The sequence below is a fragment of the Pseudomonas sp. LW8 genome, from assembly GCF_041956865.1.
Lineage (GTDB): Bacteria > Pseudomonadota > Gammaproteobacteria > Pseudomonadales > Pseudomonadaceae > Aquipseudomonas > Aquipseudomonas siliginis.
Map to the genome: position 1 here is coordinate 5,001 of NZ_CP168138.1, position 57,671 is coordinate 62,671.

The 57,671-nt window shown below is 60.8% G+C and carries 34 protein-coding genes, 3 rRNA genes and 1 pseudogene (2 of these 38 cut by a window edge); 25 read left to right on the top strand and 13 right to left on the bottom strand.

Features of this window, described 5'->3' with window-relative positions; genetic code table 11:
- The 3 genes from AB9L16_RS00320 to rrf (AB9L16_RS00330) all read left to right on the top strand — a co-directional run.
- Nucleotides 1-480, top strand: a 23S ribosomal RNA gene (locus AB9L16_RS00320); it begins 2,414 nt to the left of the window's first position.
- Nucleotides 481-634: 154 nt separating this feature from the next.
- Nucleotides 635-750: ribosomal RNA gene (rrf, locus tag AB9L16_RS00325) — 5S ribosomal RNA — on the top strand.
- Nucleotides 751-855: 105 nt separating this feature from the next.
- A 5S ribosomal RNA gene (gene rrf / locus AB9L16_RS00330) occupies nucleotides 856-971 on the top strand.
- Nucleotides 972-1,037: 66 nt separating this feature from the next.
- On the opposite strand, the gene AB9L16_RS00335 is transcribed toward rrf (AB9L16_RS00330), so the two are convergent.
- The 4 genes from AB9L16_RS00335 to AB9L16_RS00350 form a co-directional block, all read right to left on the bottom strand.
- The gene (locus AB9L16_RS00335; RefSeq protein ID WP_252887091.1) at nucleotides 1,038-2,216 is read right to left on the bottom strand and encodes a PepSY domain-containing protein; all 1,179 of its coding nucleotides are present in this window, start codon (nucleotides 2,214-2,216) and stop codon (nucleotides 1,038-1,040) included.
- 75 nt (nucleotides 2,217-2,291) lie between these two features.
- Nucleotides 2,292-4,793, bottom strand: coding sequence for a TonB-dependent siderophore receptor (locus AB9L16_RS00340; RefSeq protein ID WP_375122951.1), 2,502 nt, complete (start codon nucleotides 4,791-4,793; stop codon nucleotides 2,292-2,294).
- An 87-nt stretch (nucleotides 4,794-4,880) separates the two neighbouring features.
- Nucleotides 4,881-5,882 carry a FecR domain-containing protein gene (locus AB9L16_RS00345; protein ID WP_375122952.1) on the bottom strand — a complete coding sequence of 334 codons (1,002 nt, stop codon included), beginning with the start codon at nucleotides 5,880-5,882 and terminating at the stop codon, nucleotides 4,881-4,883.
- A complete protein-coding gene (locus AB9L16_RS00350; RefSeq protein ID WP_041479723.1) occupies nucleotides 5,882-6,382 on the bottom strand; it encodes a sigma-70 family RNA polymerase sigma factor in 501 nt (166 codons plus the stop codon). Before AB9L16_RS00350 ends, AB9L16_RS00345 begins: the two co-directional genes overlap by 1 nt.
- A 311-nt stretch (nucleotides 6,383-6,693) precedes the next feature.
- Here AB9L16_RS00350 and AB9L16_RS00355 point away from each other — a divergent pair.
- Nucleotides 6,694-7,719, top strand: a pseudogene (locus AB9L16_RS00355) (cache domain-containing protein); the annotation flags it as partial.
- A gap of 69 nt (nucleotides 7,720-7,788) precedes the next feature.
- A complete protein-coding gene (locus AB9L16_RS00360; protein ID WP_370593577.1) occupies nucleotides 7,789-8,574 on the top strand; it encodes a methyl-accepting chemotaxis protein in 786 nt (261 codons plus the stop codon).
- Between the two features lie 126 nt (nucleotides 8,575-8,700).
- Here AB9L16_RS00360 and AB9L16_RS00365 read toward each other — a convergent pair whose 3' ends face one another.
- From AB9L16_RS00365 to AB9L16_RS00385, 5 genes are all read right to left on the bottom strand, one after another.
- On the bottom strand, nucleotides 8,701-9,168 hold the full coding sequence (locus tag AB9L16_RS00365; RefSeq protein ID WP_375122953.1) for an SRPBCC family protein: 468 nt from the start codon (nucleotides 9,166-9,168) through the stop codon (nucleotides 8,701-8,703).
- Between the two features lie 22 nt (nucleotides 9,169-9,190).
- A complete protein-coding gene (locus AB9L16_RS00370; RefSeq protein ID WP_375122954.1) occupies nucleotides 9,191-12,583 on the bottom strand; it encodes a non-ribosomal peptide synthetase in 3,393 nt (1,130 codons plus the stop codon).
- 10 nt (nucleotides 12,584-12,593) lie between these two features.
- Nucleotides 12,594-13,523 carry a diiron oxygenase gene (locus tag AB9L16_RS00375; protein ID WP_236169885.1) on the bottom strand — a complete coding sequence of 310 codons (930 nt, stop codon included), beginning with the start codon at nucleotides 13,521-13,523 and terminating at the stop codon, nucleotides 12,594-12,596.
- The gene (locus tag AB9L16_RS00380) at nucleotides 13,520-14,296 is read right to left on the bottom strand and encodes a DUF3050 domain-containing protein (protein ID WP_375122955.1); all 777 of its coding nucleotides are present in this window, start codon (nucleotides 14,294-14,296) and stop codon (nucleotides 13,520-13,522) included. Before AB9L16_RS00380 ends, AB9L16_RS00375 begins: the two co-directional genes overlap by 4 nt.
- 701 nt (nucleotides 14,297-14,997) lie before the next feature.
- Complete coding sequence (locus tag AB9L16_RS00385; RefSeq protein WP_056786898.1) at nucleotides 14,998-15,708, bottom strand: GntR family transcriptional regulator; 711 nt, start codon at nucleotides 15,706-15,708, stop codon at nucleotides 14,998-15,000.
- A gap of 196 nt (nucleotides 15,709-15,904) precedes the next feature.
- Here AB9L16_RS00385 and lapG point away from each other — a divergent pair, with 196 nt between their 5' ends.
- Nucleotides 15,905-16,597 carry a cysteine protease LapG gene (lapG, locus tag AB9L16_RS00390; RefSeq protein WP_056786901.1) on the top strand — a complete coding sequence of 231 codons (693 nt, stop codon included), beginning with the start codon at nucleotides 15,905-15,907 and terminating at the stop codon, nucleotides 16,595-16,597.
- 14 nt (nucleotides 16,598-16,611) lie between these two features.
- Nucleotides 16,612-18,558, top strand: a complete 1,947-nt coding sequence (gene lapD, locus AB9L16_RS00395; RefSeq protein ID WP_056786903.1) for a cyclic di-GMP receptor LapD — start codon at nucleotides 16,612-16,614, stop codon at nucleotides 18,556-18,558.
- Between the two features lie 209 nt (nucleotides 18,559-18,767).
- On the opposite strand, the gene AB9L16_RS00400 is transcribed toward lapD, so the two are convergent.
- Nucleotides 18,768-19,106, bottom strand: a complete 339-nt coding sequence (locus AB9L16_RS00400; RefSeq protein ID WP_016772279.1) for a hypothetical protein — start codon at nucleotides 19,104-19,106, stop codon at nucleotides 18,768-18,770.
- A 149-nt stretch (nucleotides 19,107-19,255) separates the two neighbouring features.
- Nucleotides 19,256-36,394, bottom strand: a complete 17,139-nt coding sequence (locus tag AB9L16_RS00405; RefSeq protein WP_375122956.1) for a LapA family giant adhesin — start codon at nucleotides 36,392-36,394, stop codon at nucleotides 19,256-19,258.
- Between the two features lie 361 nt (nucleotides 36,395-36,755).
- On the opposite strand from AB9L16_RS00405, the gene AB9L16_RS00410 reads away from it, so the two are divergent.
- The 11 genes from AB9L16_RS00410 to AB9L16_RS00460 all read left to right on the top strand — a co-directional run bounded on the left by AB9L16_RS00410 (nucleotide 36,756) and on the right by AB9L16_RS00460 (nucleotide 50,552).
- Nucleotides 36,756-38,108, top strand: a complete 1,353-nt coding sequence (locus AB9L16_RS00410) for a TolC family outer membrane protein (RefSeq protein WP_375122957.1) — start codon at nucleotides 36,756-36,758, stop codon at nucleotides 38,106-38,108.
- 33 nt (nucleotides 38,109-38,141) lie between these two features.
- Nucleotides 38,142-40,298, top strand: coding sequence for a type I secretion system permease/ATPase (locus AB9L16_RS00415; protein WP_051600365.1), 2,157 nt, complete (start codon nucleotides 38,142-38,144; stop codon nucleotides 40,296-40,298).
- Nucleotides 40,288-41,655 carry an HlyD family type I secretion periplasmic adaptor subunit gene (locus tag AB9L16_RS00420; RefSeq protein ID WP_024011116.1) on the top strand — a complete coding sequence of 456 codons (1,368 nt, stop codon included), beginning with the start codon at nucleotides 40,288-40,290 and terminating at the stop codon, nucleotides 41,653-41,655. The genes AB9L16_RS00415 and AB9L16_RS00420 overlap by 11 nt, the downstream gene beginning before the upstream one ends.
- Before the next feature lie 359 nt (nucleotides 41,656-42,014).
- On the top strand, nucleotides 42,015-42,911 hold the full coding sequence (locus AB9L16_RS00425; RefSeq protein ID WP_236168266.1) for a TauD/TfdA family dioxygenase: 897 nt from the start codon (nucleotides 42,015-42,017) through the stop codon (nucleotides 42,909-42,911).
- A 17-nt stretch (nucleotides 42,912-42,928) separates the two neighbouring features.
- Nucleotides 42,929-43,789: an ABC transporter ATP-binding protein gene (locus tag AB9L16_RS00430; protein WP_375122958.1), complete on the top strand. Its 861-nt coding sequence runs from the start codon at nucleotides 42,929-42,931 to the stop codon at nucleotides 43,787-43,789.
- A gap of 20 nt (nucleotides 43,790-43,809) precedes the next feature.
- Nucleotides 43,810-44,676: an ABC transporter permease gene (locus AB9L16_RS00435; RefSeq protein WP_041477414.1), complete on the top strand. Its 867-nt coding sequence runs from the start codon at nucleotides 43,810-43,812 to the stop codon at nucleotides 44,674-44,676.
- Nucleotides 44,677-44,850: 174 nt separating this feature from the next.
- Nucleotides 44,851-45,768 (top strand): LysR family transcriptional regulator, encoded by a 918-nt coding sequence (locus tag AB9L16_RS00440; protein WP_016772273.1) that lies wholly within the window; start codon nucleotides 44,851-44,853, stop codon nucleotides 45,766-45,768.
- Nucleotides 45,769-45,993: 225 nt separating this feature from the next.
- Nucleotides 45,994-47,532 carry an MFS transporter gene (locus AB9L16_RS00445; RefSeq protein WP_375122959.1) on the top strand — a complete coding sequence of 513 codons (1,539 nt, stop codon included), beginning with the start codon at nucleotides 45,994-45,996 and terminating at the stop codon, nucleotides 47,530-47,532.
- Nucleotides 47,533-47,559: 27 nt separating this feature from the next.
- Complete coding sequence (locus AB9L16_RS00450) at nucleotides 47,560-48,627, top strand: HlyD family secretion protein (RefSeq protein ID WP_150637840.1); 1,068 nt, start codon at nucleotides 47,560-47,562, stop codon at nucleotides 48,625-48,627.
- A complete protein-coding gene (locus AB9L16_RS00455) occupies nucleotides 48,624-50,219 on the top strand; it encodes an efflux transporter outer membrane subunit (protein WP_375122960.1) in 1,596 nt (531 codons plus the stop codon). Before AB9L16_RS00450 ends, AB9L16_RS00455 begins: the two co-directional genes overlap by 4 nt.
- Before the next feature lie 78 nt (nucleotides 50,220-50,297).
- Entirely contained in the window at nucleotides 50,298-50,552 is a 255-nt protein-coding gene (locus tag AB9L16_RS00460; protein WP_056786950.1) for a DUF2789 domain-containing protein, read from the top strand.
- On the opposite strand, the gene AB9L16_RS00465 is transcribed toward AB9L16_RS00460, so the two are convergent.
- Both AB9L16_RS00465 and AB9L16_RS00470 read right to left on the bottom strand, forming a co-directional pair.
- Nucleotides 50,540-50,821, bottom strand: coding sequence for a type II toxin-antitoxin system RelE/ParE family toxin (locus tag AB9L16_RS00465; protein WP_016772268.1), 282 nt, complete (start codon nucleotides 50,819-50,821; stop codon nucleotides 50,540-50,542). The two genes, AB9L16_RS00460 and AB9L16_RS00465, sit on opposite strands and share 13 nt — an antisense overlap.
- The gene (locus AB9L16_RS00470; protein WP_016772267.1) at nucleotides 50,818-51,096 is read right to left on the bottom strand and encodes a hypothetical protein; all 279 of its coding nucleotides are present in this window, start codon (nucleotides 51,094-51,096) and stop codon (nucleotides 50,818-50,820) included. Before AB9L16_RS00470 ends, AB9L16_RS00465 begins: the two co-directional genes overlap by 4 nt.
- 195 nt (nucleotides 51,097-51,291) lie before the next feature.
- On the opposite strand from AB9L16_RS00470, the gene AB9L16_RS00475 reads away from it, so the two are divergent.
- The 7 genes from AB9L16_RS00475 to AB9L16_RS00505 form a co-directional block, all read left to right on the top strand.
- On the top strand, nucleotides 51,292-51,720 hold the full coding sequence (locus AB9L16_RS00475; RefSeq protein ID WP_016772266.1) for a MarR family winged helix-turn-helix transcriptional regulator: 429 nt from the start codon (nucleotides 51,292-51,294) through the stop codon (nucleotides 51,718-51,720).
- On the top strand, nucleotides 51,717-53,780 hold the full coding sequence (locus AB9L16_RS00480; RefSeq protein ID WP_150637842.1) for an FUSC family protein: 2,064 nt from the start codon (nucleotides 51,717-51,719) through the stop codon (nucleotides 53,778-53,780). The genes AB9L16_RS00475 and AB9L16_RS00480 overlap by 4 nt, the downstream gene beginning before the upstream one ends.
- On the top strand, nucleotides 53,777-53,986 hold the full coding sequence (locus AB9L16_RS00485; protein ID WP_016772264.1) for a DUF1656 domain-containing protein: 210 nt from the start codon (nucleotides 53,777-53,779) through the stop codon (nucleotides 53,984-53,986). The genes AB9L16_RS00480 and AB9L16_RS00485 overlap by 4 nt, the downstream gene beginning before the upstream one ends.
- Entirely contained in the window at nucleotides 53,983-54,870 is an 888-nt protein-coding gene (locus AB9L16_RS00490) for an HlyD family secretion protein (RefSeq protein WP_151552973.1), read from the top strand. Before AB9L16_RS00485 ends, AB9L16_RS00490 begins: the two co-directional genes overlap by 4 nt.
- Nucleotides 54,867-56,309 carry an efflux transporter outer membrane subunit gene (locus AB9L16_RS00495; RefSeq protein WP_073471477.1) on the top strand — a complete coding sequence of 481 codons (1,443 nt, stop codon included), beginning with the start codon at nucleotides 54,867-54,869 and terminating at the stop codon, nucleotides 56,307-56,309. Before AB9L16_RS00490 ends, AB9L16_RS00495 begins: the two co-directional genes overlap by 4 nt.
- A gap of 93 nt (nucleotides 56,310-56,402) precedes the next feature.
- Nucleotides 56,403-57,038 carry an NADH:ubiquinone oxidoreductase subunit N gene (locus AB9L16_RS00500; RefSeq protein ID WP_150742987.1) on the top strand — a complete coding sequence of 212 codons (636 nt, stop codon included), beginning with the start codon at nucleotides 56,403-56,405 and terminating at the stop codon, nucleotides 57,036-57,038.
- A 249-nt stretch (nucleotides 57,039-57,287) separates the two neighbouring features.
- On the top strand, nucleotides 57,288-57,671 hold the beginning of the coding sequence (locus AB9L16_RS00505) for a YdgA family protein (RefSeq protein WP_375122961.1). It continues 1,122 nt past the right edge of the window; only the first 384 of its 1,506 coding nucleotides appear in the window; the start codon lies at nucleotides 57,288-57,290; its stop codon lies beyond the right edge, outside the window.

The following is a 57,671-nucleotide window of genomic DNA, read 5'->3' on the forward strand; positions in this document are numbered from 1 at the left end:
AACGGATAAAAGGTACTCCGGGGATAACAGGCTGATACCGCCCAAGAGTTCATATCGACGGCGGTGTTTGGCACCTCGATGTCGGCTCATCACATCCTGGGGCTGAAGCCGGTCCCAAGGGTATGGCTGTTCGCCATTTAAAGTGGTACGCGAGCTGGGTTTAGAACGTCGTGAGACAGTTCGGTCCCTATCTGCCGTGGACGTTTGAGATTTGAGAGGGGCTGCTCCTAGTACGAGAGGACCGGAGTGGACGAACCTCTGGTGTTCCGGTTGTCACGCCAGTGGCATTGCCGGGTAGCTATGTTCGGGAAAGATAACCGCTGAAAGCATCTAAGCGGGAAACTTGCCTCAAGATGAGATCTCACTGGAACCTTGAGTTCCCTGAAGGGCCGTCGAAGACTACGACGTTGATAGGTTGGGTGTGTAAGCGCTGTGAGGCGTTGAGCTAACCAATACTAATTGCCCGTGAGGCTTGACCATATAACACCCAAGCAATTTGCTGACCTGAAAAGGCGCCAGATTGCGGTGTGTGAAGACGAAACGAACCGAAAGTTCGAAATTCACAAACACCTAGCTGTCACATACCCAATTTGCTGAAGCGAGGCCATCTGGTCACGAGTCAGTACCCGAATTTCTTGACGACCATAGAGCGTTGGAACCACCTGATCCCATCCCGAACTCAGCAGTGAAACGATGCATCGCCGATGGTAGTGTGGGGTTTCCCCATGTGAGAGTAGGTCATCGTCAAGATTAAATTCCGAAACCCCAATTGCGAAAGCAGTTGGGGTTTTGTTTTAGTAGAAGTTCCTGTTTTTGCTGGCTTGTTACCGTGTTGACGGGCCAGATAAAGAATTTCTTGACGACCATAGAACATTGGAACCACCTGATCCCATCCCGAACTCAGCAGTGAAACGATGTATCGCCGATGGTAGTGTGGGGTTTCCCCATGTGAGAGTAGGTCATCGTCAAGATTGAATTCCGAAACCCCTGTCTGCTAACGCAGACAGGGGTTTTGTCATTTAAGCGTGTACGAAAGATCAGGCTGTTCTTCGGATCCTGGTGCTGCGTCTTGCCTGCCACTTGCGCCACCAAATATAGACGCCCGTCCCTGACAACCCCGCAATCAACACACCCAGTACCGCGATCATTATCTGCCCTGTCACCCCGATGATCCGTCCCCCATGTATGGGCAACTGGAGTCGATAGAACTGCTCTCCAAGCGTGCCCTGTCCCGCGATCTCCTGTCCCAATAATCGGCCATCGGTACCGTGAAAAAACAACCAGGATTTACCGTGTGCGTCCGTATCGTGCTGTCCAAATCCTGCGCCGTAGAAGTTGTACTCAAAGCTGTAATACAACTCGCCGATTGCCACCGTCAGCCCTAATCGCTTCCCTTCCTGCAATGCCCTTTCGTACGCCTGTTGATAACTCAACTGTGTCGTCCCCAGTTGATCGGCGGGCATTCGTCCTCTGGCTTCATATATGCTCGGCTCGATGGGCGAAAACAAAGAAACCGCAGGCTTGAACACTTGGCTCGGCAAGTTCATTGCCACGCTGCTGACGGCGATCGGTAACAGCAGCAGCCACAACCACAATCCTCCAGCGCGATGCAGGTCGAAGTTCAAGCGGTAGGCATGCCCGCCTTTGACCTTCCAAGCAGTCGCCCACTTCTTCCAGAAGGGCTTGCCGCGCGGCAACGTCAGCCACAATGCGACAAAGCAGTCGATCACCCACGCGATGGCCACCCCACCCATCAACAGCAATCCCCAGTTACCCGGCAATGTCAGGTTGTAGTGAAACTCCAGAATGAACGGGATGAAGTTCTCCCGCTGAAAACAGCATTCACCCCAGTAGCGCGCGCCTTTTTGCTCCGCGCTGATCGGGTCCAGATAGAACACCTGATTGCGCTCATCGAACGGCTGGCCCGTCGCCGGATCTTTACGCGGAACGGCCGCCAGCAGCGCCGTATGCCCCGCCTCCTGCGGATACTCCATGTACCAGACTTGCAGTTTCGGATGTGCAGTTTGCACCGCCTCTACCAACGCGCCGGGCGGCAGGCGCTCACCCACTGACGTCGCTTTATAGAATTGCGGATTCAGCCATTCATCCAGTTCATGATTGAACGCCAGCACACTGCCTGTAAGGCCCGCCAGCAATAGAAACACCGCAATGGCCAGGCCGATATATCGATGCAATAAAACCAGAAACGCACGCATACAGAACACCCCCGAAGAAACGACAAAGCCAGCCCCTGATATCAGGGGCTGGCTTTTTATGCACAGGACACGGCTTTAGAACTGATAGCTGACGGTCGCCGCTACGTTGCGTTCTTCGCCCATGTAGCAGAAGTTCAGACTGGCGCAGGACGCGACATAGGATTCATTGGTCAGGTTGTTCGCGTTGAGCCGTACATCAACACCCTTCAAACCAATCTTGCCCAGGTCATAACCAATCGAGGCGTCGAACAACGTGTAAGACGGCACCCTCATCGTGTTTTCCGCATCGGCCCAGCTGTAGCCGACATATCGCACGCCGCCACCCAGGCGAAGACCATCAAGTGCGGCGCTGTCGAATTTGTAGTCAGCCCATAGCGAGGCCATGTGGCGCGGCGCTTGAGTCGGCGAGTTGCCCTTGTTTTCGATTACATCGCTCGGCGTACTCAAAGTGCTGATCATCGATTTTGAATATTCGATATCAGTGAAGGTGTAACTGCCGAGTACTTTGAAGTTGTCGGTCAGTTGCATGTGCGCCTCCACCTCCAGACCTTGCGAGCGCACAGCGCCGACTGCGCGATAGAAGTTTTCCTGCGGCAGTTTGGTCGCGAGGTTTTCCTGGTCGATGCGGAACAGCGAGGCGGTGAACAGATTGTCGGTGCCCGGCGGCTGGTACTTCAAACCGACTTCCCACTGTGTGCCATCGGTAGGAGCCAATGGGTTGCCGGCGCTGTCGGCATAGGAGTTCGGGTTGAAAGACTCGGAGTAGCTGATGTATGGCGCCAGACCGTTATCAAACAGATATAAAGCGCCGGCACGCCCAGTGAGTTTCGTGCGCCGATCATTGATCTCTGTACCAACCGGACGCCCCGCTTCGGCGATGCGGTTTTCATCGGATGTCTCGACCCAGTCCTGACGCAGGCCCAGCGAGAAGCGCCACTTGTCCATCTCGATCAGGTCTTGCAGGTACACACCGGTCTGTTCGAGGCGACGCAGATAGCTGGTGTCGCCGTACATTTCGATCGCCGAGTTGCCGTATACCGGATTGAACGCATTGATCGGCGCCAGTCCACCACTGGTCCAGTCGACCACGGTTTTGCGCCGTTGATAATCCGCGCCCATCAGGACTGTGTGCTTGGTCGCGCCGGTGAAGAATTCGGCCTGCAGCATGTTGTCGACGATAAACGCATGCAGGCGCTCATCACCGCCGGTGTAATAACGGTTCAGTTCATTGCTGGTCGGAGTGGTCCAGCCATAGGCGTAGACCTGATCCATGTTCACTTTGGAATCGAGATAACGGAAATTCTGCCGGGCGGTGAAGACATCGTTGAAGCGATGTTCGAACTGATAGCCAAACGACTGCTGGTCACGGGAGTAGCCATCGATCCCCGGCTCGCCCTCGAAGAAGCGCGGCGAGATGCGCTCGCCATTGCGCTGATGGACTGTGCCGTCCGCCGGAACGCCGCCGTGATAGCCGCCGTCCGGATCGTGCTGCAGATAGGCTTGCAGAGTCAGCGAGGTGTCTTCGCTGAAATCGACGCTCAGCGTCGGCGCAAGGGCGAAGCGTTTTTCCTTGTTATGGTCGAATTGCGTGTCGGACTGATCGCTTAGTCCGGTCAGACGATAGGCAATGCGCTTGTCGTCATCGACCGGACCGCTGAAGTCAAAACCAACCCCACGCTGGCCTTGCGTCCCCACTGTCGCCTGCACCTGATGGTAGGCCTCATACAACGGCTTTTTGCTGGTCAGCGCGACCAGACCGCCGGGCGAGCTACGGCCGTACAGCACGGACGACGGGCCTTTGAGAATGTCCACACGCTCAAGGAAATACGGATCGACCTGCATGGTGCTGTAGGTGCCGCTGTCGCCCATCGACTTGAGGCCGTCGAGGTAGATGTTGTCCACCGAGCCGTCGTTGAAACCGCGCATCGCCACGTAGTCGTAACGGTGCGTAGCGCCATACGGGTTGGTCAGCACGCCCGGGGCGTAGCGCATCGCTTGCGAGACGGTCTGCGAGCCTTGGTCATCCATTTGCTCGCGCGTGACCACCGATACGCTTTGCGAGGTTTCCAGCAATGCGGTACTGGTCTTGGTGGCGATCTGGCTGTGCGTGGCGTTGTAGCCGGCCATGCTGCCCAGCGCGTTGCCGAGGGCAAAACCTTTAATATCAGTGGTCGGCAAGGCCAGAGCTTCGCTTTCAGCGAGTGGGCGCAGAATGTAGCTGCTGCCGTCCTGGCTGACGGCTTCCAACCCTGAGCTGCCGAGCAAATGGCTCAAGGCCTGGTCGGTCGAATATTCACCCTGCACGCCGGGTGATTGCTGACCTTGAGTCTGTTGCGGCGTCATCGCCAAGGTGATGCCGGCCTGCCGGGCAAACTGATTCAACGCCTCGCCCAATGGCCCGGCAGCAATGTTGTAGCGGTGGCTGATCTCGGTGCCGGTGTTGGCGGCCAGACTCAGGCTCGGTAACACGCTGACGCCCAGCGCAGTGGACAACAGCGCTGCCCGAACCGCATGGCGCAGCAGTGTCGATTCTGCAGTGAAATTCAGAGGGTTCTTACAAGTGGCGCGGACAGTCATTGTGGATTTCCGTAGGCAGTCGCGGGGGCTGAGTTGAAGTGCTTACTGACTAAGCCGGACTGCCTGCGAAAACCCGCCAAAAAATGTTCAGACCGCACGCTCCAGAGTCACCCACCAGCGGGTGCGATAACGCAATTGCACCGGCAGCGTCTGCGGCAGGACCGCCAGCAGCCTGTCGGTGTCCTCCAGACGGAACACCCCAGAGAGGCGCAAGTCTGCGATATCCGCCGCGCAACTCAGAAAACCCGGGCGATAACGGGCGACTTCAGCAAGAAAATCACCCAGGCGCATATTGCGCGTGACGATCAAACCGTCGAGCCAGGCGCCCGCATCCATATCCGGCGTCGGCGCTGCGCGCAAACCGCTTTGGTCGACCAGAAAACTTTGCCCGGCGAGCGCTTCGAGGGAATGACCGCCAGCGCGAACCAACACTCGGCCGCGGGTAACGCTGAGCCGCGTGCACTGATCGTCCTGACGCAAAATGAAACGCGCGTCGAACGGTTCATAACTCCCGTGGCGATTCTGTACGCGCAGCGGTCGATCGGATCCCGCGCCTTCGTCAGAGCCGCCGCAGGTAACGATGATCTCGCCACGGGTCAGTTTGATCAGGCGCTGCTGCGCGGTGTAATCCAGGTCCACGGCGCTGGCCGTGTTGAGTTCGATCCGCGTGCCGTCGGGCAACTGGAAACCGCGCCGTTCGCCGGTCGCCGTCGCGTAGTCGGCGCTCCATTGCTGCCAAGGGGCGCTGTCCTTGGCCAGCCACGCGGCGGAGCCCATCAACAGCGCGCCCGACAACAACTTCAAGGCCTGGCGTCGGCCCAGCCCCTGCGCACTGTTTTCCAAGGTATTGAAAGCGACCTGCGCACCCGGCACGGCGCGCAGACTGGAGCTCAATTCGGCTTGCAGCGACTGTACCCGCTGCCAGGCGATTTCATGTTCGTGATGCTCGGCGCGCCACTGCTCGCATTGGCGAGTCAGCCGCGAATTGCCGTGGTTGTTGCGCAGCCGCAGTAGCCAGTGAATCGCTTGCTTGACCACCTGTTGGCGCGGTTCGACGCGGCGAGCGAGTGAGAGGTTATCCACAGGCATCAGCTTTCATACCGCAACACATAGCAGTGATATAGCGCGTCGGCGACGTAGCGTTCCACTGAACGTACCGACACGCCCAACTGCTCGGCGATCTGTTTGTGAGTCAAACCTTCGCACTGCGCCAGGAGAAACGCCTGACGCACTTTCGGCTTCAACCCCTCAAGCATGCGCGCAATGCTTTCCAGCAGTTCCAGCACCAACGCGCGCGATTCGGCGTCAGGTACTTCGCCTTCAGGCAAATGAGCAATGGTTTCCAGATAGGCCCGCTCGATTTCCTCGCGACGCCAATGATCGATCACCAGGCCGCGCGCGATGGTCCGCAGGAAAGCGCGAGGCGCTTTGAGTTCGAGGCGTTCAGTACGTTGCAGCAGGCGCAGGAAAGTGTCCTGAGCCAGATCCGCCGCATCCGCTGCGTTGCCCAGCCGCGCGCGCAACCAGGCATTGAGCCAGCCGTGATGACTACCGTAAAGCGCCTGTACGACCAACTCAGGTGAAGACATGACACGCCAGCCCGAACGTCACAAATGATAATTAGTCGCATTGTCATCAAGGGTTACAGATTTTGCAACCGTCGTCCCTATGGCGGTTGTGAAAAATTCCCTCGCAGCCGCTCTGGCACGCCGTTCGGCGGGAATCCTGTCCTAAAACCGTCCATTTCTCACGCGGCCCTAAGATTTCTCCGCCGTTGGCCGACAGACTGGTGAGAAATGCGTGCACCAAAGTAGAGCGGCCAGAAGAACGCTGCCTGCGCTGTACATGGAATGTTGCAACCGGAACGCATCCCCACTTTTGGCATAAGAAGTCCCATGAAATGAATCTCAAGTTCAGCCATAAAATCCTCCTGGCCGCTTCGGGCGTCGTCGTCCTGGCGTTCGCGTTGTTCACGCTCTACAACGATTACTTGCAGCGAAACACCATTCGCCAGAATCTGCAGTCCTCTGTGCAGCAGGCCGGTGACCTCACCGCCAGCAGCGTGCAGAACTGGATGAGCGGACGGATTCTGGTGCTGGAAAACCTCGCGCAGAACGTTGCCCATCAAGGCAGGAATGCCGACTTGCCGGGCCTTGTCGATCAACCGGCCTTCACTTCGAACTTCCAGTTCACTTACGTCGGCCAGGCCAACGGTGTCTTCACCCAGCGCCCCGATGCGAAGATGCCGGACGGTTACGATCCGCGTCAGCGGCCTTGGTACAAGCAGGCCGTGGCCGCCGACAAAACCATGCTGACGCCGCCGTACATGGCGGCAGTCGGCGGCTTGGTGGTGACCATCGCCATGCCGGTGAAGAAGGACGGCGAACTGCTCGGTGTGGTCGGCGGTGACCTGAGCCTGGAAACCCTGGTCAAGATCATCAACTCGGTGGACTTCGGTGGCCTCGGCCATGCGTTTCTGGTCAGTGCTGACGGTCAGGTGATCGTCAGCCCGGACAAAGACCAAGTGATGAAAAACCTCAAGGACATCTACCCGAACACCAGCGTGCGCATCGAGAAGGGCAACCAGAACGTCGTGCTCAACGGTCAGGAGCGCATTCTTTCGTTCACCCCGGTCAGCGATCTGCCGAATGCGCAGTGGTACATCGGTCTGTCGATCGATCGCGACAAGGCCTATGCCGCCCTCAGCCAATTCCGCACCTCAGCGCTGATCGCGATGTTTGTCGCGGTCGCGGCGATTGCGTTGCTGTTGAGCCTGTTGATCAATGTGTTGATGCGTCCGCTGACCACTATGGGCCGCGCGATGAAAGACATTGCCCAGGGCGAGGGCGATCTGACCCGGCGTCTGGTGGTCGAGAGCAAAGACGAGTTCGGTGAACTGGGCAGCGCGTTCAACCAGTTCGTCGAGCGCATTCACGCTTCGATTTCCGAAGTGTCGTCGGCGACTCGTCACGTTCACGACTTGTCGCAACGGGTGATGGCGTCGTCCAACGCTTCGATCGTCGGTTCCGACGAGCAAAGTGCGCGCACCAACAGCGTGGCGGCGGCGATCAATCAGCTGGGCGCCGCTACTCAGGAGATCGCGCGCAACGCGGCGGATGCTTCGCAGCACGCCAGTGGCGCCAGCGAGCAAGCTGACGACGGTCGTCAGGTGGTCGAGCAAACCATTCAGGCGATGACCGAGCTGTCGCAGAAAATCAGCCTGTCGTGCACACAGATCGAAACCCTGAACGCCAGCACCGACAACATTGGCCACATTCTCGATGTGATCAAAGGCATCTCGCAGCAGACCAACCTGCTGGCGCTCAATGCTGCCATCGAAGCCGCACGTGCCGGTGAAGCCGGGCGCGGTTTTGCCGTGGTTGCCGATGAGGTGCGCAACCTTGCGCATCGCACCCAGGAATCGGCGGAAGAGATCCACAAGATGATCACCTCGCTGCAGGTCGGCTCGCGTGAGGCGGTCAGCACCATGAACGCCAGCCAGGCGTCAAGCGAGCAGAGCGTGGAAGTGGCGAATCAGGCCGGTCTGCGTCTGGTCAGCGTGACTCAGCGTATCGGCGAAATCGACGGTATGAACCAGTCGGTGGCAGCTGCGACTGAAGAGCAGACTGCGGTGGTGGAAACTCTCAACGTCGACGTCAACCAGATAAACCTGTTGAACCAGCAGAGCGTGGCCAACCTCAACGAAACGTTGAAGGATTGTGATGCGTTGTCGCAGCAGGCGAACCGGTTGAAGCAGTTGGTCGACAGCTTCAAGATCTGATTCACAGATCGCAGACCGCGTTATCGTTCTTCGCGAGCAGGCTCGCTCCCACAGGGAAATGCATTCCAAATGTGGGAGCGAGCCTGCTCGCGAAAGCGGCGGTTCAATCACCGCCAAACCGATGCCTTAAACAAACAGCTTCAGCACATTGCCCATCGCATCATCGGCAAACCCCTGCACAAAATCCTTGAACCCCGGCAACGCCTCTTCCCCACCGGAAGCCGGTTCGGCAATGATCGTCCAGGTTGCTCGCGACTTCCCTTCGCTCAGCGATTCCACCTGCATTGCCGCCCACAGATTCGCCACCCCCAAGGTGTTGTAAATCGTCGTCCAGGTCATGCGCTGTGCCTGTTCATCGCGCGAGTTGAGTTGTTCGACCACGACGTTGCCGTCCTTGAAGATTTTCTTGCGCAGCGAAGACACGCCCTCGCCGGTCATTTCGGTGTGCGACAGCGCCGGAATGAATCGTTCGAAGCCAGCGAAATCGCCAACGATCGCCCAGACTTTTGCCGCGTCCGCCGGCACTTCCACCGACGACACAACGTGGCAGCCTTGCGGGTTTTTGATCAGGGTGTCGGGTTGCAGATTGCTCATGGTGTTGCTCCTTTGGGATGAGTCAGATGAAGTTGATTTCTTTCAGGTAGTCGCAGCCGCGACGCAGCAGCGCCGGGGATTTCTGTGGGTAGTGCGCGCCCATCTGCTGCACGCCGGCCTCGGCGTTGGCGTGGCCGATCAGCGAGATGTCGCCGATGTCTTCTTCAAAGCCGTTGAGGTAGAAACCGAGCACGCCGAACAGCGCGTTGTCGGCGTCGACCCGGTTCAGTTGCTGCTGCCAGTCGGCGACGCTGACCAGCGCAAACTCGCTGCCGGTTTCGCGGAACGAAGCGACGTAGGCATCCCAGCTCAGCGGCTCGGGATTGTGCAGATTGAACACCGCGCGATCCGCTGAATAACGGCTGGCATGGAAGGCGATGAAGCGGGCGAGAAAGTCCACCGGCATCAAGTCGAAATTCAATGCAAAGGCCGGCACCTGACCGAGCTGGATCGAGCCTTTGAGCATCAGCATCAAGCGGTTCTTGTGCGGCTGGCAGACGCCGCTCAGGCTGTTGAAGCTGATGTTGCCGGGGCGATACAGATTGACCCGCACACACTGCTCGCGCGCCCGCTCAAGGATGCGTTCGCCGACCCACTTCGACAGGTTGTAGCCGTTGCGAATGTAGATCGGCGGCGTCGCGGCGGCGGGCAGTTCCAGCACTCGACCGGCATCATCCACGGTGCTGGATGCCGACAGGGTCGAGACGAAGTTGAAGACCTTCTTACTGCGCCCCTCGCACAGCTTCAGCAGGGCGAAAATCGGCTCGACGTTGTCCGCCGCCAGGGACTCGTAATCGAGCACGTGGTTGACGTTGGCGGCGTTGTGTACCAGTGCACCGAACTCGCGGTCCAGGCGCTGATAATCCTCATCGCCGAGACCCAGTTGCGGACGGCTGATATCAGCTGCGTAAACCCGCACACGACTCAGGTCGAGGTGCTCCAGACGGTTTTCGCGCAGTGCCTGAGCGAAGCGTTGCGCCGCCGTTTGCCCGGCGCTATCTCGCACCAGACAGGCCACCTCGCTGGCGCCCCAACCGAGCAGCGCTTCGACGATGTGCACGCCGACAAAACTGTTGGCACCGGTGACGATGACCTTGTGCACATCGCCCATGCGGCTGATCGGCAGCGGTTCGATATCCAGAGCGCGCTCGGCGTCGGCCATGGCTTGGGCGCTGAGTACCGCGCTGTCGTCGGTGCCGCGCACCAGCGTCGCCAGTTTGCTGATGGTCGGCTGTTCGATGAAGCGATTGATCGAAATGCTTCGGCCGAATTCCTCACGCAAGCGCAGCAACATCCGCGACAGCAGAATCGAATGACCGCCGAGATTGAAGAAGCTTTCGTCAGTGGAAATGTCGCTGGTCGGCAGTTCCAGCAATTCGGCCCAGATATCCAGAAGCAGCGCTTCGTCAGCATTGGCCGGCAGGCATTTCGCAGCGCTGTCCTGCACCGTCACCGGCAATGCCAACAGCGCCTTGCGATCGACTTTGCCGTTACTGGCGAACGGCATCTGCGCCAGTTCGGTCCACGCTCCCGGTTGCATGTAGTCCGGCAGAAACTGCCGGGCGTGAGCCTTCAATTCGTCGCGGGCAGCCTCGGTTTGTGGCTGGGCGAGGAACGCCAGAATGCGCCGCTGATTGTCGATGACCACGGCAATCTGCCGATACAAGCGGCTCTCGCGCAGGCAGCGCTCGATCTCTTCCGGCTCGACGCGAAAGCCACGGATTTTCACCTGATTGTCGCGCCGCCCGCACAGCTCGATACCGTGCTCGCCCCACTTGGCCATGTCGCCGCTGCGGTAGGCGCGCAAGGTCTCGCCGCCGGGCAGCGACAGGGTCAGATAGCGCTCGGCGGTCTGTTGCGGATTGTTCAGGTAACCGAGGCAGACACCGGGGCCGACGATGAACAGCTCACCGACGGTTTGATCGGGCACCGGTTGCAGATCGTCGTCGAGAATCAGCACCCGACTGTTGGCGATTGGCCCTCCCAGCGTGCGGTTGCTGTCGCCCGGTTTGAGCTGGCGCGCGGTGATCAGCACGGTGGCTTCGGTCGGGCCATACAGGTTGTGCAGGGTGCCTTGGCGGGTCAGTTGCTCGATGACGTACGGCTCGCAGACATCACCGCCGGTCATCACCTGCACGCCCTCCAGTTGCTCCAGCGCCAGGATGCTCAACAATGCCGGCGGCAGGAAGGCGTGGGTCAGTTGCCGTCGGCGAATCAGCGCAACCAGCTGCAATGGATCGCGGCGCTGGGTGTCGTCGGGCACGACCAGTTCCGCCCCTGCGAGCAGGCTGGGGAAGATGTCGATCAGTGACGAATCGAAGCTTAGCGAAGAGAACTGCAACACCCGGCTTCCGGCGTGCAACTGCACGTAGTCGGCGTACCACGCGGTGAAGTGGGCGAGATTGGCCTGGCTGAGCAGCACGCCTTTAGGATGCCCGGTGGTGCCCGAGGTATAAAGCGCCATGCACGGCGCATCAAGTTCCGGGCGGTGCTGCATCAGCGGCCGATCGAGATCGGCGTTCGGCGCTTCGATGTCACTGACATCCAGCCCCGCTATCGATTCGCTGAGCGCCTGCCGTCCATCGTGAAGCAACAGCACCGCGCCGGCGTTTTCCAGGATGTATTGCTGCCGCGGCAACGGATGGCTCGGCTCCAGCGGCAAGTACACCGCGCCGCTGCCGAGAATCGCCAGAATCGAGGCGAACAGTGCCGGGCTTTTGCCTTGGCAGACAGCGACCACCCACGGCTGCGAATGTTGCTCGAGCAAGGGCAGCAGGCGCTGTTGAATCGCGCGGCTGTGGGCGTGCAACTGGCGGTAGCTGATGGACTGTCCGCCGAGGTGCAGGGCAGGTCGTTCGGCATGCTCGATCAGGCTCTGTTGCAGGCGCTCGATCAGCGGGATTTGCGCTTGTTGCAGCAGCGCCGGGTTTGCCGTGTCGTTGAGACGGTGGACATACGCCAGTTTGTCGATAAACAGCAGGTCTTCCAGCCGTTCGAAATCCGGCGCGATCAGCGCAGGGGCATGGCGGAAATAATCGGCATCGCGGGAAAAGCGGCTGACCAGCAACGCCACCTCATCGACCACATGGGCAAGCGCTCGTTGGCGTAGCGACTGACCGTTGCCGGACGGCTCATCGCCAATCGGCACACGGCTGATCAGCGACGAGCCGAGAAAGCACAGCAAGTCGAGGGTCGGCAGGCCGCCATGGTCTTGCGCGGCGACACCCAGGCGCAGGTGCAGATGCGGGATCGCGCAGAAGTCGCCGGCAGCGATAAAACCATCGTCGATGATCAGATCCACCGCCGTTTGAGCCACGCCGCTGCGGGTCACAGCATGGCCATGCTGTTCGAGCTCCCGGGCCAGATCGGTCATGGCCTGGCTGGCGCCGGTGAGCAAAATGTCGAGACGTTTCATGTCAGCCTCCTCAAACCAGATAGTCGCGCAGCGCGTGCTGCACGCACGGTGTGTCGAGCAGCGAGCTGTTGTGGAAAAACCTGACGATGTTGCCCACCAGCGGGTGGTGGCGGTTGATCGGGAAGGCCAGTCCGGCGATTTCCTCACGCAGTGAGCACCGCGTGGTTTCGCTGACCGGCAGCGCATCGATCAGGCGCAAATCGAAGGATTTCTGGATATCGTTGGTCAGGTAATGGCCGATGAACACCGGCAGAATCTGCGCGATGGTTTCGCGGTCCGCGTCGCTGGCGGTGTGCCAATAGATGCGCACCATCCGCGCCCAGAAACTCGAGTGGCGACCCTCGTCGAGCAAGTGGTCGGCCATCAGGCCCTTGATTGATGGCTTGACCGAATCGTCGCGGGCGAACGCGGCGACATCACCGGTCACGGTGTTTTCGGCGATCGCCACGCAGATCAATTCCACCGCGCTGCGCAGGTGTTCCGGCGCCAGCGCAACAGCGGCGGGAATCGCCCGGCTCAATTCGATTTCGTCGGGCAACGGAATCGGTTCGATACCGGTCAGTGCCACCGTTTGCTGCATGAAATCCATGGCCACCAGCGCGTGGTAATCCTCATCGACCACCACGGTCATCGCGTCGTAACGACAGGCGAACGGGAACGCCACGGCGAAGCGATTCTTGGCAATGCTGCGGGCGGTCTTGTCGACGATTTCGGTCTCGAAAATCACTACGTCATTGATGAATTTGTACAACGTCTGCACTAGGGCGAAATCACGTTGTTGCGGGCATTCACGCAGGAAGGTTTCGCTGAGCACCAGCGGCTGGCGGCTGAGTGGATAGATCAAGCGCTGATCGTCTTCGAGCAACCGCCGTGGACGGGTGCGGATGGTCGCGCGGCTTTCCCAGGCCTCGGCGAAGGATTGATAGTCGGCAGCGTTCATTGGGCCACCTCGGCAACTTCCACGCCCATGCTCAAGCGCAGCCCGTCCCACAAGGCGATGCGGCTTTCCACGGCAGCGATGGCGCTGGCGTAAACCTCGGCTGCGCGCTGCGGATCGCCATCGACCAGACGCTCCAGCAACTGTTCGGCGGCGGGGCCATGGTCTTCGGAATCGACTTCGATATGCCGTTGCAGGTAGTAGCGGAAGGTCGGCGCCTGTTCGATGCCGATGCCCCAGTCATCGAGGATGCGCTGGAACATTGTCGGAATGACGCTCTCGCGACCATGCAGGAACGCGGCGGCAACGCTGTGTCCCGGCGCCTCCAGGGCAATGCGCAAGGTATTGCGGACAAACTGCGCGGCCGCCGGGTCGACGTCGACGCTCTGCAACGCGACGTCATAACTCACGCCTTCGCGCTGCAACGCGACGAAGCGCTCCACCGCCGAGGTGCTCGCGCCGATTTCGCGCATCGCATCCAGGTACAACTCGAAGTGGCTGTAGTGGCCGGCATCGAGGCGATCGTCCGATTCCTCGCCCAGCACGATCTCGTTGATCAACCGAGCGGCGTGGGGATCGCGCGGCGGCAACCAGGGTAAACGCGTACAGGTCAGTTCCTGTTGCAGGCGCTTGGTCAGCGACATGAAGTCCCATACGGCAAATACATGGGTTTCCATGAAACGACGTAATACCGATAACGAAGTAATCTCGGAAAAGATCGGGTGAATACTCAGTTCGGCTTTCTTCAGGGCGAGTTGCTGCTTAGTAGGCATCATGATGTCCTTTATCAGTGATATGAAGTGCACGGTTCTTTGCCATTGCTTTAAACGGTCGAGCAAGTTGGATGGGAACTTGTCCGGGCAATAGCTTGATTGCGGTGTAACGCCGTTGCGGCGCCACGGTTGCTACATCTGCTGCGTAAGGTATGCCGCGCTGAACGGCGACGTTCAAACCTGGCGAGAGAAAAACTAATACAGGGCAAATGCATTTAACAAGTTTATTTTTAATTATTTTAAGTTGTCTGTTTTTTGAATATGAGAGTGGCCGATAAAACTTTCGGATCAAGTTTTATTTGGGCGTAGTTACTCCTTTCGGCTAATAACGGCCAAAATCGATAACAAGAGTGAATGCCTCACTCGAAGCAACTTTTTAAACAAGGGAAGTTTATGAATTCAAAGGGGGCGAAAGTTGGCCGGGACCGGCGCCATGACTTCCTGTTTCCCGTGACAAGGCTCCTTCCGTAGGTTCCTGTTGCGGGGACTGTGCCGTCAGGGCGGCGCGTCCCCGTTCTGTAGGGGTGGCGCTGGAAGAGTGCGGGTAAATTGCCGTCAGGGCTATTACCGATTGGTCATCGGCGGGCAGCGGAAACGCGTCGGCAGGGTCGGGGCGGTCGCCAGCGGGCACGCCGATCCGCTGCCAGACCCGGCAGCAGAGCGGTCGCGAAGATTTGTAAGGGGATTATTCGACGTACGAGATATCAGCGTGCGGTGTGGCGCTTCTGTGCGGCGGGAGTCGCGAGGTAGCGGGTGATGACCTCGACGCCACGGTTGAGGTGCTGCTCCAGCATTTCGAGCGAGCGCGGGATGTCCCGCTCGATCACGGCCTGGAGCATGGCGCGATGGTCATCCTGGGACAGCTTGCCCAGGCCCATGGCTTCCAGATTGAAACGCAGAAAACGTTCTTCTTCATTCAGACCGTCTTCCACCAGACGCAGCAGTCGCTGATTGGGCGCCTTGCTGTACAGGGCCATGTGGAACAGACGGTTGAGGCGGCCGATCTCGTTGTAGTCGTGCTGCGCTTCCAGTTCTTCGATGTAGCCGGCGGCGAGTTGATGCTCGGCCTCAGTCAGCAGCGGAATGGACTGCCGCAATGCCTCGGATTCGAGCAAAATGCGCAACTCGTAGGTTTCAGCGGCATCGCCCTGGATCAGCGGTGCGACTACGGCGCCTTTGTGCGTGGTGACGCTGAGCAGCTCTTGCGCTTCGAGCTGACGCAAGGCTTCGCGCACCGGCATGCGGCTGACCCCGAACAGATCGGCCAGATCCTGCTGGCGCAGCGCAGTGCCACAGGGCAGGCGGCCATCGAGAATGGCCGAGCGCAGGGTTTCTTCAATCACCGACCGGGCCAGATGCGCAGGAATCGGTCCCTCGACTTTAATGCTGTGCAGCGGTTTGGGCTTCTGAGTCACGACAACACACCCTGTAGGTCGCAATATTTGGATCCAAATGACACTAGTGATTGCTCTACAGGTTGTCAAACCTTGTAAAACAAAGCGCTGCAATCTCAAGTCTAGCGCGTCTTCGATGATCTCACGGTGCCATTGTTTTTTGCCGGGCTAAGCTTCACCATCAAACGCTTCCTTTCTGTCCTTCTGGAAACCTGCAGTGGCGGTACGTTTCGCGATCCCTCGGACCTTGCGCTGGCTTGGCTGCGCATTGCTGCTGGCCGGCGTCATGCTGGGCGGTCTGCACGCCGATTGGGATTTTTCCGCGATCAGCCGCAAGGCCACTGCTCTTTATGGGCCACTGGGCGCCGGGCAGCAGCGCATCGATGCCTGGCAGAATCTGCTGGCGACGCAGAAGCAGGCCAGTGAGATGGACAAGCTCAAAGTGGTGAACCTGTTCTTCAACAAGCAGGTGCGTTACGTCGAAGACATCGATCTGTGGCGCGAAGTGGATTACTGGGAAACCCCGATCGAAGCGCTGTGGAAGGGCGCCGGCGACTGTGAAGACTATGCCATCGCCAAGTATTTCAGCCTGCGCCATCTCGGCGTTTCCAGTGACAAGCTGCGCATCACCTACGTCAAGGCGCTGCGCCAGAACCGCGCGCACATGGTGTTGACGTACTATGCGACCCCCGATGCCATGCCGCTGGTGCTCGACAGCCTGATCGATCCGATCCAGCCGGCTGCGCAGCGGACCGATTTGCTGCCGGTCTACTCTTTCAATGCCGAAGGTCTGTATCTGCCAGGCGCCAAGGGCAATAAAAAGGTCGGCGACACCAAACGCCTGTCACGCTGGCAGGATGTGCTGAAAAAAATGCAGGCCGAAGGTTTCCCGGTCGAGACGACTAACTAGGAGCACGCGCTCAGATGTCTTTGTTCAAACAGCTGTTGATCGCTATCTGTCTGTTCCTGGTCGTGGCCTTCACCGGCAGCTTCATGGTCAGCCTGGAGAGCTCGCGCACCCAGTACGTCAACCAGTTGCGCTCCCACGCACAGGACGCGGCGACGGCGCTGGCGTTGTCGCTGACGCCGAATATCGACGACCCGGCGATGGTCGAGTTGCTGGTCAGTTCGATTTTCGACAGCGGTTATTACGCGAGCATCCGCGTGGTCGACGTGAAGACCGAGCAGACCATTGTCGAGCGTAGCGGTACCCCGGCGGTGAGCAACGTGCCGGACTGGTTCGTCAAATTGATCGGCCTCGAACCGGCTGGTGGCGATGCACTGGTCAGTCGTGGCTGGGAGCAGGCGGCGCGGGTCGAAGTCGTCAGCCATCCGATGTTCGCCGTGGCCAAGCTGTGGCAGAGCGCACTGGGCAGCCTTGGCTGGTTGCTGATCTGCGGTGCATTGAGTGCGGTGCTCGGCGCGCTGTTGCTGCGTCGGCAGTTGAAGCCCCTCGATTACATGGTTCAGCAGTCCCATGCGATTGCCCGCCGCGAGTTTCTCAGCCTGCCGGATCTGCCGCGCACGCCTGAATTGCGTCGCGTGGTGCAGGCGATGAATCAGATGGTCGAGAAGCTCAAGACGCTGTTTCAGGAGCAGGCCGAGCGCAGTGAAAAACTGCGTACCGAGTCCTATCAGGACAACCTCACCGGCCTGGCCAACCGTCGTTATTTCGAGATGCAACTGAACAACCGTGTGAGCAACCCGGAGCAGGCCAGTTCCGGTTATTTGCTGCTGTTGCGGGTCAAGGATCTGGCCGGGCTCAACCAGCGTCTCGGCGGCCAGCGTACCGACCAATTGCTCAAGGCTGTCGGTGAGCAACTGACCCGCGAGTGCGCCAGATATCCACAAACCCAGGACTTGGTAACGCGCATTCGCGGCGGTGAATTCGCCGTGCTGGCGCCGGGGCTGGTGCGTGAGGAAGCGCTGCAGCTGGCGCAGAATCTCGACAATGCCTTGAGCAGCCTGCATGCCACTGGCGCTACCGATGTGCCAGCGGTGGCTTCGATCGGGCTGGCGCCCTTCGCTCACGGCGACTCCCCGCAAGCGGTGCTGACACTGGGCGATCAGGCGCTCGCACAGGCCGAAGGGCAGGGCGAGCAGAATTGGGCGTGCATCGATCAGAGTCTGGTGGCGGAGGTCGGTGACGACCATCACGCTTGGCATCGACTGCTGGATCAGGCTTTGAGTCAGCAGCGTTTCGAGTTGTATTTCCAGCCGGTGGTCGCCGCGCAGGACACGCAACTGGTGCTGCATTACAAGGTCCTGTCGCGCTTGCTCGACGAGCAGGGCCAGACCATTCCCGCCGGGCGCTTTCTGCCGTGGCTGGAGCGCTTCGGCTGGACCGCGCGGCTTGATCGGCTGATGCTCGAACGCGTGCTCGAGCAGATGAAAGGGCACGAGGATTCGCTGGCGCTGAACCTGTCCTCGGCGACGCTGGCCGACCCGCAGGCGCTGAACAAGGTCTTCGAGATTCTGCGCGCGCATTCCAATCTCGGCGCGCGTCTGACTCTGGAAATTGGCGAGGAGCAGTTGCCTGAACAGGCGGTGCTGGAGCAGTTGACCCGACGCCTGCGCGAGCTCGGTTTCTCGCTGAGCCTGCAACGCTTCGGCGGGCGCTTCAGCATGATCGGCAACCTGGCGCGGTTGGGTCTGGCGTATTTGAAGATCGATGGCAGCTACATTCGGGCGATCGATCAGGAGAGCGACAAGCGCCTGTTCATCGAAGCGATCCAGCGCGCGGCGCACAGCATCGATCTGCCGCTGATTGCCGAGCGGGTCGAGACTGAAGGGGAGTTGTCAGTGATTCGCGAGATGGGCTTGTATGGCGTGCAGGGGCAGTTGCTCGGTGAGCCGAAGCCTTGGGGGTGAGCCAATAAGCGCCCTCACCCTAACCCTCTCCCAGAGGGAGAGGGGACTGACCGTGGGATATTTACGAGATACGCCGACGTGCAAGAGCTCCACTGAATCCAAAATCGACTCGATCGCTCAGGTCGATGGATAGCGCAAGACACCTCGATCGGCCCCCTCTCCCTCAGGGATAGGGCTGGGGTGAGGGTAAGCTTTGGATCCTGGGAGGATCAGATCAACCCACCCTCATCCTCATCGATCAACTGGCTCAACCCGCCCAACGCTTCACGTGCCTGGGTGCGGTCCATCAGTTTGGCCTGGGCCGCCGCTGGCAGGTCAGTGACGCGGATCACGCCTTTCTGGGTCAGCACCTGAATCAGGTCGTCGAGTACCCGAATCATTTCAAAGTCGCTCTGCTTGAGCTGTTTGAGGCTGTTTTCCACGGCTTCGTTGGCGTACCACGCCTGAATCTCATGGTTATCGGCGGGCAGCGTTTCCGTGGCCTCGGCGTACGCCGCAGCTTCCACGCGAATCAACTGGCCTTGCGCATCGCGTTGCACGTAAAACATTGAGCATCCCTCACAAATGAACAGCGTCATGCTGTCAGCAGCATAGCCAACTGCGCGCCAGTATGCGGGGCGCCGATCAAATCGTCACCGCTGCGTTGCCAGCAAACGCGACGGCCGCCTCACAGGAGGCGGCCGTCGTTGTTTCAGCCTCAGCTGTTGTTGTGATCGACCTTGATGGTCGGATCGCTGCCGGCAATCAGGTTGTGCAGGTTGGCGCTCGCCCAGTTGTTGCCTTCCAGTTTGATCGTCACGTCCGGCGTGGCCGCAGCGGCATCGCCCGAGTTGAATTTGCCCGCCGAGCTGACTTGCAGCGACGACGTGCCATCCACTGTGGTGATCTTCAGGAAGTTGTCGATCGTGCTGCCGGTCTCGCCCTGCAACAGGTCGCGCAGGTCGATGCGGTCGCCTTCGCTGGCTTTGAAATCCTTGATCACATCGCTACCGGTGTCGCCTGATTTCCAGACGAAGGTGTCGCCACCGGAACCGCCAATCAGGATGTCATTGCCCTGACCGCCGATCAGCGTGTCGTTGCCGGTGCCGCCGAGCAGGATGTCATTGCCTTTGCCGCCGTCGAGCAGGTCGGTGCCGCCCGAGCCGAACAGGATGTCATTGCCTGCGCCACCCAGCAGCGTGTCGTTGCCATCGTGCGCGCCGGACACATCGAACGCCTGATAGTGCTCGGTGATGTACTGGTGCACGTTGCTGGTGGTGACTTTGCTGACGTCGACGCCGGTTTCTTTGGCGACGAACGCCTGCATCGCCTGGTAACCCTCGCCGGCAATGCCGTTGAAGCTGACCAGATCGCCGAACAGGATGTCGTTGCCTTCGCCACCGTTGACGGTGTCGTTACCCGGCATCGTCGCTTCGGTATGGCCGATGATCGAGTTGGCCAGATCCTTCGGATCGATGTTGGTTTGCGGCGTTTTGTCCGAATCGTACGGCTTGAGGTCGTTGAGGCTGACGTCGTTGTTCAGACCAATGGCTTCGACGCTCGACAATCCGCTCAACAAAGCAAAGCCGCTGGTCGAATTGCTGGTCGTCGACGAGTTGGTGCTGTTGCCGGTACCCGCGAGGTTCGACAATTCATAAGTACCGTCGCCCTGCGCATGAATCGTGCCCAGGGTCTCGCTGCTCCAGCCCCACCACGAGTTGTAGGTTTGCAGCACAACGCTGCCGGCACTGTTGATGGTCAGGTAGTGCGAGTTGTCGATGTAGGTGCTGAACGTGTCGCCCTGCTTGTAGTTGCTGGTGTTTACCACGCTGTCGAGTTTCACGTTGCCATACAGCGTCGGGTTGGTCTGCTCGCCGGTCTGGTAGTAAGTCGGCTGGCCGTCGGTGATGAAGTACGTGAGGTTCTTCGCCCCGGTGTTGGCCACTGCGTCGGCGCTCTGGAACCAGTTGGCCGTGGTCTTGAACACGTCCTCATAGTTGGTACCGCCGCCGGAGCCCATCGAGTTGAGTACGGCTTTGAGCAAGGTCAGCGCATTCGGGTCGTTGAGATTCACCGACACCGATTTGTTGACCTGGGTATCGAAGTCCACCAGGAAGATGTTCACCGTGCCCGAGTTGCTGCCGCCAAGGCTTTGCTTGAGGCTGTTGAACACCGAGGTCAGCGAGTCTTTCGCGGCGTTCAGCGACGAAGTGCTCATGCTGCCCGAGCTGTCGACCATGAACGCGATGTTGTAGTTGGTGCCCGGCACCACGGTCAGGCCGCCGATGTCAGCGACGATGATGTCGTTGGCGTCGGTGCCGATGACGTTGTCATCACCCGAGGTGGCGGTGACCGCGTTGTACACCGCAGGCACTACCGTGACCGGAATGGTCGCGGTGCTGCTTGCCGAGCCGCCGACCTGTTCGGTGGACGTCGAGGTCACGGTCAGGTTGAACTGGCCGTTGTAGTAGGTCGGCGGAGTCACGGTCAGAGAACCGAGGTTCCAGCCGGTGACGTTGGCTTCGCCATTGCTCGCGGTAACGGTGAAAGTATGGCCCGCGCCATCGCTGAGCACCGAACCGACCGGTGCACCGCTGATCTTCACGCTCAGGGTTTCCGAGCCGTCGGTGTCGGTCAGCGCGGTGCTGATTGCCGACAGTTTCACCGTGGTGCCTTCAGCGCCGGTGTTGAGCTTGTAGCCGTCGTAATAACCTTCGCCGTTGGTGCCGTGCAGATCGGAGACGGTCACGCCCGAGTTGATCAGGTCCTGCACACCGGTGTAGATCGGCACGCCGGCGTTGCTCAGATCGATTGGCGTGCCGCCGTTGACCGACAGGTTGACGTCGTAGCTGCCCGGGCCGCTCTGGTTGTGGTGGTAGATGTCGAGGGTGTAATAACCGCTGGTGGTCGGGGTGAACGAACCATTGATCGCACCGCCCGCGCCCCAGGTACCCGACGCCACGTTCTTTCCACCGATGGTGATCAGCAGGCTGTCATCGGCCACGCCGCTGAAGCTGTAGGTCTTGCCGGCTTCCAGGTAGATCAGGCCAGAGGTCTTCGACGCCGTACCGGCGGCGACACTGCCGTCAGACTGCACGTTGGTGACGTTGCCGCTGGAGTTCGGTTTGCCGGCGGCGTCGATGACGTTTTTCAGGGTGGTCGAATTCGCCCCGCTGCCGTCAGTGCCCAGCCCCGAGAGACCGGTCCAGACTTCCTTGATCAGGCCGGTGGATTTAACGCTGTTGTCAGCCACGGCTACGGTCGGCGCATCCGCCACTGGCGTGATGTCGATCTTCACCGTGCCGGTGCTGCCCAGCGCCTGGCCATCGGTAGGCTGGAACTTGATCTGTGCGTAGTCCGCCTGATTGTTGCCCAGACCGGTGCCGCCGTAACCGTTGGTGCCCGACTCGTTGGCGTCCGGCAGGAAGCGCAGCTTGCCGGCGTCGATGTCGGCCTTGCTGAAGGTCTGGTTGTTGGCAACATCCTTCCAGGTCGAGCCGTCCAGATACTGCAGTTTGCCCTCGCCCGGCAGCTGCGTGATCTTGATACCAAGGCTGCTCGCCGGGCTGTCGACATCGCTGACGCCAAAGGTCGACCAGCCGAGTACCAGCGGCGTGTCTTCGGTGCCGGTGACATTGTTTGGCGCAGCGACCGGTGCATCGTTGACCGCCACCACGTTGACCGTGGTCGTCGCCGTGTTCGAGTAGTTGCCGCCATCGGTCACCGTCACGGTGATGACGCGCGGCACGGTGCTCGGGTTTTCGCTGCTGTTGGTGAAGCTGATGTTCTTGATGGCCTGCATGTAGTCGGCCAGGGTCGCGTTACCCGAGAGGGTCAGGGTCACCGTGCCGTTGGTGCTGTTGGCATTGATGGTGATGCCGTTGACGCTATTGCCCAGATTCAGCGCATCGCCGTCCTGACGGTTGGTCAGTACCACAGTGGCGCCGGTCAGCATCGTGCTGTCCGGGTCGGTGATGCTGATGTCGGTGTCAGCGATCGACACGCCGGCGCCCGGGGTGTTCTCGGTGAACGTCACTTTGTAATCGGCACCGGTCGCACCGCTGGAGTTGTTGGCATCCAGATCCAGCACCGGTGGCGCATCGTTGTCGATGATCGAGGTGCTGACGCTGCCATTGGTGCTGCTGACCGCGAGGTTCTCGAAGTTGCCGCCGGTAGCCGAATCGATCTTGACCACGAAGTTCTCGGTGCCTTCGGTGATCTTGTCATCGAGGGTGACGACGTTGAACTGCGCGCTGCTGGCGCCCGCCGGGATCTTCACGGTGTACACGCCGGTGAAGTCCGAACCGTCGGCAGCAGTGCCGCTGTAGACGATTTTCAGGGTCACTTCGGTCTGCGCCGGGTGATTGAGGCTGACGGTATAGCTGGCGGTCTGGCCTTCGGTCACCGAGCTGCTGCCAGTGATGCTGACGGTGGTGGTGTCGATGGTGTCGGTGACGCTGGTCACTGCTGGCGTGGTGCTCGATACCAGTTTTTCGAAGTTGCCACCGGTGGCGCTGCTGATGGTCGCCTGCACGGTGCCGGCGTCTTTGTAGACGTCGTCAGCTGGCGCTGGAACGTTCACGGTGCCGGTGGTTTCGCCCGCTTTGATGGTGATCACGGCACCGTTCGACAGGGTCACGGTCACTGGCGAGCCAGCGGCGTTGGTCAGGGTCGCGGTGTAAGTGATCTGGCCACCTTCAGCCACCGAACCGGTCGCCGACAGGGACAGGTTGGTGGTGTCGACGGTGTCGGTCACGGTGGTGCTGACCGGAGTCTTGTCGGCGACGAGATTTTCGAAGTTACCGCCGCTGACGTTGGTAATCGAGTTGGTCAGCGGCGCGTTGCCGGTCAGCGCATCGTTCGGTGCGACGGCAGTTACGGTGCCGGTAGTCTGGCCGACCGCGATGGTGATGTTCTGGCCGTTGGCCAAAGTGACCACCACTGGCGAACCGGTGACTGGCGCGCCGACGGTCGCGGTGTAGACGACGTTGCCGCCTTCTGCCGCTGTGGCGGTTGCGCTCAGTTTTACGGTGGTGGTGTCGATGGTGTCGGTGACGCTGGTCACGGCTGGCGTGGTGCTCGGTACCAGGTTTTCGAAGTTGCCACCGGTAGCGCTAGTGATCGTTGCCTGGACGGAACCGGCGTCTTTGTAGACGTCATCGGACGGGGCCGGAACGGTTGCGGTGCCGGTGGTTTCGCCAGCCTTGATGGTGATCACAGCGCCGTTCGACAAGGTCACGGTCACTGGCGAACCAGCGGCGTTGGTCAGGGTCGCGGTGTAGGTGATCTGGCCACCTTCGGCCACCGAGTTGGTGGCGCTGAGCGACAGATTTGTAGTGTCGGTAACGTCGGTGACAGAAGTCGAAACCGGAGTTTTGTCGGCGACTAGATCTTCGAAGTTGCCGCCGGTTACGCCAGTGATCGAGTTGGTGATCGGAGCGTTGCCAGTCAGCGCATCGTTCGCAGCAACAGCGGTTGCGGTGCCAGTGGTCTGGCCGACGCCGATGGTGATGGTCTGGCCGTTGGCCAGAGTCACGACGACAGGCGAACCGGTTACCGGCGCGCCGACGGTGGCGGTGTAAGTCACGGTGCCGCCTTCAGCCACCGAAGTATCGGCGGTCAGTTTGACGGTCGACGTGTCGATGGTGTCAGTGACTGTCGTCACCGCTGGAGCAGTGCTCGGAACGAGGTTCTCGAAATTGCCGCCGGTGGCACTGGTGATCGTCGCCTGCACGGAGCCGGCGTCTTTGTAGACGTCATCGGACGGTGCAGGAACGGTTGCGGTGCCGGTGGTTTCGCCTGCTTTGATAGTGATCACGGCGCCATTCGACAAGGTCACGGTCACTGGCGAGCCAGCGGCGTTGGTCAGGGTCGCGGTGTACGTAATCTGGCCACCTTCCGCCACCGAATTGCTGGCGCTCAAGGACAGATTTGTAGTGTCGGTAACGTCCGTGACAGAAGTTGAAACTGGAGTTTTGTCTGCAACCAGATCTTCGAAATTGCCGCCGCTCACGCCAGTGATCGAGTTGATGATCGGAGCATTACCAGCCAACGCATCGTTCGCAGCAACAGCAGTTGCAGTGCCAGTAGTCTGGCCGACGCCGATGGTGATGGTCTGGCCGTTGGCCAGAGTCACAACCACAGGCGAACCGGTGACCGGAGCACTCACAGTGGCGGTGTAAGTCACGGTGCCGCCTTCAGCCACCGATGTATCGGCGGTCAGTTTGACTGTCGAGGTATCGATGGTGTCAGTGACAGTCGTCACGGCCGGAGCAGTGCTCGGTACCAGGTTCTCGAAGTTGCCACCGGTAGCGCTGGTGATCGTCGCCTGCACAGAGCCGGCATCTTTGTAGACGTCATCAGACGGTGCAGGAACGGTCACATTACCGCTGGTTTCACCAGCCTTGATGGTGATCACTGCACCGTTCGACAAGGCCACGGTCACTGGCGAGCCAGCGGCGTTGGTCAGCGTAGCGGTGTAAACGATCGAGCCACCTTCAGCCACAGAACCGGTCGCCGAGAGCGACAGGTTGGTGGTGTCGGTAACGTCCGTGACAGAAGTCGAAACTGGAGTTTTGTCTGCAACCAGATCTTCGAAATTGCCGCCAGTTACGCCTGTGATCGAGTTGGTGATCGGGGCGTTGCCGGTCAGCGCATCGTTCGCAGCAACAGCAGTTGCAGTGCCAGTAGTCTGGCCAACGCCGATGGTGATGGTCTGGCCGTTGGCCAGAGTTACCACAACTGGAGAGCCGGTAACCGGAGCGCCGACGGTGGCGGTGTAAGTCACGGTACCGCCTTCAGCCACCGATGTATCGGCGGTCAATTTGACGGTCGACGTATCGATGGTGTCGGTGACTTGGGTGATCGCTGGCGTGGTACTCGGAACCAGGTTTTCGAAGTTGCCGCCGGCGGTGTTAGTGATCGTCGCCTGGACGGAGCCGGCATCTTTGTAGACGTCATCGGACGGGGCAGGAACGGTCGCAGTGCCGCTGGTTTCGCCTGCTTTGATGGTGATCACGGCGCCATTCGACAAGGTCACGGTCACTGGTGAGCCAGCGGCATTGGTCAGTGTCGCGGTGTAGGTGATCTGGCCACCTTCAGCCACCGAGTTGCTGGCGCTGAGCGACAGATTTGTAGTGTCGGTAACGTCGGTGACAGAAGTCGAAACCGGAGTTTTGTCGGCGACTAGATCTTCGAAGTTGCCGCCGGTTACGCCAGTGATCGAGTTGGTGATCGGAGCGTTGCCAGTCAGCGCATCGTTCGCAGCAACAGCGGTTGCAGTGCCAGTAGTCTGGCCGACGCCGATGGTGATGGTCTGGCCGTTGGCCAGAGTTACCACAACTGGAGAGCCGGTAACCGGAGCGCCGACGGTGGCGGTGTAAGTCACGGTACCGCCTTCAGCCACCGATGTATCGGCGGTCAATTTGACGGTCGACGTATCGATGGTGTCGGTGACTTGGGTGATCGCTGGCGTGGTACTCGGAACCAGGTTTTCGAAGTTGCCGCCGGCGGTGTTAGTGATCGTCGCCTGGACGGAGCCGGCATCTTTGTAGACGTCATCGGACGGTGCAGGAACGGTCGCAGTGCCGCTGGTTTCGCCTGCTTTGATGGTGATCACGGCGCCATTCGACAAGGTCACGGTCACTGGTGAGCCAGCGGCATTGGTCAGTGTCGCGGTGTAGGTGATCTGGCCACCTTCAGCCACCGAGTTGCTGGCGCTGAGCGACAGATTTGTAGTGTCGGTAACGTCGGTGACAGAAGTCGAAACCGGAGTTTTGTCGGCGACTAGATCTTCGAAGTTGCCGCCGGTTACGCCAGTGATCGAGTTGGTGATCGGAGCGTTGCCAGTCAGCGCATCGTTCGCAGCAACAGCGGTTGCGGTGCCAGTAGTCTGGCCGACGCCGATGGTGATGGTCTGGCCGTTAGCCAATGTCACGACGACAGGAGAACCGGTAACTGGCGCACCGACGGTGGCGGTGTAAGTCACGGTGCCGCCTTCAGCCACCGATGTATCGGCGGTCAATTTGACGGTCGACGTATCGATGGTGTCGGTGACTTGGGTGATCGCTGGCGTGGTACTCGGAACCAGGTTTTCGAAGTTGCCGCCGGCGGCGCTAGTGATCGTCGCCTGGACGGAGCCGGCATCTTTGTAGACGTCATCGGACGGTGCAGGAACGGTCGCAGTGCCGCTGGTTTCGCCTGCTTTGATGGTGATCACGGCGCCATTCGACAAGGTCACGGTCACTGGTGAGCCAGCGGCATTGGTCAGTGTCGCGGTGTAGGTGATCTGGCCACCTTCAGCCACCGAATTGCTGGCGCTGAGCGACAGATTGGTGGTGTCGTTAACATCCGTAACAGTGGTCGAGACCGGAGTTTTGTCCGCAACCAGATCTTCGAAATTGCCGCCGGTCACGCCAGTGATCGAGTTGGTGATCGGAGCATTACTGGCCAACGCATCGTTCGCAGCAACAGCGGTTGCGGTGCCAGTAGTCTGGCCGACGCCGATGGTGATGGTCTGGCCGTTAGCCAATGTCACGACGACAGGAGAACCGGTAACTGGCGCACCGACGGTGGCGGTGTAAGTCACGGTGCCGCCTTCAGCCACCGATGTATCGGCGGTCAATTTGACGGTCGACGTATCGATGGTGTCGGTGACTGTCGTCACGGCCGGAGCAGTGCTCGGTACCAGGTTCTCGAAGTTACCGCCGGTAGCGCTTGTGATCGTCGCCTGCACCGAACCGGCATCTTTGTAGACGTCATCGGACGGTGCCGGAACGGTCACATTACCGCTGGTTTCGCCAGCCTTGATGGTGATCACAGCACCGTTCGACAGGGTCACGGTCACTGGCGAGCCAGCGGCGTTGGTCAGCGTAGCGGTGTAAACGATCGAGCCACCTTCGGCCACGGAACCGGTCGCACTCAGCGACAGGTTTGTGGTGTCGGTAACGTCCGTGACAGAAGTCGAAACTGGAGTTTTGTCCGCAACCAGATCTTCGAAATTGCCGCCGCTCACGCCAGTGATCGAGTTGGTGATCGGAGCGTTGCCCGTCAGCGCATCGTTCGCAACAACAGCGGTTGCAGTGCCAGTAGTCTGGCCGACGCCGATGGTGATGGTCTGGCCGTTGGCCAGAGTCACGACCACAGGCGAGCCGGTGACCGGAGCGCCGACTGTGGCGGTGTAGGTCACGGTGCCGCCTTCAGCCACCGAAGTGTCGGCGGTCAGTTTGACTGTCGAGGTATCGATGGTGTCGGTGACAGTCGTCACGGCCGGAGCTGTGCTCGGTACCAGATTCTCGAAGTTGCCACCGGTGGCGCTAGTGATCGTCGCCTGCACAGAACCGGCGTCTTTGTAGACGTCGTCGGACGGTGCAGGAACGGTCACATTACCGCTGGTTTCGCCAGCCTTGATGGTGATCACAGCACCGTTCGACAGGGTCACGGTCACTGGCGAGCCAGCGGCGTTGGTCAGCGTAGCGGTGTAAACGATCGAGCCACCTTCAGCCACAGAACCGGTCGCCGAGAGCGACAGGTTGGTGGTGTCGGTAACGTCCGTGACTGAAGTCGAAACTGGAGTTTTGTCCGCCACCAGATCTTCGAAGTTGCCGCCGGTCACGCCAGTGATCGAGTTGGTGATCGGAGCATTACCGGCCAACGCATCGTTCGCAGCAACAGCGGTTGCGGTGCCGGTAGTCTGGCCGACGCCGATGGTGATGGTCTGACCGTTGGCCAGAGTCACGACCACAGGCGAGCCGGTGACTGGCGCGCCGACGGTGGCGGTGTAAGTCACGGTGCCGCCTTCAGCCACCGAAGTATCGGCGGTCAGTTTGACCGTCGAAGTGTCGATGGTATCGGTGACATTGGTCACCGCTGGAACCGCGCTTGGCACCAGGTTCTCGAAGTTGCCGCCGGTCGCACCCTCGATGGTCACTTCGACTTTGCCGGCATCTTTATAGACGTCATCTTTAGGTGCGTCGACGGTCACGGTGCCGGTGGTTTTGCCTGCATCAATAGTGATCGTGGCGCCGTTCGACAGGGTCACGGTCACCGGTGTGCCGGCCGGGTTGGTCAGGGTTGCGGTGTAAGTGATCTGGCCGCCTTCGGCTACCGAATCGCTGGCGGTCAGGTTCAGGTTGGTGGTGTCGGTGGTGTCGGAAACCACGGTGTCTGCGGACTTGCCGTCGACCACCAGTTTTTCGTAATTGCCACCCGTGGCGCCATCAATGGTCACGCTCAGCGAGCTGCCGCCCGCCAATGGGCTGTTCGGCGCGACGTAGTTGACGCTGCCGGTGGTTTCGCCAACGGCGATGGTGATGGTCTGGCCGTTGGACAGGCTGACGGTGACCGGCGAACCGGTCACTGGCGCGCCCACGGTCGCGGTGTAGACCACGGTTTCGCCTTCGGCGACGTTCGCAGTGGCGCTCAGCGACACGGTGGTGGTGTCGATGGTGTCGTTGACCGTGGTCACCGCCGGCGCTGTGCTGGTGACGAGGTTTTCGAAGTTGCCGCCGGTTGCGCTCTGGATGGTCGCTTCAACGCTGCCGGCGTCTTTGTAGACGTCATCTTTCGGTGCATCGACGGTCACGGTGCCGGTGGATTTGCCGGCCTCGATGAGGATTGTCGCACCGTTCGACAGGGTCACGGTGACCGGTGTGCCGGCGGCGTTGCTCAGGGTTGCGGTGTAGGTAATCTGGCCGCCTTCGTTCACCGCGCCGGTCGCGCTGAGCGACAGGTTGGTGGTGTCGACGGTGTCGGTCACGGTGGTGCTGACCGGGGTCTGGTCGGCGACAAGATTTTCGAAATTACCGCCGCTGACGTTGGTGATCGAGTTGGTCAGCGGCGCGTGGCCGGCAAGGACGTCGTTCGGCGCGGTGGTGCTCACGCTGCCGCTGGTCTTGCCGACTTCGATAGTGATGTTCTGACCATTGGCCAGGGTCACGACCACAGGCGAACCGGTGACCGGCGCGCCGACGGTGGCGGTGTAGGTGACGGTGCCACCTTCGGCCGCGGTTTCGGTGGCGGTCAGCTTGACCGTCGAGGTGTCGACGGTGTCGGTGACATCAGTGACCGCTGGCGTGGTGCTTGGCACCAGGTTTTCGAAGTTGCCGCCGGTGGCGTCCTTGATCGTGACTTCAACTTTGCCAGCGTCTTTATAGACGTCGTCGGCAGGTGCCGGAACGGTGACGGTGCCGGTGGATTTGCCGGCCTCGATGGTGATCACCGCGCCGTTGCTCAGATTTACGGTCACCGGGGTACCGGCCGGGTTGCTCAGGGTCGCGGTGTAGACAATCGAACCGCCCTCGGCCACGGAGCCGGTCGCGGACAGCGACAGGTTGGTGGTGTCGGCGACGTCGGTTACCGAGGTCACCGCCGGGGTTTGGTCGGCGACGAGATTTTCGTAATTGCCACCACTGGCGCCGTCGATTTTCACGCTCAGAGTGTTGCCGCCGGCCTGTGCATCGTTCGGCGCGGTGAAGTTGACGCTGGCGCTGCTGGCGCCGACCGGAATGGTGATGGTCTGGCCGTTGGACAGAGTCACCAGCACTGGCGAACCGGTGACCGGTGCGGTCACGGACGCGGTGTATACAACCACGCCGCCTTCTACTGCGCTGGCGCTGGCGGTCAGCAAAACCGTGCTGTTGTCGATGGTGTCGGTGACATCAGTTACCGCAGGAGTCTTGTCGATCACCAGATTTTCAAAGTTACCACCGCTGGTCTTGGTGATGCTCGCATCGACCTTGCCGGCGTCCTTGTACACATCATCGCCAGGCGCAGCGACGGTCGCAGTGCCAGTGCTCGCACCCTTGGCGATGTTGATCACCGCGCCGTTGCTCAGGGTCACGCTCATGGCGGTGCCGGCCGGATTGCTCAGGGTGGCGGTGTAGACGATCGAGCCGCCCTCGGCAACGCTGCCGGTGGCGCTCAGGCTGATGTTGGTGGTGTCGACGGCGTCGGTGACTTTGGTCACCACAGCCGAACGATCGGCCTCGACGCGCTCGAAATTGCCGCCGCTGTGGCTGGCGATCGCCGTCCGCACGTTGCTGCCATCGATGTACGGGGTGTTGGCGGGCGCCGGGAAATTCACCGAGCCGCTGGTAGCACCGGCAGCGATGTTGATCACCGCGCCGTTGGCCAGGGTAACGGTCATCGCAGTGCCGGCCGGATTGCTCAGGGTCGCGGTATAGGTGATCTGGCCACCTTCGCTGACGGTATCGCTGGCAGTCAGGGTCAGTGCGGTTGTGTCGACGGTGTCGTTGACCGTGGTGCTGACCGGGGTCTTGCTGACGTCGAGTTTCTCGAAGTTGCCGCCGCTGGCATCGGTCATGGTTACGGTGAGCTTGCTGACGTCCTTGTAGACGTCATCGCTCGGTGCGGCAATCGTCACCGAACCGCTGGTCTTGCCGGCTTCGATGGTGATGGTCTGGCCATTGCTCAGGTTGACGGTCACCGGCGTCTGCGCGGCGTTGGTCAGCGTTGCGGTGTAAGTGATCGAAGAGCCTTCGAGCACATAGCTTTCTGCGCTGAGGGTCAGGTGCGTGGTGTTGACCGTGTCGGCAACATTGGTCACCGCAGGCGTAGTATCCGGCACCAGATTTTCGAAGTTGCCACCGGTGGCGTCCTTGATGGTCACTTCGACTTTGCCGGCGTCTTTGTAGACGTCATCGGCAGGTGCCGGAACGGTCACGGTGCCGGTGGTCTTGCCGGCTTCAATGGTGATGACCGAGCCGTTGCTCAGATTCACGGTCACAGGCGCGCCGGCCGGGTTGCTCAGCGTCGCGGTGTAGGTGATCTGCCCGCCTTCGTTGACGTTGCCGGTGGCAGTCAGCGCGACGCTGGTGGTGTCGACGGTGTCGGTCACAGTGGTGCTGACCGGGGTCTTGTCGGCGACCAGATTCTCGTAGTTGCCACCGCTGACGTTGGTGATCGAGTTGGTCAGTGGTGCGTGACCGATCTGCACGTCATTCGATACCGGGGCGGTAACGCTGCCGGTGGTCTGGCCGACGGCGATGGTGATGTTCTGGCCGTTGGCCAGGGTCACGACAACTGGCGAGCCGGTGACGGGCGCGCCGACAGTGGCGGTGTAGGTGACGGTGCCGCCTTCAGCGACCGAAGTGTCGGCGGTCAATTTGACCGTCGAGGTATCGATGGTGTCGGTGACTTGAGTGACCGCTGGCGTGGTACTCGGAACGAGGTTCTCGAAGTCGCCGCCGGTGGCGCTGGTGATGGTGGCCTGCACGGAGCCGGCGTCTTTGTAGACGTCGTCGGACGGAGCCGGGAAGCTCACATTACCGCTGGTTTCGCCTGCCTTGATGGTGATGACGGCGCCGTTCGACAAGGTCACGGTCACTGGCGAGCCAGCAGCATTGGTCAAGGTTGCGGTGTAAGTGATCTGGCCGCCTTCAGCCACGGAAGCGGTCGCGCTCAGCGACAGATTGGTGGTGTCGGCCACGTCGGTGACGGTGGTCGAAACTGGAGTTTTGTCCGCCACCAGATTTTCGTAGTTGCCACCGGTTACGCCAGTGATCGAATTGGTCAGCGGAGCGTTGCCGGTCAGGGCGTCGTTCGGTGCGGTGTAGGTGATGGAGCCAGTGGTCTGGCCGACGCCAATGGTGATGTTCTGGCCGTTGGCCAACGTCACGACCACAGGCGAGCCGGTGACTGGCGCGCCGACGGTGGCGGTGTAAGTCACGGTGCCGCCTTCGGCAACCGAGGTGTCTGCGCTCAGCTTCACCGTCGAGGTATCGACGGTGTCAGTGATTTCGGTCACAGCCGGCGTAGTGTTCGGCACCAGATTTTCGAAGTTGCCGCCGGTGGCGTCCTTGATGCTGACTTCGACCTGGCCGGCGTCTTTGTAGACGTCATCGGCCGGCGCTGGAACGCTAACGGTGCCGGTGGTTTTGCCGGCATCAATGGTGATCACCGAGCCGTTGCTCAGGGTCACGGTTACCGGGGTGCCGGCCGGATTCGTCAGCGTGGCGGTGTAGGTGATCTGGCCACCCTCGGCCACGGAACCGGTGGCGCTGAGGCTCAGGCCAGTGTCATCCACCGAATCGGTAATCGTGGTGACCGCAGGCGTGTTGCTTGGCACCAGATTTTCGAAATTGCCACCGGTTGCACCAGTGATCGTGGTGCTGACGGTGCCGCCATTGTTGTAGACGTCGTTGGCTGCAGTCGGCACGTTGACGGTGCCGACGGTTTCGCCCGCAGCAATGGTGATGGTCGAACCGTTCGACAGAGTGACGGTTACCGGGGTTTGCGCCGGGTTGGTCAGTGTCGCGGTGTAAGTGATCTGACCGCCTTCAACGATGTTGTTGGTCGCGGTCAGAGTCAGGCCAGTGTCATCGACCGAGTCGGTGATGGTGGTCACGGCTGGTGTGGTGTTTGGCACCAGATTTTCGAAATTGCCACCGGTAGCGCCAGTGATCGTGGTGCTGACGGTGCTGCCATTGTTGTAGACGTCATTGGCCGCAGTCGGCACGTTGACGGTGCCCACGGTTTCGCCAGCCGCAATGGTGATGGTCGAACCGTTCGACAGAGTGACGGTTACCGGCGTCTGCGCCGGGTTGGTCAGTGTCGCGGTGTAAGTGATCTGACCGCCTTCAACGATGTTGTTGGTCGCGGTCAGGGTCAGGCCAGTGTCATCGACCGAGTCGGTGATGGTGGTCACGACAGGTGTGGTGTTAGGCACCAAATTTTCGAAATTGCCACCGGTGGCGCCAGTGATCGTGGTGCTGACGGTGCTGCCATTGTTGTAGACGTCGTTGGCCGCTGTGGGCACGTTGACGGTGCCGACGGTTTCGCCCGCAGCAATGGTGATGGTCGAACCGTTGGACAGAGTGACGGTTACCGGGGTTTGTGCCGGGTTGGTCAGTGTCGCGGTGTAAGTGATCTGACCGCCTTCGACGACGTTATTCGTCGCAGTCAGGGTCAGACCGGTGTTGTCGACCGAATCGGTGATGGTGGTGACCGCAGGCGTGTTGCTTGGCACCAGGTTTTCGAAGTTGCCACCGGTAGCGCCAGTGATCGTGGTGCTGACGGTGCTGCCATTGTTGTAGACGTCATTGGCCGCAGTCGGCACGTTGACGGTGCCCACGGTTTCGCCAGCCGCAATGGTGATGGTCGAACCGTTGGACAGGGTGACGGTAACCGGCGTCTGCGCCGGGTTGGTCAGTGTCGCGGTGTAAGTGATCTGACCGCCTTCAACGATATTGTTGGTCGCGGTCAGGGTCAGGCCAGTGTCATCGACCGAGTCGGTGATGGTGGTCACGGCTGGTGTGGTGTTTGGCACCAGGTTTTCGAAGTTGCCACCGGTAGCGCCAGTGATCGTGGTGCTGACGGTACTGCCATTGTTGTAAACGTCATTGGCCGCAGTCGGCACGTTGACGGTGCCGACGGTTTCGCCGGCAGCAATGGTGATGGTCGAACCGTTGGACAGAGTGACGGTTACCGGGGTTTGCGCCGGGTTGGTCAACGTTGCGGTGTAGGTGATCTGACCGCCTTCAACGATGTTGTTGGTCGCGGTCAGGGTCAGGCCGGTGTTGTCGACCGAATCTGTGATGGTGGTAACGGCTGGTGTGGTGTTCGGCACCAGGTTTTCGAAGTTGCCACCGGTAGCGCCAGTGATCGTGGTGCTGACGGTGCTGCCATTGTTGTAGACGTCGTTGGCCGCTGTGGGCACGTTGACGGTGCCGACGGTTTCGCCCGCAGCAATGGTGATGGTCGAACCGTTGGACAGAGTGACGGTTACCGGGGTTTGTGCCGGGTTGGTCAGTGTCGCGGTGTAAGTGATCTGACCGCCTTCGACGACGTTATTCGTCGCAGTCAGGGTCAGACCGGTGTTGTCGACCGAATCGGTGATGGTGGTGACCGCAGGCGTGTTGCTTGGCACCAGGTTTTCGAAGTTGCCACCGGTAGCGCCAGTGATCGTGGTGCTGACGGTGCTGCCATTGTTGTAGACGTCATTGGCCGCAGTCGGCACGTTGACGGTGCCCACGGTTTCGCCAGCCGCAATGGTGATGGTCGAACCGTTGGACAGGGTGACGGTAACCGGCGTCTGCGCCGGGTTGGTCAGTGTCGCGGTGTAAGTGATCTGACCGCCTTCAACGATATTGTTGGTCGCGGTCAGGGTCAGGCCAGTGTCATCGACCGAGTCGGTGATGGTGGTCACGGCTGGTGTGGTGTTTGGCACCAGGTTTTCGAAGTTGCCACCGGTAGCGCCAGTGATCGTGGTGCTGACGGTACTGCCATTGTTGTAAACGTCATTGGCCGCAGTCGGCACGTTGACGGTGCCGACGGTTTCGCCGGCAGCAATGGTGATGGTCGAACCGTTGGACAGAGTGACGGTTACCGGGGTTTGCGCCGGGTTGGTCAACGTTGCGGTGTAGGTGATCTGACCGCCTTCAACGATGTTGTTGGTCGCGGTCAGGGTCAGGCCGGTGTTGTCGACCGAATCTGTGATGGTGGTAACGGCTGGTGTGGTGTTCGGCACCAGGTTTTCGAAGTTGCCACCGGTAGCGCCAGTGATCGTGGTGCTGACGGTGCTGCCATTGTTGTAGACGTCATTGGCCGCAGTCGGCACGTTGACGGTGCCCACGGTTTCGCCAGCCGCAATGGTGATGGTCGAGCCGTTGGACAGAGTGACAGTTACCGGGGTTTGCGCCGGGTTGGTCAGTGTCGCGGTGTAGGTGATCTGACCGCCTTCAACGATATTGTTGGTCGCAGTCAGGGTCAGCCCGGTGTTGTCGACCGAATCAGTGATCGTGGTAACGGCAGGTGTGGTGTTTGGCACCAGATTTTCGAAGTTGCCGCCGGTAGCCCCGGTGATCGTGGTGCTGACGGTGCTGCCATTGTTGTAAACGTCATTGGCTGGGGTCGGCACGTTGACGGTGCCGGTAGTCTGGCCAGCGCCAATGGTAATGGTCGAGCCATTCGACAGCGTGACGGTGACCGGAGTTTGCGCCGGGTTAGTCAGCGTCGCGGTGTAGGTAATCTGGCCGCCTTCGGTCAAGCTCGAACCAGCCGTCAACGTGACGGTAGTGGTGTCGACGGTGTCGGTGACTTGCGTGGTCGCCGGGATAGTCGGCGGGGTCACGGTGATGCCGTTGCCGCCGCTGGTGCCAGTGACGGTCACGTCGATCTGGCTCGGGTCGTTGTAGACCGTGTCGTTCGGTGCCAGCGGCACGTTGACGGTGCCGGTGGTGGCGCCGGCGGGAATGACGATGACTGCGCCGTTGGACAGGGTGATAGTCAGGTCGGTCAGCGGCGCCTGGGTCAGGGTCGCGGTGTACACCAGCACGCCGCCGGCTTCGGTGATGGTCGGCGTGGCGCTGAGGCTCAGGGTCGAGTCACGCAGTGCGTTGGTGGTGGTGTCGGTGGTCAGGCCGCCCGTGGTGTCCTGCGCGACTTGCCCGGCAGAATTGATGCCCGCCGTGGGGAAGCCAATGGTCGGATCGACGCGGCCAGCGGTAGCGTCGAGCATGACGAAGCTGTGACCACCACCGGCCGCACCGCCGGTACCTGCGGCGGTCGGGCCGGCCGCGGTGGATTCGAGTGCGGTGGTCGGGTCGACACCGGCGGCGATGGCTTGCTGCAGTTCTTCTACAGAAGGCGCAGCCTGCGCCGTGGCTTCGGCCAGGTCAGTGCTGGAGTCAGGCGAGCTGGCGCTCCACTGGGTGTCACGGCCCAGATCGAGCATGCGGCCATCAGCCAGTTCCAGCGACACCGCGCCGGACAGACCGGTATCGATCTGGTCGCCGACATACAGGCGATCGCCTTCAACGAGTACGCGACGCACGCCCTCTGGGGACACCACGAAAACCTGACCGACAATGCTTTTGACGACGGCAACAACACTGCTCATTGAAGACTCTCCGGGGTGTCACATTCAGTTGACTTCCATGGACCTGACGGGCGTCGGCGCCACTTCAGTCTGGACGTACTTTCTATAAATGGATAACTTATTGACGCTGTATTTCCGTCAATAATCTGGCTATAAATTATCGCGATTAACTTTATGCCAAACTATTGACCTTCTGGGAGCCATCCTAAACAATCGCCCCACTAATGTCACATTGATATTTCCGCGGCGACCTGTCCTTCAGCCTGTCATCCAGTTCCTGTTTTGAACTTTCCGACATACGGTCTTTCGGGTTGCCATCATCCGACGCAGCACCACGTTTCTGCTGTGATTCAAGACAAGAAGTTCCGGGAAAATTCCAACCATGCGTTCGCTTTTGCTCCTTGCCGCTCCCTTCGCTCTCGCCGCCTCTTTTGTACAAGCACAATCCTTACCAGAAGCCATGCAACAGGCGCTGGATGTCCATCCGGAGATTCAGGCGGGGGTCAATAGTCGATTGGCGGCGGATTATCAGTTAAAGGCTGCGAAAGGGGGATACCTGCCCAAGGTCGATCTGCTGGGCGGTTATGGCCGTGAAGGCACTGACAGTGTGACCACGAGAGCGAACGGTGGAAGCAATCACTGGGAGACGTTGAACCGCAGCGAGTCAAGTTTACGTCTCTCGCAAATGGTTTTTGACGGTTTCGCGACGTCTAACGAAGTTGCGCGTCAACAAGCCAACGTCAGCTCCCGTGCTTACTCGCTGCTGGGTACTTCCGAGCGTACTGCACTGACCGTCGCCCAGGTGTATCTGGACGTGCTGACCCGTCGCGAATTCGTGCGTCTGGCCGAGGAGAACCTCAAGAGCCACCAGCGCATCTACGACCAGATCCAGTTGCGCACCCAGCGCGGCGTCGGCAGCGGTGCCGACCTTGATCAGGCCGAAGCGCGCATGGCCCAGGCCCGCAACAATCTGATCACCGAGCAGACCAACCTCGCCGATGCGGAAACCAACTTCCTCAGCGCCGTCGGTCAGATGCCCGATCAGCTCGAGCGCCCGGCGCCGTTCATGGCGATGATGCCGGCCAACCTCAATGAAGCCCGCGCGCAAATGCTGGAAAACAGCCCGATCCTGCGTTCCGCCGAGTCGGACATCGCCGCTGCCGAGAAGCAGTTCGCCACCGCCAAATCGACCTTCTACCCGCGTTTCGACGCCGAACTGGGCCGCTCCGCCGACAACGATCTCGATGGTCAGAACGGCCACAACAACGAATGGCAGGCCATGCTGCGCATGCGTTTTAACCTGTATTCCGGCGGCAGCAACAAGGCCGATCTGGAATCCAAGTCGTACCTGGCCAACCAGGCGCTGGACATCCGCAACAACGCCCTGCGTCAGTTGAATGAAGAGCTCGGCCTCGCCTGGAACGCGCTGAACAATGCCAACGCCCAAGTGCCGATCGCCCAGCAATACGTCGATCGCAGCACCTCGGTGCGTACCGCCTACCAGCGTCAATTCAGCCTCGGCGAACGCACCCTGCTGGATTTGCTCGACAGCGAAAACGAACTGTTTACCGCCTCGCGGCGTCTGGCGGAAATCAAGAACATTCAGTTATTTACTCAGTACCGAATCAAGGCGACCATGGGCCAATTGCTCAAAAGCCAGGGAGCGGTCGCGCCGTTGGCATCCGTTGTGCAGAACGACGTGAAGCCCAAGGTCCAGCTGCCTGGGATGAACTGAGTTATCCCTTCCAACTGTTAAAGAGTGTCGAGCGTGGAATCAGAAGTCAGTCGAGTTCAACTCAGCCATGATCCACGCGCGTTGCATGACGATCCGTTGCTGGATGGTCTGCTCGCCCTGTGTATGCTGCACCAGAAGCCTGCCAGCGCGGCGATGCTGACCACCGGCCTGCCGCTGCCCAAACAACGTTTGAGTGTCGAGTTGCTGCCGCGCGCAGCGGCTCGCGCCGGGCTGCAGGGGCGGGTGTTGCAGCGCAAACTCGAAGAAATTCCGGCGATCGCCATGCCCGCGCTGTTGCTGCTCAAGGATGGCCGCAGCGCCGTTCTGCTCGGCTGGCAGGGCGACAATGAAGCACGAGTGCTGCTCAGCGAAAGCGATGGCGGCGAATCGGTGGTCAGCCGCGAACTGCTGAGCGACGATTACACCGGCAAAGTGTTCTTCGCCCAGCCGCAGCACAAATTCGACGTCAATCACGGCACGCTGATCCCGCGTGCACGCTCGTGGTTTCGCGACACCCTCAAGCGTTCGCGCTGGCTGTATGCCGATGCGATCGCCGCCAGTTTCCTGATCAACATCATCGCCATGGCCGCACCGCTGTTCGTGATGAACGTCTACGACCGCGTAGTACCGAACCAGGCCGAAGCAACCCTGTGGGTGCTGGCGCTGGGCATCACCGGCGCTTACATCTTCGACTTGATCCTCAAGAGCCTGCGCAGCCTGTGCCTGGATCTGGCCGGGAAGAAAACCGACCTGATCATCTCCGCCACGCTATTCGAGCGCATTGTCGGCATGGCGATGAAATACCGCCCGGCGAGGGTCGGCAGCTTTGCCCAGAACATCCATGAGTTTCAGAGCCTGCGCGACTTTCTCGCGTCGCTCACCCTGACCAGCCTGATCGACCTGCCGTTCACCATCCTGATTTTCATCGTCATCGCAATTCTCGGCGGGCATCTGGTGTGGATTCCGGTGCTGGCTTTCCCGATTGCCCTGCTGATCGGCTACGCCTTGCAGAAGCCGTTGATCGCGACCATGGAACGGACCATGGCGCTGGGCGCCGAGCGCCAGTCGAGCCTGATCGAAACCCTCGCCGGTCTGGACGCGGTCAAGGTCAACAACGCCGAAAGCGAGCGCCAGTATCAGTGGGAGCAGACCATCGGCACCCTCAGCCGCCTCGAGCTGCGAGTGAAAATGCTCTCCGGTCTGGCGATGAACATCACCTTGCTGATCCAGCAACTGGCCGGGGTGATCATGATCGTCTTCGGCGTGTACCAGATCATCGCCGGCAACCTGAGCATGGGCGGGCTGATTGCCTGCTACATGCTCAGTGGTCGTGCGCTGAGCCCGCTGGCGTCGCTGTCCGGCCTGCTCACGCGCTATCAACAGGCGCGGGTGACCATGACTTCGGTCGACCAGATGATGGAGCTGCCCCAGGAGCGCAATTTCGAAGAGCGCCCGCTGAGCCGCAAGGTTTTGCAGGGTGCGATCGAATGCCGTCAGCTCAGCTTCACCTACCCGGACCAGCAGAACCCGGCGCTGAAGAACATCAACCTGGTCATCCGTCCCGGCGAGAAGATCGGCATCATCGGCCGCAGCGGTTCGGGCAAGAGTTCGCTGGCGAAACTGCTTGTGGGCCTGTACCAACCGGACGACGGTGCGTTGCTGGTCGATGGCGTGGACATCCGCCAGATCGACGTCAGCGAACTGCGCTACAACATCGGTTACGTGCCACAGGACATTCAGCTGCTGTCCGGCACCCTGCGTGACAACCTGGTGTCCGGCGCGCGTTACGTCGAAGACGAGCTGGTGCTGCAAGCCGCCGAACTGGCCGGCGTCCACGAATTCGCCCGTCTGCACCCGCAAGGCTACGAGCTGCAAGTCGGCGAGCGTGGGCAAAACCTCTCCGGCGGCCAGCGGCAGAACGTCGCCCTGGCCCGGGCGCTGTTGCTCAATCCACCGATTTTGTTGATGGATGAGCCAACCAGTGCGATGGACAACACCGGCGAAGAACGCCTCAAGCAACGCCTCGCAGCAGTGATTGAAAACAAAACCGTGGTGCTGGTCACGCATCGGGCATCGCTGTTGTCGCTGGTCGATCGCCTGCTGGTGATCGATCGCGGGCAGATTCTCGCCGACGGCCCGAAAGCCGCCGTGATGGAAGCGTTGAAGAAGGGGCAGATCAGTGTTGCTTAAGTCCGGTGTCAAGGAGTCGATCCGTCGCTACTTCAAGGGCTCTGCCTCGCTGCAGGGCCAGCCGCTGCCAGAGGTCAACAAGGCGCTGATCGAAGACGCCCCGCGCGTCGTGCGCCTGACCATCTGGGCGATCATCGGCTTTTTCGTGTTCCTCATGCTCTGGGCCAACTTCGCCGTGATCGACGAGGTGACTAAGGGCGACGGCAAGGCGATTCCGTCGTCGAAGATTCAGAAAATCCAGAACCTGGAGGGCGGTATCGTCTCCGAGCTGTTCGTCAAGGAAGGCCAGATCGTCGAGGCCGGCGCGCCGCTGATTCGTCTCGACGACACGCGTTTTGCCTCCAACGTTGGCGAAACCGAGGCTGATCGCCTGTCGATGCTGCTGCGGGTCGAGCGTCTGAGCGCGGAAGTCGATGATCGTCCGCTGAATTTTCCCGAGGACGTGCTCAAAGCCGTGCCGGGTCAGGCGAAAAGCGAAGAGTCGCTGTACATCAGCCGCCGTCAGCAGTTACACGATGAAATCGGCGGCTTGCAGGAGCAGTTGATCCAGCGTCAGCAAGAGCTGCGTGAGTTCAGCTCCAAGCAGGCGCAGTACCGTCAGCAACTCGGCTTGCAGCGTCAGGAAATCAACATGTCCGAGCCGCTGGTGGCGCAGGGCGCGGTCTCGCCGGTGGAAGTGTTGCGCCTCAAGCGTGCCGAAGTGGAAACCCGTGGCCAGCTCGACGCGACCACGCTGGCCATCCCGCGCGCGGAATCGGCGATCAAGGAAGTGCAGCGCAAGATCGACGAAACCCGCGGCAAATTCCGCAGCGAAGCGCTGACCCAACTCAACGAAGCGCGCACCGATCTGAACAAGGCCCAGGCCACCGGCAAGGCGCTGGAAGACCGCGTCAGCCGTACGCTGGTCACCTCACCCGTGCGGGGCATCGTCAACAAGTTGCTGGTCAACACTATCGGCGGTGTGATCCAGCCGGGCAGCGACATGGTCGAAATCGTGCCGCTGGATGACACCCTGCTGGTCGAAGCCAAGATCCGCCCGCAGGACATCGCGTTCCTGCATCCGGGTCAGGAAGCGATCGTCAAATTCACCGCCTATGACTACACGATTTACGGCGGCCTGAAGGCACAGCTGGAGCAGATCGGTGCGGATACCATCACCGACGAAGACAAGAAAACCACTTATTACGTGATCAAGGTGCGTACCGAGCGCAGCCACTTGGGCACGGATGAAAAGCCTTTGCTGATCATTCCCGGGATGGTCGCTTCGGTGGATATCATCACTGGCAAGAAGTCGGTGTTGAGCTATTTGCTCAAGCCGATCATTCGGGCGCGGGCTGAGGCGTTGCACGAGCGTTGATCCCCAGTGGCCTTGCTGGCCTCATCGCTGGCAAGCCAGCTCCCACAGGTTTTTGTATTGAGCGCATTTTCGGAGTCAGCTGAGAACCCCTGTGGGAGCGGGCTTGCCCGCGATGGCGTCCTTTAGAGCGGCATATACCTGTCGGTAAGTGACACAAATCGTCACTCCACCCCCTCACCAATCGCCATATCGTTATTCTCTAACGGTATTTAATTTCCAATTCTTATAGCTATAAAGTCACTAACCTGCGTACCTGCCGACCAATCGGCGCGCCGCACGACCTGAACCGACACGCAATCCAGCGTGAGTGTCTGATCGACGAGCGCGTCCGTGAGCGCGCCGTGCGTGGGAGATGATTGATGTCCGCCGCTACTGCCACCGAAAGCGCCGCAACTGTCGCGCCGCAAATCTTCGAAATTCGCCCCTTCAGCGGTGCCGTCGGCGCCGAGATCGTTGGCCTCGACCTGCGCCGGCCGGTCAATGATCAGGACTTCGCGCGGATTCACCGCGCGCACCTGGATTTCCACGTCGTGGTCTTCCGCGATCAGCAGATTACCCCGCAACAGCAAATCGATTTCAGCCGCCGTTTCGGCGTGTTGCAGATCCATGTGCTCAAGCAGTTCCTGCTGGCCAATCACCCGGAAATCCTCATCGTTTCCAACATTATCGAGAACGGCCAGAACATCGGTCTCGGTGACGCCGGCAAGTTCTGGCATTCCGATCTCTCCTATAAAGAGCTGCCAAGTCTCGGCTCGATGCTGCACGCCCAAGAGCTGCCCGCCGAGGGCGGCGACACGCTGTTCGCCGACATGCACAAAGCCTGGGACGACTTGCCCGCTGCCTTGCGCACTGCGGTCGAAGGACGTTCCGCTGCGCATTCCTATACCGCGCGCTACAGCGAAACCAAGTTCGAAGGTAACTGGCGCCCGACCCTGACCCCGGAACAACTGGCCCAAGTCGCCGAAGTGGTGCACCCAGTGGTGCGCACCCATCCGGAAAACGGCCGCAAAGCCTTGTTCGTCAGCGAAGGCTTCACCACGCGCATCGTCGGTCTGCCGGAAGACGAAAGTCGTCAGCTGCTCGGCGAACTCTTCGCCCACAGCGTGCTGCCGCAAAACATCTACCGCCATCAGTGGGAGCCGCATGATCTGGTGTTCTGGGACAACCGCTCGCTGATCCATCTCGCCGCCGGCTGTCCTGCGCACCTGCGCCGCAAGCTGTATCGCACGACCATTCAGGGCGATGCGCCTTTCTGATTTGCCGGAGATCGACCATGAACGCCCCTTTGCCAGGCCACGCGGCCAGCAACCCGATCGCCCACAGCGAAGCGTTGCTGGCCGTCGATCACGTCAGCCTCGAATACCGCACGCCGCAGCGAGTGGTGCGCGCTACCCATCAAGTCAGTTTCGCCGTCGACCCGGCTGATCGGTTCGTCCTGCTCGGCCCGTCCGGTTGCGGTAAATCGACCCTGCTCAAAGCGGTCGCCGGGTTCATCCTGCCCTGCGAAGGCGAGATCCGTCTGCAAGGCCAGCGCGTCGATGCGCCGGGGCCGGACCGCATTGTGGTGTTTCAGGAATTCGACCAGTTGCCGCCGTGGAAAACCGTTAAGCAGAACGTGATGTTCCCGCTGCTGGCCTCGCGCACCTTGAACAAGAAAGAAGCCGAAGAGCGTGCGTTGCATTGTCTGGAAAAGGTCGGCCTCGCAGCGTTCGCCGACGCCTATCCACACACTTTGTCCGGCGGCATGAAAGCGCGGGTGGCGATCGCCCGGGCGTTGGCCATGCAACCAAAAATTCTTTTGATGGACGAACCCTTCGCTGCACTCGATGCGTTGACCCGCCGCAAGATGCAGGAAGAGTTGCTGCTGCTCTGGGAAGAGGTGCGCTTCACCTTGTTGTTCGTCACCCATTCGATTGAAGAAGCATTGGTGGTGGGCAATCGCATCCTCTTGCTGTCACCGCATCCAGGCCGGGTGCGCGCCGAAGTGCACAGCCATCAATACGATCTGCACAGCCTCGGCGGCGTGGCGTTTCAGGAGTCGGCGCGGCACATTCATCGTCTGCTGTTCGATGAGGGCCAAGCGCCGGAGACCGAACGTGATCACGACTTCAACGACATTCGCATCGCCTATTGAGCGGCCAGGAGGACTACCCGATGAGCCATTCATCATCCGTGCGTGAAGAATTCGAAACCGTGCTCGAGCCGCTGACCGCAGTGCCGGTCGAGCGCGAGTTGCCGCTTGGCACGCGCCTGTGGCAACAGGGCTGGTTGCGCAAAAGCCTGATCCTGATTGTGCTGGCGATCATCTGGGAGGTGGTCGCGCGGATTCAGAACAATGACCTGATGCTGCCGAGTTTTCTGCAAACCGCGCAGGCCCTGTTCGACGGGCTGCTCAGTGGCGAGTTGCTGGCCAAGGTGTGGATCTCCCTGGTGGTGCTGATCAAGGGCTACCTGATCGGCATCGTCCTCGCGTTCGCCCTGACGACATTGGCGGTCTCGACCCAGTTGGGACGTGATCTGCTCAGCACCATGACTTCGATGTTCAATCCGTTGCCGGCGATTGCCCTGCTGCCGCTGGCGCTGCTCTGGTTCGGCTTGGGCCAGAACAGTCTGATTTTCGTGCTGGTGCATTCAGTGTTGTGGGCGTTGGCGCTGAACACCTATGCCGGATTTCTCGGTGTGTCCGAGACGCTGCGCATGGCCGGGCGCAACTATGGCCTCAAGGGTTTGCGCCTTGTGTTGTTCATCCTGATCCCGGCGGCACTGCCGTCGATTCTCGCCGGTTTGAAGATTGGCTGGGCGTTTGCCTGGCGCACCTTGATCGCTGCCGAACTGGTGTTTGGCGCGACCAGCGGCAAGGGCGGGCTGGGCTGGTACATCTTCCAGAATCGCAATGAGCTGTACACCGACAAGGTGTTTGCCGGGTTGGCGGTGGTGATCCTGATTGGCCTGTTGGTGGAGAATCTGGTGTTTGCCACCCTCGAGCGCGTGACCGTCAAGCGCTGGGGTATGCAGCGCTGAGGTCTTCGTTGGCTGGGCCGGCCTCTTCGCGAGCAGGCTCGCTCCCACATGAGAACGCATTCCAAGGTGGGAGCGAGCCTGCTCGCGAAGAGGCCAGCGCTGGCATCGTCACTCTTTAGGGATGTTTGCTAGCATTGCGCCCGGATCAATCCAGATCAGCCAAGAGTGCTCAGCATGCAACTCCCGGACATGAACCTTCTGGTCGCCCTCGATGCCTTGCTCGACGAGGGCAGTGTGGTCGGTGCGGCGCGGCGGATGAACCTCAGCCCGGCGGCCATGAGCCGCACGCTGACGCGAATTCGCGAAGCCATCGGCGATCCGATTCTGGTGCGCGCCGGGCGTGGCCTGGTGCCGACCCCCAAAGCCCTCGAACTGCGCGAACAGGTGCGCGACGTGGTCGAGCAGGCGGCGCTGCTGTTCCGCTCCGCCGACAGCGTCGAGCTGGGCACCTTGCGCCGGCGCTTCAGCATTCGCGCCAATGATTTCTTCGTCGGCGTTTACGGCGGCAAGCTGTTCGACACCCTCGACCAGCTCGCCCCGCATTGCGAATTGCGCTTCGTCCCGGAAGGCGACGGCGACGATGAGGCACTGCGCGAAGGGCGTATCGATCTGAGCGTCAGCAACACCCGTCCGCTCACGCCGGAAGTGAAAGTGCAGAACCTGTTCTCCACGCATTTCGTCGGCCTGGTGCGCGAAAATCATCCGTTGCTCGACGGCGAAATCACTGCCGAGCGCTACGCCGGTTTTTCCCATATCAGCATGTCGCGCCGTGGCATCGCTCGCGGCCCGATCGACACGGCGTTGAATGCGTTGGGGCTGGAGCGTCGAGTGGCGGTGATCGCGCCGAGTTTCCATGCGGCGATGTTTGCCCTGCCCGACTCCGACCTGATCCTGCCGGTGCCTAAAGAAGCCCTGCTCAGCGTGCGGCGGCTGGGCCTGAAACTGCGTTCATTCGACCTGCCGATTCCGCTGCCAATGCTGATGCTGACCCAAGCCTGGCACCCGCGCTTCGACAAGGACCCGGCCCACCGCTGGCTGCGCGAAACCCTCAAGACCTGCTGCGATGAAACGTGGCTGGCGGCACAGCCGTAAATCATCAGGCACCATCGAATCCCTGTGGGAGCGAGCCTGCTCGCGAAGGCGTCGAGTCAGTCACCTCAATGGCGGCTGGTCCACCGCTTTCGCGAGCAGGCTCGCTCCCACATAGGCATTCACCGTTGCGTCTGATGCACTTATAACCTGCCAATAAGTCAATTTTCGTCAGCATCAAGCCCCACTAAGATGCTCCGGTATTTTTACCCCCGGAGCTTTTCATTCATGACATCCCTGACGGTCCCGGCGCCTCTCGCCGCGACCAGCCCGGCGACGGCGGCTGCGCCACCGGTGTTCGGGGCGCGGATCATCATTGGTCTGGTCGGCGTGCTGTTGGCCGTGCTGGTCTCGGGCCTCAACGAGATGGTCACCAAAGTCGCACTCGCCGATATTCGCGGCGCGCTGCACATCGGCTACGACGAAGGCACCTGGCTGGTCGCCAGCTACACCGCCACGTCGGTCGCGGCCATGGCCTTTGCGCCGTGGTGCTCGGTGACCTTCTCGCTGCGTCGCTTCACCCTCTGCGCCATCGGTCTGTTTACCGTGCTCGGCGTGCTGTGCCCGTTCGCCCCAAACTACGAAAGTCTGTTGTTGATGCGCATCCTCCAGGGTCTGGCCGGCGGTGCTCTGCCGCCGATGCTGATGACCGTCGCGCTGCGCTTTCTCCCGGCGAACATCAAACTGTACGGACTGGCCGGCTACGCACTGACTGCGACTTTCGGCCCGGGACTCGGCACGCCGCTGGCCGGGCTGTGGACCGAATACGTCGGCTGGCAATGGACCTTCTGGCAGATCATCGTGCCGTGCCTGATCGCCATGGCCGCAGTGGCTTACGGATTGCCCCAGGATCCGCTGCGCTTGGAGCGCCTCAAGTCGTTCAACTGGAAAGGCCTGCTGCTGGGCTTTCCAGCGATCTGCATGCTGGTGATCGGTCTGTTGCAGGGCAATCGACTGGACTGGTTCGAGTCGAATCTGATCTGTGGATTACTCGGTGCCGGTTCGCTGCTGCTGGTGGCTTTTATGATCAATGAATGGTCGCAGCCGATTCCGTTTTTCAAGCTGCAGATGCTCGGCATCCGCAACCTGCTGTTCGCCCTGATCACCCTCGCCGGGGTGCTGATCGTGCTGCTGGCGGTGGTGTTGATTCCGTCGAGTTATCTGGCCCAGGTGCAGGGTTATCGTCCGGCGCAAACCGCGCCGATCATGCTCATTGCCGCGCTGCCGCAGTTGATCGCGCTGCCATTGGTGGCGGCGCTATGCAACTTGCGCTGGGTCGATTGCCGCTGGGTGCTTGGCATTGGTCTGAGCATGCTCGCGCTGTCCTGCCTCGGCGGTTCACACCTGACTTCGACGTGGATTCGCGATGATTTCTACGTTCTGCAATGGCTGCAGATTTTCGGCCAGCCGATGGCGGTGTTGCCGCTGCTGATGTTGTCGACCGGCAGTATCACGCCGATGGAAGGCCCGTTCGCGTCGGCGTGGTTCAACACCGTCAAAGGTCTCGCCGCAGTGGTCGCCACCGGCGTGATCGAAGCGCTGACCACCGCGCGCCTGCATTTCCATTCGACCATGTTGGTCGACAGCCTGGGCAATTCGCCGCTGGCCGATCACAGCGATCCGGGCCTCGCTCACCGCGTGCACGAGCAGGCGGTGGTGCTGACTTCGGCCGATCTCTACGTGTGCATGGCCGGCGTCGCCGTGGCGTTGATCCTGCTGATTTTCTGGCTGCCGACGCGGATTTATCCGCCGCGCGCGCCGACCTGATCGCTGTACTGAAACTGAAGGTTTTTTATGACTCAATCCAAGCAAAAACTCGCGGTGGCTGTGGCTGCCGCGCTGGCGGTGGGCGTGCTGGTGTACCTGGCGATGCCCGGGCTGTTCGGCCAACGCACCGAGCAAACCACCAATGACGCCTTCGTCTCCGCCGACTACACGCTGGTGGTGCCGCGCGTGGCCGGGTTCATCAAGCAGGTGCTGGTCGAAGACAACCAGCAGGTCAAGGCCGGGCAATTGTTGGCGCTGATCGATGACCGTGATTTGCGCGCAGCGGCGGAAGCGGCGGACGCGCAAACCCTGGTCGCGCGGGCGCAATTGCAGAACGCCAATGCGACCCTTGAGCGGCAGGCGTCGCTGATCGCTCAGGCGCAGGCCACCGTGGTCTCGGCCAAAGCGCAAATGGCTTTTGCGCAGCAGGAACTGAACCGCTACAACCATCTCGCCGGAGTCGGTGCCGGCACCGTGCAGAACGCGCAACAGGCGCGCACGCGCATTGATCAGGCTTCGGCGCGTCTCGACACCGCGACCGCGAAACTGGCGGCCGAACGCAAACAAGTCGAAATCCTCACTGCCCAGCGCAACGCCGCTGAAGGCAATCTGAAACACGCGCAGGCGGCACTGGAAATCGCCAGTTTCAACCTCTCTTACACGCGCATTACCGCGCCGCAGGACGGCATGATCGGCGAGCGCGCGGTGCGTGTCGGTGCCTACGTCACCCCGGGCAGCAAACTGTTGGCGGTGGTGCCGTTGCAGCAGGCTTATGTGGTCGCCAATTTTCAGGAAACCCAGTTGACCGACGTGCAGCCGGGTCAGGATGTGCAAGTGCGGGTCGACAGCTTGGGCGGCGAAGCCCTGACCGGCCGCGTCGAGAGCATTGCGCCAGCGACCGGCGTGACCTTCGCTGCGGTGAAACCGGATAACGCCACCGGTAACTTCACCAAAGTGGTGCAGCGGATTCCGGTGAAGATCATGCTGGAACCGGGCCAGCCACTGGCCGAGCGCTTGCGGGTGGGGATGTCGGTCGAGGCGAGTATTGATACCGCCAGCTCGAAGGCGTCCGGGCGCGAGGTGACGCAGCGATGATCGGTGTTAAATCGGTTGGCCTCATCGCTGGCAAGCCAGCTCCCACAGGGGTCATTGGCAGGCTGAACCATTTTGCACAATCTGCACAATCCTTGTGGGAGCTGGCTTGCCAGCGATGGGGGCATAGGCAGCAGTTCACCCTGAGTGCCTTGCTTGCAGTCAGCCTCAGCGCTTGTACCGTCGGCCCGGACTTCCAGAAACCCGAAGCCCCTCAAACTGCCGACTGGGCCAAACCGGCGCGGTCTGCCCCAAGCAAGGCCGTCAGCGAACCCCTGAACGAACGCTGGTGGGAAACCTTCCACGACCCGCAACTTTCCGCGCTCACCCAGCGCGCGCTGAACAGCAACCTCGACCTGCAACTGGCCAGCAGCCGCCTGCAACAAAGCCGCGCCGCGCGCCAGGTGATCACCGCCGAGCGTTATCCGAACAGCGCCGCCAGCGGCAGCTACGCACGTAAACGCAACAGTGGCAAAGGCTTGAACGATCCATCGGGAAATAACGGCGATGAGGCTTTCAACCTGTGGGATGCCGGCTTCTCGGCGTCATGGGAACTGGACTTCTGGGGCCGCGTGCGCCGTGAAACCGAAGCCGCTGATGCCAATCTCGAAGTGGCAGAAAACGACCGTCGTGACGTACTGCTGACCGTGCTCGCCGACACTGCGCAAAACTACATTCAGCTGCGCGGCGTGCAAAACACACGCGCCGTCACCGAGCAGAACCTCGACGTCGCTCGCCACAGCCTGAAACTCTCGCAGCTGCGGCTGGCCGATGGCGTGGCGACCGACCTGGACGTCGCCGAAGCCGCCGCGCAAGTCGCCGCCATCGAGGCACAGCTGCCGGCGCTCGAGCAGCGTCAGGCGCAACTGATCAACGCGATCAGTCTGTTGATGGGCGAGCCACCGCAAGCTCTCGCTGAAACGTTATCCACAGACGCGGCAGTACCGCAGTCACCACTGCAGGTCGCCATCGGCCTGCCGTCGCAATTGGCCGAACGCCGCCCCGATATCCGCCAGGCCGAAGCGCGTCTGCACGCCGCCACCGCCAACATCGGCGTGGCCAAGGGCGATTTCTATCCGCGCATCACCCTGTCCGGCAACCTCGGTTCCCAGGCCATGCAGCTGAGCGATTTCGGTTCATGGGGCTCGCGTGCCTTTGCCATCGGCCCGCAATTCAGCTTGCCGTTGTTCGACGGCGGACGCCTGCGCGGTATGTTGCAACTGCGTGAAGCCCAACAGCGGGAAGCGGCCATCGCCTACCAGCAAACCGTGCTGCGCGCCTGGCATGAAATCGATGATCAACTGACCGCCTACAACGCCAGCCAGCGCCGTCGCGACAGCCTCGCCGAAGCCGTGCGCCAGAACCAGATCGCCCTGCGCACCGCGCAACAGCAATACGTCGAAGGCGTGGTCGATTTCGTCAACGTCCTCACCGTGCAGAGCGCCTTGCTCGCCACGCAGGAGCAATGGGTGGAAAGCTCGACCGGCGTTTCCCTGGCGATGGTCGGTTTGTACAAGGCGTTGGGCGGCGGATGGCAATCGGTCTATCCGGCAGCGCAACTGGCCGCAGGCTCACCTGACGTCGCCAGACCCTGAACCCGCAGCGCCAGCTATGATCAACTCCATTGCAGCAAACGGCGCAACGCCGGACCTGAATTGCAGAGGAGTTGCATCATGGAAAATCCGCAGCACAGCCTACCGGCCCTGTTCAAACAACTCGGCCTCGATGACGATCCGACCGGCATCGAACAATTCATCGCCAGCCATTCACCGCTCAAACCGGAATTGCATCTGGCTGACGCGTTTTTCTGGACGGAAAGTCAGGCGCAGTTTCTGCGCGAGGAGATTCTCGACGATGCGGATTGGGCGGAGGTGGTGGATCAGTTGAATGTGATGTTGCGCAAGGGGCGGGCTGATTACTTCGGCTGAGGCCAAGTCCGTGCCGTATGCACCAGCGCCATGATCCAGACGGCATCTCTCTCCGTTTGATAGACAAGACGGTAACTGGGATGCGGAATCAGCTCACGCGTACCGGCAATGATGCCGGCACGGCCAATCAACGGATTGTCGGAAAGGCGATGAACCGCTTCGCTGAAGCGCAGATCCATTTCGATGGCCGCTCTTGGGTTGGCGGCCTGCAAGTAGTCCCAAATGTCTGCACGATCCTGTGCGGCGGCTGGCGTCCATATGATTTTCATAGGTGATCTTCTGCCTGCCTGCGCTTTGCCGCGAACGCTGCTTCTACGTCTTCGTTGTTCAATCCGTCTCCGGCACGTACGGATTCCCGAGCGATTTCAACCTTGCGTTGCAGGAACGCTTCATATTCGCGGGCCTCTCGCTGGGTTTGAACATACTGACGCATCATGTCTCGCATGATTTGCGACGCCGGCCGGTGTGCCGCTTCGGCTTCCGCCATGAACTCCTCCCGCAGTTCCGGCTCCAGTTTCATTGTGAAAACGGCTTGTTTTGACATGTTGGGCTCCTGAATTTGGTGATGACAACATATATACCTTGTCAGTATCGAAGGAGATAGCTTTGAGTCAGATAGGGCGACTAACGGAGAGATTTGTTTCAAAACTTGACTGAAATTCCCATCCAGTGCGATATTGATAGTTAGCAAACTAACAGTGTCCGTTATCCCGTGTCCGATTCCCTCGACAGTCTCCAGATGAACATCAGCAGCGCCATGGTGGTGGCCGCCCGGCATTGGCGGAAGATCTGCCAGACCACGCTGGTCAATTACGGAATTTCCGAAGCCTGCGCCGTGCCCTTGTTGATGATCGGGCGTTTGGGCGAGGGCGTGCGTCAGGTGCAAGTCGCCCAGGCTGCGGGGATGGAGAGTCCTTCGCTGGTGCGTTTGCTCGATCAGCTGTGCCACGCCGGTTACGTCTGTCGCACCGAAGATGCCCAGGATCGCCGGGCCAAGTGCCTGAGCCTGACCGATACCGGTCGCGAGCTGGTGCAGGCGGTGGAGGCTGAGCTGGTGCGCTTGCGTCATGAGGTGCTGGAAGGCATCGAGCGCAGTGATCTGGAAGCTACGCTTCGGGTACTCAGGGCTTTTGAGGCGGCGAGTTCGCCTGTGGTGGTCAATTCTTGAACGGTTTTTTCACTGGCATGCCGCCGGCCCGTGACTGGTTTTACGGGGTCCGTACCTTTGCAGCGTCGATGATTGCGCTGTACATCGCGTTGCTCATGCAAATGCCGCGTCCGTATTGGGCGATGGCCACGGTGTACATCGTCTCCAGCCCGTTTCTCGGCCCGACCAGCTCCAAAGCGCTGTACCGCGCGGCCGGTACATTTCTCGGCGCAGCGGCGGCGGTGCTGTTCGTGCCGATGTTCGTGCAGAGCCCGTACGTGCTGGTGGTGGTGATTGCCTTGTGGACCGGCATTCTGCTGTTCATGTCCCTGCATCTGCGCACCGCCAACAGTTATGCGCTGATGCTGGCCGGTTACACCTTGCCGCTGATTGCCCTGCCGGTGGTGGATAATCCGCTGGCGGTGTGGGACGTGGCCGAGGCGCGTACCGAAGAGATTTTCCTTGGCATCGCCGTCGCTGCGGTGGTCGGTGCGATGTTCTGGCCGCGACGGCTGGCGCCGGTGTTCAATGATGCCGTGAGCAAGTGGTTCGCCGATGCGACGAGCTACAGCCTGAAGTTTCTCAGCCGCGATGTGCAGCCGGAAGAAGTCACCGCGCTGCGCATGGCCATGGTCGCCAATTTCAACAGCCTCGAGTTGATGATCGGCCAGTTGCCCCACGAAGGCGCGCGGCCACAAACCGTGCGCAACACCAAGGAATTGCGCGGGCGCATGATCCATCTGTTGCCGGTGATCGATGCCCTTGAGGATTCGCTGTACGCCCTCGAACGCCGCACCCCGGAACTGGTGGAAAAATTCCAGCCATTGCTGACCGCGACCCGGGAATGGCTGGACCACGCGGACGCCAATCTCGAGCGCTGGCAAGCACTGAGAGATCAACTCGACGCGTTGCAACCGAGCGCCGAAGCGCTGGAGGAGCGCAAACAGTTGCTGTTCTCCAATGCGATTTACCGCCTCGGTGAATTCATCGATCTGTGGCAGGACTGCCGCAGCCTGCAGGATGCGATTCTTTGCGAGCGCCAGGACAGCTGGCGCGCGGTGTACCGGCACTGGCGCCTGGGCCGGTTGACGCCGTTCATCGATCGCGGGCTGATGCTCTACTCGGTGACCTCGACCATTCTGGCGATCATCGTTGCTTCGGTGCTGTGGATCCTGCTCGGCTGGCCGGACGGTGGCAGCGCGGTGATTCTGGCGGCGGTGGCGTGCAGCTTCTTTGCCTCGATGGACGACCCGGCGCCGCAGATTTACCGGTTCTTTTTCTGGACCGGGATGTCGGTGCTGTTCGCCAGTCTTTACCTGTTTCTGATTCTACCCAACCTGCACGATTTCCCGATGCTGGTGCTGGCGTTTGCCGTGCCGTTCATTTGCATCGGTACGCTGACCGTGCAGCCGCGTTTCTACCTCGGCATGCTGCTGACGCTGGTCAATACCTCGTCGTTCATCAGTATTCAGGGTGCCTACGACGCGGACTTTTTCGCCTTCGCCAACTCCAATCTGGCTGGACCGCTGGGGCTGTTGTTCGCCTTCATCTGGACGCTGGTAGCGCGGCCATTCGGTGCCGAACTGGCGGCCAAGCGTCTGACCCGATTCAGCTGGAAAGACATCGTCAGCATGACCGAACCGGCCAGCCTCGCCGAGCATCGGCAGTTGGGCGTGCAGTTGCTCGATCGGCTGATGCAGCACCTGCCGCGTCTGGCCCTGACCGGTCAGGACACCGGCATCGCGATGCGTGAAGTGCGTGTCGGTCTGAACATGCTCGATCTGCTTGCCTACACCCCGCGCGTCACCGGCGTGCCAAATGCCCTGTTGCGACAAGTGGTGGGGGAGGTCGGCGAGTATTTTCGCGCCTGCCTCAAAGCCGACGAACGCCTGCCGGCGCCGAGCGGTCTGCTGATGACCCTCGATCGCACGCGCCGAGCGCTGAACGGCCAGGGTGACGATGAAACCCGTCTGCACCTGTTGCACGCCTTGAGCGGTCTGCGTCTGGCCTTGCTGCCCGGCGTCGAGTTCGTCTCCAGCGCCGAGCCCGAAGAACCGCTGCCCGATGGAGCGCCCCTATGATCGGTGATCTGGATATCAGCGGCATCTTCCTGCCGACCCTGCTGGTGCTGATGGGCATCACTTACGTGCTGTTTTTGTTGGTGCATGGCGTGCTGCAACGCCTGCATTTTTACCGTCTGGTCTGGCACCGGGCATTGTTCAACGTGGCGCTCTACGCCGTGCTGCTGTACGGCGTGGACTCACTCAGTCGATACCTGATGACATGAAAAAACCGTTTCTGACCATCGGTCGCGTGGTTCTGACCCTGCTGATCGTGACTTTTGCCGTTGTCCTCGTCTGGCGCATGGTGATGTATTACATGTTCGCGCCGTGGACCCGAGACGGCCACATTCGTGCCGACATCATCCAGATCGCTCCGGACGTGTCCGGGCTGATCCAGCAGGTCGAGGTAAAGGACAACCAGTTGATCAAGCGCGGTCAGGTGCTGTTCAGCATCGACCAGGATCGCTTCAAACTGGCTCTGCGCCAGGCCAAGGCCGCCGTTGCCGATCGCGAAGAAACCCTCGCCCAGGCGCAGCGTGAAGCCAAGCGTAACCGTGGCCTCGGCAACCTGGTGCCGGCCGAACAACTGGAAGAAAGCCAGTCGCGCGTCGCCCGTGCGCAGTCGGCATTGGCCGAAGCCTTGGTGGCGGTCGACAGTGCGCAGCTCAACCTCGATCGCTCGGTGATCCGTAGCCCGGTCGATGGTTACGTCAACGACCGCGCGCCGCGTCCGCAGGAATTCGTAACCGCCGGGCGCCCGGTGTTGTCGGTGGTCGACAGCAACTCCTTTCACATCGACGGCTATTTTGAAGAAACCAAACTCGACGGCATCCACGTCGGGCAATCGGTGGATATCCGCGTGATCGGCGACCGCGCCAGGTTGCGCGGGCATGTCGAAAGTATCGTCGCCGGCATCGAAGACCGCGACCGCACCAGCGGCAGCAATCTGCTGCCCAACGTCAACCCGGCTTTCAGTTGGGTGCGCCTGGCGCAGCGGATTCCGGTGCGCATCGCATTCGATGATGTACCGGCCGACTTCCGCATGATTGCCGGGCGTACCGCCACCGTGTCGATCATCGACGACCAACATGAGGAGTCGCAGCCATGAGCAGGGCCTGGTTGATCGCCGGGTTGGGCGTGATGCTCTCGGCCTGTCAGATGGTCGGCCCGGATTATCAGGTGCCCGCCGACGCGGCGGTGCAGCGCAAGGATATTCAGGGTGAGCTGGCAGTCGCCGGCAAACCGGTGGTCTCGGCGCCGGTGCCAGCGGACTGGTGGCGGTTGTATAAAGACCCGCGCCTCGATCAACTGGTACAGCAGGCCATGGCTTCCAACACCGACCTGCGCGTAGCGGCGGCGAACCTGTCGCGGGCACGTGCTCAGGTGGATGAAGCCGAGGCCGCTGGCGGCTGGAGCGGCGGGGTGAAAATGGGTGCGCAACGTCTGCAGGAATCCGGTCAGGCGTTCCTGCTGCCGGAGAAAGTCCCGGTGGCCAACATCGCCGATATCGGTATCAGCGCTTCGTACCAATTCGACCTGTGGGGCACCTTGCAGCGCGGTATCGAAGCGGCCAAAGCCAATGCCGATGCTACTCAGGCCGCAGCCGACACTGCGCGTATCACCTTGGTGGCGGACGTGGTTCGCGCCTATACGCAAGTCTGCGCAGCCAATGAAGAGCGGGAAATCGCCGAGCATTCTCTCGACCTGCAATCGCAAAGCACCACGCTGATCCAGCGTCTGCGCGATGCCGGGCGTGGCGACGAGACCCAGGTCACCCGTTCGCAGACCCAATTCAAATCCCTGCGCGCCGACTTGCCGCGTTATGAAGCGGCGCGTCAAGCTGGGCTGTTCCGTCTGTCGATGCTGCTGGCCAAACCGGTCGAGCAGTTGCCGGCAGGTACCGCCAGTTGCGCTGAGTTGCCGAAGATCGCGCAATTGGTGCCGGTTGGTGACGGCGCTGCGCTGCTCAAGCGCCGCCCGGATATTCGTCAGGCCGAGCGGCGTCTTGCTGCGGCAACCGCCGGCATCGGCATCGCCACCGGTGAGCTGTACCCGGACATCAGCATCGGCGCGACCATCGGCACCGTCGGCATCATTGATGACCTTGGCGACCCGTCGACCAACCGCTGGGGCTTCGGCCCGTCGCTGAGCTGGAAAGTACCGACCAACGGCGCCCGCGCGCGCATCCGTGAAGCCGAGGCCAACACTCAAGGCGCGCTGGCGCATTTTGACGGCGTGGTGCTCAACGCGATCCGCGAGACGCAGACCGGTCTGGCCCAGTACAGCGCCTTGCTGCAACGCCGCGATGCCCTAGCCGAAGCCGAACAGTCGGCCAAGCTCGCCGCCGAGCAGACGCACCGCTTCTTCCAGGCCGGCCGCGAGTCGTTCCTCGCCGACCTGCAGGCAACCCGCACCTACACCGATGTCACCGCGCAACTGGCCGCCGCCAACACCCAGGTCGCAATGAGCCAGATCGATTTGTTCCTCGCCCTGGGCGGTGGCTGGGAAAGCGGACGAACGAACACCTCGAGCGCCAGCAAACCCTGAGGCCGTTGCTATGCTTTGAAGTGTTGCAGGGGCGCCCCATGCCAAGCGCTCCTGCAATGCACATTGCTCGTGCTGGCCCAGGGGAAACCAATAATGAAAAACCCTTACGCTCTCGGCTTCTGGTGCGCTCTGGTCGCACTGGTGCTGCTCTCGGCCACGTATTTCTACGGGATCATGCTGGCCCACCAGATCGACACGGCAATGGTTTTCCTCGACAGCGCCGTTGCGTTGATCGCGGTGATGGCGATCGTCGTCGTCGCGTGGACCTCGATTCAGCTGCAACGGGTCAAGAAGCGCCAGCTCGAGCGCGGCAAGATGCTCGTGCTGATCTGGGACACCAAAGTCGCCCTGCGCCGGGTTGAAACCGTGTTCGACCGCTACTTCTGGGGCAGTTACTGGCAGCCCGGGCGAACCTTCGCCGAGGTCATGGGCGAGCTCACCGGCACGCCGCTGGAAAAGAGCCTCGAAGGGCTGAAGAAGCAATGCCTGGAACTCGACAAGCAGATCGCCGATGACGGCTGGCACTGGCTGAGCAACGCCCGCGAGCTGTCCGACGTCGCCACGGCCATGGCTCGTGAACGCTATCAGCTGGATTTCTGCGATGTGCGGGCGGATACCACCGGCGGAGCGGTGATCGATCGCGACTTTGAAGTGCTGGTGTATACCTGGACCGCGCGGCTGAAGAGCTTTGATCATCAGCTGGATGAAATCGAGGTTCAGTATTCCTGAAATCAAAAGATCGCAGCCTTCGGCAGCTCCTACAGGACAATCGGATTGCAAATGTAGGAGCTGTCGAAGGCTGCGATCTTTTTGCTCTCCCAAGTGTCCATAGACACTCTTTAACCTTTAAACATTGGGCCGTCGTCCGCGCCCGGTGCTAATCTCCACCGCTTAATTGCGCACAGTCGAGCCGCGACCCGATCCCGGGTTCAAGGAAGACGACTTCATCCACAGCCACGGAAACCGATCAGGTCATTCATGAATAAATCAGCAGGCGTGCTTCTCGGAATTATTGTTGCCATCGGCGCGATCAGCGCAGGCGGGGCCTGGTACACCGGGACCAAGATCGAAGGCGTACTGAACAACGCCGTCAGCAACGCCAACAAAGAGCTGCAGACCGCCATGGCCGGCTCCAACGGCACCGCGTCGCTGGAACTGGTGTCGCTGGAACGCCACACCTTCACCAGCACCGCGCACTATCGCCTCAAGGGCGAGGGCGAGATGTTCGGCGATGCCCCGGTCGAGTTGCTGTTCGTCGACCACATCGAACACGGCCCGCTGCCGTTCTCGCGTCTGGTCTCGCTGAAGTGGCTGCCGGTCATGGCCACCAGCAACTACGAGCTGGAAAAGAGCCCGTCCACG

Bases quoted from the DNA above. Each gene is read 5' to 3' on its own strand.
- AB9L16_RS00335 (WP_252887091.1), bottom strand. From the start codon at position 2,216: ATGCGTGCGTTTCTGGTTTTATTGCATCGATATATCGGCCTGGCCATT.
- AB9L16_RS00340 (WP_375122951.1), bottom strand. From the start codon at position 4,793: ATGACTGTCCGCGCCACTTGTAAGAACCCTCTGAATTTCACTGCAGAA.
- AB9L16_RS00345 (WP_375122952.1), bottom strand. From the start codon at position 5,882: ATGCCTGTGGATAACCTCTCACTCGCTCGCCGCGTCGAACCGCGCCAA.
- AB9L16_RS00350 (WP_041479723.1), bottom strand. From the start codon at position 6,382: ATGTCTTCACCTGAGTTGGTCGTACAGGCGCTTTACGGTAGTCATCAC.
- AB9L16_RS00360 (WP_370593577.1), top strand. From the start codon at position 7,789: ATGGCGTCGTCCAACGCTTCGATCGTCGGTTCCGACGAGCAAAGTGCG.
- AB9L16_RS00365 (WP_375122953.1), bottom strand. From the start codon at position 9,168: ATGAGCAATCTGCAACCCGACACCCTGATCAAAAACCCGCAAGGCTGC.
- AB9L16_RS00370 (WP_375122954.1), bottom strand. From the start codon at position 12,583: ATGAAACGTCTCGACATTTTGCTCACCGGCGCCAGCCAGGCCATGACC.
- AB9L16_RS00375 (WP_236169885.1), bottom strand. From the start codon at position 13,523: ATGAACGCTGCCGACTATCAATCCTTCGCCGAGGCCTGGGAAAGCCGC.
- AB9L16_RS00380 (WP_375122955.1), bottom strand. From the start codon at position 14,296: ATGATGCCTACTAAGCAGCAACTCGCCCTGAAGAAAGCCGAACTGAGT.
- lapD (WP_056786903.1), top strand. From the start codon at position 16,612: ATGTCTTTGTTCAAACAGCTGTTGATCGCTATCTGTCTGTTCCTGGTC.
- AB9L16_RS00400 (WP_016772279.1), bottom strand. From the start codon at position 19,106: ATGTTTTACGTGCAACGCGATGCGCAAGGCCAGTTGATTCGCGTGGAA.
- AB9L16_RS00405 (WP_375122956.1), bottom strand. From the start codon at position 36,394: ATGAGCAGTGTTGTTGCCGTCGTCAAAAGCATTGTCGGTCAGGTTTTC.
- AB9L16_RS00410 (WP_375122957.1), top strand. From the start codon at position 36,756: ATGCGTTCGCTTTTGCTCCTTGCCGCTCCCTTCGCTCTCGCCGCCTCT.
- AB9L16_RS00425 (WP_236168266.1), top strand. From the start codon at position 42,015: ATGTCCGCCGCTACTGCCACCGAAAGCGCCGCAACTGTCGCGCCGCAA.
- AB9L16_RS00430 (WP_375122958.1), top strand. From the start codon at position 42,929: ATGAACGCCCCTTTGCCAGGCCACGCGGCCAGCAACCCGATCGCCCAC.
- AB9L16_RS00435 (WP_041477414.1), top strand. From the start codon at position 43,810: ATGAGCCATTCATCATCCGTGCGTGAAGAATTCGAAACCGTGCTCGAG.
- AB9L16_RS00440 (WP_016772273.1), top strand. From the start codon at position 44,851: ATGCAACTCCCGGACATGAACCTTCTGGTCGCCCTCGATGCCTTGCTC.
- AB9L16_RS00445 (WP_375122959.1), top strand. From the start codon at position 45,994: ATGACATCCCTGACGGTCCCGGCGCCTCTCGCCGCGACCAGCCCGGCG.
- AB9L16_RS00450 (WP_150637840.1), top strand. From the start codon at position 47,560: ATGACTCAATCCAAGCAAAAACTCGCGGTGGCTGTGGCTGCCGCGCTG.
- AB9L16_RS00455 (WP_375122960.1), top strand. From the start codon at position 48,624: ATGATCGGTGTTAAATCGGTTGGCCTCATCGCTGGCAAGCCAGCTCCC.
- AB9L16_RS00460 (WP_056786950.1), top strand. From the start codon at position 50,298: ATGGAAAATCCGCAGCACAGCCTACCGGCCCTGTTCAAACAACTCGGC.
- AB9L16_RS00465 (WP_016772268.1), bottom strand. From the start codon at position 50,821: ATGAAAATCATATGGACGCCAGCCGCCGCACAGGATCGTGCAGACATT.
- AB9L16_RS00470 (WP_016772267.1), bottom strand. From the start codon at position 51,096: ATGTCAAAACAAGCCGTTTTCACAATGAAACTGGAGCCGGAACTGCGG.
- AB9L16_RS00475 (WP_016772266.1), top strand. From the start codon at position 51,292: ATGAACATCAGCAGCGCCATGGTGGTGGCCGCCCGGCATTGGCGGAAG.
- AB9L16_RS00485 (WP_016772264.1), top strand. From the start codon at position 53,777: ATGATCGGTGATCTGGATATCAGCGGCATCTTCCTGCCGACCCTGCTG.
- AB9L16_RS00490 (WP_151552973.1), top strand. From the start codon at position 53,983: ATGAAAAAACCGTTTCTGACCATCGGTCGCGTGGTTCTGACCCTGCTG.
- AB9L16_RS00495 (WP_073471477.1), top strand. From the start codon at position 54,867: ATGAGCAGGGCCTGGTTGATCGCCGGGTTGGGCGTGATGCTCTCGGCC.
- AB9L16_RS00500 (WP_150742987.1), top strand. From the start codon at position 56,403: ATGAAAAACCCTTACGCTCTCGGCTTCTGGTGCGCTCTGGTCGCACTG.